Here is a 57,671-nt window from a genome sequence, read left to right as displayed (position 1 = left end):
ATACTTCCAAGGCAGAGGCCTTAGAAGGGGTCAAAGCCGTTATAACGGCAAAAGATGCAGGAGATGTCAAATACGGCGTCTCTCCGGCACGGTATGATGAAAACGTATTTGCCATTGACAAGGTTCGGTATATCGGCGATGAAATTGCCGCTGTTGCCGCAACTTCCCTTGAAACCGCGCTGAAGGCTGTTGAATTGATCCAGGTGGAATATGAGATTCTGCCTGCGGTTTTTACGGTGGAAGACGCTTTAAAAGAAGGCGCTCCCCAGGTACACGAGGCCTTTGCCGGAAATCTCAGTGCCGAGGTTCACCACGAATTCGGCAATGTTGAAGAAGGCTTGAAAAACAGTGATATCATAAAAACCACGACCATGAAAAGCAAGCGCCAGGACGGTGCCTGTATTGAAATGCAGGCCTGTATCGCGGAATATGACAACAGGGGAACATTGACCTTGACCACTTCCACCCAGGTTCCCCACTATGTTCAAAGAACCGTGGCCATGGTATTGAAAATGGATGTCGGAAAGGTCCGAGTTAAAAAACCTTATGTGGGAGCCGGATTCGGCATCAAAGCCTCTGCAAACGCCATGGAACTTGCCTGCTGTATACTGACCAGAAAGCTTAAAAAACCTGTTAAAATGGGATACACCCGTGAACAGGTCTTCATGCAGGCACGGGCACGGCACCAGTTCACCCACAAAATTACCACGGGTGCAAAAAAAGACGGCACCATAATGGCCCTTAAACACGAGTGTTACCTGGACGGGGGAGCTTACACAAGCTTTGGCATTGCCACGGTATACTACACAGGATCTCTTCTTGCAGGGCCGTACAAGCTTGACAACATGAGCTATGACGGATACCGTGTATACAACAACAAACCCACTTGCGGTGCCCAGAGAGGCCACGGTGCTGTAATTGCCAGAGCCTGTTTTGAACAGCAGCTTGACATGATTGCAGAAGAGATCGGTATGGACCCCCTGCAACTTCGCATCAAAAATATGATGAACACCGGTGACACTACCTGCAATGATCTGAACATGAGTTCTTTTGGCATGTCCGAATGTATTGAAGCAGTTCGCAGCGGCTCTGACTGGGACAAAAAGAAAGGGAATATGCCTGAAGGCAAAGGTATTGGAATGGCCTGCGGCTTTTTTGTATCAGGTGCGGGATTTCCAATTTACCGGTCCGATACCTTCCATGGCACCGTCATTGTAAAACTAACGGAAGACGGCGGTACAGCTCTGGTTTATACGGCTTCTGCAGAAATCGGCCAGGGATCTGACACTGCATTTGCCATGATTGCGGCAGAAGCTTTGGGCATCCCCCTGGAAAATGTCCGCCTCGAATCAGGGGATACTGATATGGGCGTTGACTTGGGTGCTTATTCCAGTCGCCAGACCCTCATGACAGGCCATGCCACCAAAGAAGCAGCCGAACATGCCAGACAGCAGGTATTGGATGTGCTGGCACAACAACTGGATATTCCTGTAGAACAGATGGATATCAAAAAAGGCTTTATCGAATTCAAAGACCGAACCCCTGATTTTTCAGCCTTAAGAACCAGATACATCAAAGAACACAGGGGATGGACAGATAATCCTGAGTCGGACAAGCTGACTTTTAAAGAAGCATCAAGAATTGCATTTCTTGAAAAAGGCTCTATTGTCGGGACCGGCAAATACCGGCCTCATTTTCTTGGCGGAAAATTCAAGGGAGCTGCCGTGGGTACGTCTCCGGCATATGGATGCAGCGCCCAGATAGCCGAAGTTACAGTTGACATGGAAACCGGCCAGATCACCATTGATAATATTACAGATGCCCATGATTGCGGAAAAGCAATCAACAAGACTTCGGTTGAAGCCCAGATGCAGGGATCTATTTCAATGGGTATTGGTGAAACCATGCATGAAGAAGTCATATTCGACAATAATGGAAAGGTTCTGAACAGTGACCTGGCAGAATATAAAATTGTTACATCCATGGATATGCCGCCGGTCAATGCCATTGTAGTTGAAAGCGATGAACCCAACGGGCCCTTTGGAGCAAAAGAGGTGGGTGAAGGTGCAATAATGCCGACTATTCCCGCTATTTTGAATGCTGTTTATGATGCAGCAGGCGTAAGAATTGGCGAACTGCCGCTGACACCGGAACGCGTTTACAATGCAATCCAGGCTTACAAGGACAAACTAAGCGCATAAACATATGAGATATGCAAGACAAACAATCCTTCCACAGATCGGCATCGGCGGTCAGGCCAAGCTTTTTAAAGCTTGTGTCCTCATCGCCGGTGCCGGTGGCTTGGGTTCAATCTCTTCATATTATCTGGCCGCAGCCGGCATTGGGAATCTCATCATCGTGGATAATGATACAGTCGAACTGAGCAACTTGAACCGGCAAATTATTCATTGTGAAGCCGACCTTGGGAAACCCAAAGCCGTTTCGGCCGCCCAAAGCCTTGAACGGTTAAATTCATCCATACGGATCAGACCGGTCAAGGTAAAAATCACAGATGCATCCATTTGTCATTTACTGGAAAATGTGGATATCATAGTGGATGCCTGTGACAATATACAAACCCGGCATGTGTTAAACCGGGCGTCACTGAAAAAAAAAATCCCATACATATTCGGAGGTGTCAATGGATTTGACGGCATGGCATCAACCTTTATTCCCGGAAAAACACCCTGTTTTAACTGCCTGTTTTCAAATAAAGACCGCCGGGAAACCATAACAGGAATTATCGGCCCGGCTGCCGGGATTATCGGGTCTTTCCAGGCCATGGAAGCAATCAAACTTTTATTGGATATCGGAAAAAATTTGAGCAACCGTCTGATCAGAGTTTCCGGTATGGATATGCGCACAACCGTCACACCCCTTGAAACTCATCCGGCTTGCCCGACTTGTCATGGCATAAATTCAAAAAAGGAAAACAGTCAATAACAGCTTATGATTATTATATTGAACGGCCTGAAAGAAGATGTACCTGAAAATATCAGCATTCAAGCCCTTATTGAATTTGTCAAAGAGGGAGACCCGCATCTGATCGTTGAACAAAACGGCAGGTATATCTACCCAACTGACTATCACAGCACCATTGTAAAAGAAAACGACGTCATTGAATTTATCAACCCGGATCTTGGCGGATAAAAAAAGAGTTCATCAATATGAAATTATACAACAAAAGCAAAATCAAATCACTGCCCGTGGAAGAGTCCGTTGGAACAGTTCTGGTTCATGATATCACTAAAATCATACCCGATCTGTTCAAAGGTCCTTGTTTTAAAAAAGGACATGTGATCACCCAGGAAGATGTGGAAGAGTTACTTGATATTGGCAAGCGTCATATTTATGTGGCCACCCTTAACGGGGAACTCCATGAAAATGATGCGGCCATTAGAATTGCTGAGGCAGCCGCAGGCCCCGGAATCAATCTGAGTGCCCCCCAGGAAGGAAAAGTTAATTTTTCATCTCAAACAAACGGATTGTTAAAAATCAATGTATCCGCGCTTGAAGAGATCAACAGCATTCCGGATGTTATTTTTGCAACCCTGCACACGAATCAAACCGTTCAAAAGGGAAATGATCTTGCCGGTACAAGAATAATTCCCTTGTCCATTGATGAAAACCGGATCATTGAAGTGGAAGAAATCTGTAAAAAACACTTTCCCATAATTCAGGTCAAACCGCTTCAATGTTTGTCCGTCGGCCTTATTGTAACCGGTTCCGAAGTATATCATGGACGGATAAGGGATGGATTCGGCCCTGTGGTGGAAAAAAAATTCAAAGAATTGGGAAGTCCTGTCATCAAAAAAACCATTGTCAGCGATGACATGGACATGACGGTTCAAGCCATTCATGACAATATCAGTGCTGGTGCCCAAATGATTGCGGTTACAGGCGGAATGTCCGTTGATCCGGATGATCTGACCCCGGCATCCATCAGGGCTGCGGGAGGAGAAGTTATTACTTACGGAGCCCCTGTCCTGCCCGGAGCCATGTTCATGCTGGCCCATATCAATAATATCCCGGTAATAGGCCTGCCCGGATGCGTCATGTATCACAGGGCCAGTATTTTTGATCTAATCGTGCCCAAACTACTGGCCGGGGAAAGTATTTTAAAATCCGATATTGTACAAATGGGACATGGAGGGTTCTGCTCAAGCTGTAAAACCTGCAGATATCCGTCATGCAGTTTTGGAAAATAAGAAAATGGTTCGGCACCTTAAGCAAAAAGACCGCTCAACACCAATCTCTGCCGTTATCCTGGCAGCAGGATTATCGTCCAGAATGGGCGATTTCAAACCCTTGCTGCCATTGGGCAAAACAACAATAGTGGAAACCGCTATCAATTTGTTCAAGGCGCATCAAATTAATGATATTGTTGTTGTAACCGGCCACAATTACAATTTGCTTGAACCGATAGTGAAAAAAGCAGGTGCCCTTCCAATATTTAACTGTGAATATTCATCCGGGATGTTAAGTTCCATTCAAAAAGGCGTCCAAAACATCCGGCCGGAATATTCAGGATTTTTCCTTCTTCCGGTAGACATTCCTGCTATTCGCCCTTCTACCATCAAGTTAATGATACAGCAGTTTCAAAAGACCCCGGATAAAATCATACTGCCTTATTTTGATGATACTCCAGGCCATCCGCCCCTGATTCCAGTCGGTTTAAAAACAGATATTCTCAATTTGTGTGATGGATCAACTTTAAGGGATGTGATGCTGTCCCCGGAAAATCAAAAAATACCTTTGAAGGTTTACGACAGAGGCATTTTAATGGATGCCGATGACAAACAAGGGTATGAGCATATCTGCCAAAAATTTAACAGCCTGAACATCCCGGACAAAGAAGAATGCCTTTCGATCATCAATGACATATTGCCCGAGAATGACCCAATCCGAATTCACCTGGCAGAGGTTTCATTCGCAGCATTGAAAATTGCCAATGGCCTTCCCCATCAACTGAATACAGACCTGGTGATTGCCGCAGCAATCCTTCATGATATTAAACGAAAAGAAAAAAACCATGCCAAAGCAGGAGCTAAGTTTATAAGGGATCTTGGGTTCGCAGAAGTATCAGCCATAATTACCCAGCACATGGACATTGATATTGATACCGCATCTGAGGTCAATGAAAAAGAGGTGGTTTATTTTGCCGACAAACTCTGCAACGGCAATGGTGTTGATTTAAATTACCACAAACGGTTTTCAGAAAATTTAATGAAATTTCCCTGGGCCATAACATCCATTTCAAAACGATATGAAAATACTAAACTCATACAAGCCAGAATTGAAGAATCTGCCGGAAAATCCGTTCGAGAAATTATCTCATCCTGACCCCTTGATCTTTCTTTTAAGGCATGGCCGGATTAAAGGCCATGAAACAAAACGATTTATCGGGGCAACGGACGTTGAACTGGACCCTATGGGTATAGACCAGGCTCTTTATTGGAAAAAAGCTTTTTCATCATTGAATTTCGAAGCTGTTCATTCAAGCTCTCTCCAGAGATGCACCCGCACGGCAGAATTGATTGCCAATGATAAAAAAATCATAACATCTCCGGCACTCAATGAAATAAATATGGGAAAATGGGATGGCTGCTCTTTTGATCAAATCAAACAGCAAAGCGCCAAAGAGTTTGAAAAAAGGGGCAAAAATCTCGATACCTACAAAACACCCGGCGGCGAAAGCTTTCACGACACTTCATGCCGTGCTGTTCCTTATTTTAAAGACTGTGCAACCACATTAAAAAACAATATATTGTTCGTCACTCATGCCGGTGTGATAAGGGTGATCCTGTGCCATCTTTTAGGTATAAAACTTGCCGATCTTTTTCAAATAAAAATCAGCTACGCCCAGCTTTTTGTTATTCAACCCGACTTACCGTCTTAAAACCGCAAAACTTACAAACTAAAAGCTATTTCATAAAAAACACTACTCAATGATTTTCTCTAAATCTCCAGCACATCAGGCAGATCTGAAATAGACTCAATAATAACATCAGGATTATTTTGTGCCAGGCTTGCATATGTCTCAAATCCCGTGAGAACTCCGATGGTTTTCATACCTGCAGCCATTCCTGCGACAACGTCCATTACCATGTCTCCCACATAAACACACCGGTCTGACCGAACCCCCAGACGATCTCTGCACAAAATCAAGGCATCCGGAAACGGCTTTTTACGTTCAACATCCCCGGCTGATACAACTGTCTCAACAAAATTTAAAATCCCCTCCCGGTCCAGGATCTTCATTTTATCACTGATATTTTTTTGAGGGGTTGATGTCGCAATCCCAATCTTGATATTGCGGTCATGGAGAAGGCGAAGCACTTTTCCCGTATCAGGGAAAGGCCTGACATTTTTCAGGAACGTGTCAGGATATATCTGTTGTACCATCTGCCAGGCTTGGGCGGCTGTTTCTTGTCTGGATCGGTCCGGCACATCCGGCAGAATCAAATCCCAGTTGAATTCATCATTTTTTGCCGCTTCCAGGATAGTCTGCCTCGGAACTGCTGGAAATCCCATTTTATCAAGGATGATTTCCACGATGCAATAATAGGATTCAATGGAATCTATCAGGGTGCCGTCAAGATCAAACAAAACAGCATCCACAGAGAGCTTGAGCCCTGGTTTTGCAATGATCCCACCCAATTGCAGTACAACCATATCCCCGTCATTTATCCCCAGTTCATCCCTCAGTTTCACCGGTGCCAGAATTTCAACAACCTGCCGGCCGTGAATTTTCACGTCTGCATCAGGAAGAATCAATGCCCCTTTGACGTTTCCAACCCATATGGGAAGAACCTTTGAGGAACAAAAATTTTGATCCGGCGGTACCAGTTCTTCCCAGATCCCTTCACTGAACTTTTCCAGACGTTCCACCTCAGACAAAGACAATTCGAGATTAAGGGTTCCGGGAAAAGGTACAAATCCGATTTTTTCACGACACTGCAGCTTTACCCAGTCCAGCTCTGTAAAAAAAGCAGCCTTGTGAGCCCCTTGAATCACTTTCCCAGATATCACCAGCTTATCCTTTATTTTTATTCTTGAAACCATTTCTTTTTTTGAAAATCATCGGGTGAACATTCTTTTTCCCGGCTGACCATAGAGTTGAGCCTTTCCAGAACCTGATGGTCTTTTTCCAGGATAGCGTTAAAAGAACTGATGGCCCGGTTCAAGGTCAAATCAAGAGACGGCTGAACCTTGTCCAATACATCAGCCGGCAGGTGGTCATAGGCATCCACCAGATTACCTGTCCAGACATGGAGAGCTTTCATATCCATCTCAGCTACACTTTTCTTATGATACACATACCCTTCAAGGGCACCGACTGATGCGGCAAATTCATAAATCTGATTATACAAATGCACAGTGAGTTCCTTTCATGAGTCATCTTAGCTGCATTACCGCAGCATAAATTTTTATTTTTTTAAAAGCATTTAAATAAATAATTTTTCTAAAAAATCACACAAGATTTATCTTTTCAAGCTTGCGGGATGAAAAGTCATGCTGGGAATCCGTATTATAATAACTCAGATGACTCAATCGAACCGGTTATCATAATTGGAGACGCTTCAATATTTTCAGCTGACATCATGGAGACAACCCGTTCAAATGCGCTTTCAATCATTGACTGCTCCCAGCTCTCCAACCTGGAAAATCTATCCATAAACTGTTTTTGAAGAAGAGGGGGAACTGTTTCCATTATGGTTTTTCCATTTTCCGTCAAGGTTATATTGGTTTTTCTTTTATCATCTATGCTTCTTTTTCTTGTAATATATCCACGTTTTTCAAGACGTTTTGTAATATCCGTCACTGTGGCCTGGCTCAAGCTGACATTTTTTGAAAGCTGCGTAACTGAAATTTGATCATTTGCAACTATTGATTGCAGAATAATAAGCTGAGGTCCGGTCAAACCGAAATTTTTTTTCAAACTTTTTGAATGCTGATCTATGGCCTGGATAATTTTCCGCAAAGCGATCAAAAGATTTCTGCACCGTTCATCATTTGTCTTGCCCATTTCAGTCCCCTTTTTTTATACCGTCAAATTTCAAGGTCAGTTACCCAATATTATAAGGGTTATAAAAACAATTCCCGGCACTTTAACATAGTCCATTAAAATCTTTATATTTCAACTCCCCCACTTCAGCGCTGTATTCTTATCTGAAAAGACAGATCAACAAGGCCCGATTAATTGATAAAAATATCAAACACATGATTAAAATGCAATTGAAATATAAACCGCCTTAATGCTTACAAATAAGTGCATCCAAACTTTTATATATGCAAATTCATTTTATGTTCACGCGGTGTTACAAAAGTTCGATAATTTTCCCACTCATTAATCTTTAACGACATGTACTGAGTGTAAAGAGTATCCCCTAAAATCTTTTTTAAAATTTGACTTTTTTCAGCTTCAATTAAAGCTTCAAACATGTTTCGGGGTAAAAAACTGCTGTCTAATAGACTGGAAGCATTATTTGTTTTATAAGTACTGCCAATATCCGGATCACCACAATCAAGTTTCTCTCTGATTCCTTGAAGACCTATGCCTATAAGGGTTGCAAGCTGAAGATAAATATTGCCTGAAGGATCTGGAGAACGGATTTCAACCCTTGTATCCTCCGGGCCTGCAGCGTATGGAACCCTAATCATTGAGCTTCGGTTTTTAATGCCCCAACTGCGAACAATAGGAGCCTCTTTTCCAACAACATAAGCTTTATACGAATTAAAAGTTGCAGCCATTATAATAGATGTCTCTCTTGCATATTTTAAGATGCCACCGATAAATTGATGTGCAGTTTTACTCAAAAAATAGTTTGCATTTTTATCATAAAACTTTGGATTACCGTCAATATCCTGGGCAGAGATATGGAAATGGAGGGCGTTTCGATTAAACCCATTAAATGGTTTTGGCATAAATGTAGCGTGTAAATTTCTCTCACTTGCAATTCTTTTGGTGATATATGAAAAAAGTATAGTTCTATCTGCTGTTTTGATGGGATCAAGACAAGACAGATTGATCTCATGTTGAGAAGGAGTGACTTCATGATGCATTTTTTCAAACTGAATACCACACTTTTTCAATACTGTTACGATCTCTTTTCGTATAAGTTCACCCTTATCTCGCGGATCTGAATGGAAATAACCGGCATTATCCGTATGTATATCTTTACCAAACTCATCATTGTTCAGCAAAAAAAATTCATGCTCGGGTGCGGTCATAAAATAAAGGCCGAATTCATCTTCTGCCTGTTTAACAACTCTTTCCAAAAGTGCCCTGGGATCCAATGGAGACCTTTTGCCATATCCTTCACTTATTTCACCTATCAAGAAACCTAAGTTTTCCTCTGAAAATTCAATTTTCTTAAAAGTTTCAGGCAAAGGAATTAATATTTTATCGCTATCATCCACAGTTCCATAACCTGGAACTGAACTTCCATCGAAACCAACCCCAGTTCTAATCAATGATTCAATATTCTCAGTGTTCACTTGTAGCGTCACTGGTCGACCATTCAGATCTGTTGTGAAAAGCTGCAATGTATCGACATCACTAATTTCTTTTTTAAACTCTGTTATGTTTTGCATTTTATCCTATTACTGTTTTCCATATGAAACTCAGCTCAACATGCTGCCATAATAAGAGTTTCAATTTTTGTTGTGGCAGGTCAATCTGCCATGGGTATTAGTTTTTTAATAAAACATCATGCTCATTAAAAAAAAAGTTTGATTTTCCAAATGCAGGCTTTAAATCATCAAGCCATACAGCTTTTTCATCGTATTTTGCAAAAAAGGGGCGCTTGACCCATTCAGGATTTCTTCCCTGGATAAAACTTAATGAAATAACCTTACCTTTATCTGTATCAACAATTCCATCAATTCCAATTTTCCCTGGGGATGCAGACATAATGGGTCCTCGCACTGTTCTTGCAACACCACTTACTTTCATATAAGCTTTCCTGAAAATATCATAGGCTTTTAAGATTGGTATTGAAAAGTAACGATGAGATCCTGTATTCCTTGCAACGAACATATAATATGGAATCATACCCAGACTTACCTGTTTTCTCCACATATTGCTCCAATTTTCGGAATTATCGTTTATATGCTGCATAACCGGTGACTGAGTCCTTATAATTGTTCCTGTGTCTCTGATAGCTTTCACAGCTTCTTTAAAAGCATCCGTAGACATTTCGTTTTCATGACAAATATGGGCCATAAATGACAAATGAAACCCTGCATCCGTAACTTTTTTGAACAAATCAAGAAGTTCATCGCTATCGGAATCTGTCAGATAGCGATAAGGCCAGAAAGACAATGTTTTGGAGCCAATGCGTATCGTTTTTACTGTTTTTATACCGGACTTAATTATTGCGTCAATAAAAATCTCAAATGCTTTTGCATGCATTATCATGGGATCACCACCTGTAAAAAGCACATCTGTTATTTCAGGATGCTCTTTTAGATACCCAATCATTAAATCCGCATTTTTCAAAGCAAATTTTTTCTCTTTTATCCCGGAAAATTGCGGCCACCTGAAACAAAAAGAACAAAAAGCATGGCACAATTGCCCCTTAGAGGGAAATGCAAGCATTGTTTCGCGATATTTATGTTGAATGCCATTCAAAGGTATTCCATTAAATATCGGGACATTTTTTTCCATTTGTTCAGCAGGATGAGGATTTAATCCGGCGCGAATCAAACTAACAGCTGTGGCAAGTTCTTTCTGGTTCAAACATTGATTTACGATTTTATAATCATTGGGCTTTAGCATTTCTTTTCTTGGAAATGTAAGGGTGAACAAAGGATCTTTTTCAAAATTATTCCAGTTTATTAACTCTTCAAGAACATAATTATTACTTTTAAAAGGTAATACCTGTCCAACAACCTTGATCGAGTCAACTATTTCATCAGGAAGATCATTCAGCAGTTTGATTTGATGTAAATTTTTTAGTGTATAGCTTTGATATTTCATTTCATTTTCTCTCTATGTCAAAAAAAAATCAGATCCATGTGTGCTTCGCAAAGAAAAACCACTCACAAAATCTGAACCTTTATGAAAATTTAAAAACAAGGCTACAATAACATGATTTTACATAGATATCAATGTATCTAAAAAGACCCATCTCGCTAAAGACCATACAATTTAAAAAAACAATAAAAACATCAACCAATTAAATTAATTAAATAATCTCAAACATGTTTCAAATATATATCAAATATATATTTTATACTTTTATATAAATTCATAAATATATATTTCGAACACAATACAATATATTTTATTTAAAAGTCCATTATTATTTCAATAATCAAAATCAAAACTTCTTGATGATCTTTTAATTTTCGACATATTATCCAAAATTTCTTTTGGGCGGTATCTTTGCGCGAACACTTATGACACCCTAACGGATCAATTTTTCTGCCGGCGAATAACTTAACCGGATATATTATGAAATCCTGATAAATTTCAAATAGCATATTCAGACAGCACCTAAAACATTGAATACTATACTTTTCAACTTGCAAAAACAATATTTACAGATCGATAAGTCAATATTAGCAAGAAGTGTCAGTTTGACAAATTAATTAGAGTTCGATATATTTTTCTGATAGATATTAACGGTTAAGGAAGACAACTTTAATTTATGAAAAATGTTTTAATTTTAATTTCCAAACGTCTTGGCGCAAGCCTGGCAACCATATTTATCATCTCTGTTATCATCTTTATCGGCGTGGAAATGCTGCCCGGTGACGTGGCCGAGACCGTCCTGGGACAATCTGCCACGCCAGAGACGGTAACGGCGTTTCGAACTCAACTAAAATTGGATTTACCCCCCCATATTCGGTATGGGGCATGGCTGAAAGATTTTATCCATGGGGACTTTGGCAAATCCCTTGCCAATGGCAGACCTGTCTCCGAATTAATCGGGTGGCGGTTTGCCAACACACTGTTTTTGGCCTTAACCACTGCCGTAATTGCAGTTCCCCTGGCAATTTTTCTGGGCATGCTTGCGGCATTTTACAGGAATACTTTTTTTGACAAGCTGATCTCGATCACCACACTTTCATTTATCTCTTTTCCTGAATTTTTTATCGCCTATATACTGATCAGTATTCTGTCGGTAAAATTAAATATTTTTCCCAGCCTGGCAATGATTGACCAAGACATGGGATTTACCAGCAAAATATATGCAATTTTGCTGCCGTCCCTTACACTCACCTGTGTGGTAACTGCACACATGATGCGACAGACAAGGGCAGCCATTATCAATGTGCTGGCCAGTGCCTATATTGAAATGGCCCGAATAAAAGGGATAAAACGGTTGAGAATCATTGTACACCACGCATTTCCCAATTCTCTGTCCCCGGTGATCAATGTGATTGCCGTCAACCTGGCCTACCTGATTGTCGGTGTGGTTATTGTCGAAGTCGTGTTTGTCTATCCCGGACTGGGTCAGCTTTTGGTTGATTCGGTTGCCAAGCGGGATCTGCCCGTAGTCCAGGCATCAGGATTGATTTTTTCCATTGCCTATATTTTTCTAAACCTTGCAGCAGACATCCTGTCCATGCTTTCCAACCCAAAACTGAGACAATCCAGTATTTAAAGGGAGTTCCATTGTGTTAAACTTATTACGACAGTCCCCTATTTCCGCCCGGATCGGTATGGGGATCGTTATTTTGAATATCCTGGTTGCTGTTTTTGCACCATTGATCGCACCCTATGGGGAAACCAGCGTGGTCGGAGATGTGTGGGAAACTTTTTCCGGCAAATTTTATCTGGGCACCGACCATATTGGAAGGGATCTGTTTACACGGATGATCTATGGTGCAAGAAATACCATTGCCCTTGCGTTTATCACCACTATGCTGTCATTTCTGCTTGGCTCGTTTTCAGGCTTTATTGCCGCTGTTAAAGGCGGGTGGACTGACCAGGCATTAAGCCGGACAGTTGACATTGTCATGGCATTTCCAACCCTTATTTTTGCCTTGATGATTTTATCTGTGCTGGGATCATCCATCCCCACCTTGATTTTTACCATCGCCATCCTGGACTCCACGCGAGTGTATCGATTATCCAGGGCTGTGGCCATGGACATTGAAGTAATGGAATTTGTAGAAGCCGCCCGCTTGAGAGGAGAGGGTCTCTGGTGGATCATACGACATGAAATCCTGCCCAATGCCATGCCGCCGCTGATTGCGGAATTCGGCCTGCGGTTTTGTTTTATATTTCTCTTTATTGCCTGTTTAAGTTTTCTTGGACTGGGCCTGCAGCCGCCCCTGGCAGACTGGGGAGGAATGGTCAGAGAAAACGCCGGGGCTATTACATTTGGCATTTTTGTACCCTTAATCCCGGCCGGGGCAATTGCTTTGTTAACAGTGGGCGTCAATTTAATTGTTGACTGGTTTTTACATTTATCCAGCGGGCTGCACGATTAGAAAGGAAACACCCATGAACAATCTGTTAGAGATAAAGAATCTATACATTGAAGGCTTTTACGAAAACCAATGGCAACCCATTGTCAAAGACATCAGCCTTGAATTGAAAAGAGGAGAAGTGCTTGGACTTATCGGGGAATCCGGTGCCGGCAAATCCACTATAGGGCTTGCTGCCATGGGGTATACACGCCCGGGATGCAGACTGGCATCAGGATCTATTAATCTTGAAGGGATCGAATTATTTGATGCATCCGAGGAAGATTTGCGACTGATTAAATCATCCAAGATTGCCTATGTGGCCCAGAGTGCTGCAGCCTCCTTTAACCCGTCACACCGTATCATAAAACAATATGTAGAAGCACCTGTTCACCATGGAATAATGAGTTGTGAAAAAGCTGAAAAAGAAGCTGTTGAAATTTATCGGCGGCTGTTCTTGCCCACACCTGAAAAAATCGGATACCGGTATCCCCACGAACTTTCAGGAGGCCAGCTCCAGAGAGCCATGGTGGCCATGGCCATGGCCTGCAAGCCAAACATCATTGTGTTTGACGAACCCACAACCGCCCTGGATGTCACCACCCAGATCGAAGTATTGGCTGCTGTCAAGGAGATCACGGAAAAAATGAACAAAGCGGCTTTGTATATCACCCATGATCTGGCTGTCGTGGCCCAGGTGGCTCACCGGATAATGGTGTTGAGGAACGGTCGGCTGGTTGAAGAGGGTGAAACCCGACAATTGATTAAACAACCCAACAAGAACTACACCAGGGAACTGTTAAATGTCAGAAGCCTGAGAGAAGAAAAAATCATTACGGATAAAATGGCTGTGATTCTGGACATCAAGAATGTGGCTGCAACCTACACAGGCCAGAAAAATGTACTTGAAAACATTGACCTGACCGTGAGAAAAGGCAGAACCGTTGCCCTGGTCGGAGAATCCGGCAGCGGAAAAAGCACTTTGGCAAAAGTTATCACAGGCCTTCTTCCCGCCATTCAGGGCAGTATAACGTTTTTTGAAAAAAAGCTTCCCCGTGAATTGCAAAACAGAAAAAAAGAAGACTTGAGAAAAATGCAGATGATCTATCAAATGCCGGATACGGCCTTAAACCCGCGACAGACCGTCAGAAAGGTTATTGGCAGGCCCCTTAAATTTTACTTTGGCCTCAAGGGTAAAGCGGCTGAAGACCGGATCAAAGAGTTGCTAAGCAAAATCGAACTTGATCCGGACATTTATATAGACCGTTTGACCACGGAACTTTCAGGCGGAGAAAAACAGCGGATCTGTATTGCCAGGGCCCTGGCAGCCGAACCGGACCTGATCATCTGCGACGAAATCACCTCAGCCCTGGATCAACTGGTGGCCGAAGGCATCCTCAACCTTTTGCAGGACCTGCAAAATAAAACAAACATGTCCTACCTGTTTATCACCCATGACCTTGCCACGGTAAAGGCCATTGCAGATAAAATTGTGATTATGCTGAAAGGGAAAATCATCGAACAAGGCGAAAAAAAACAAGTCTTGTCTCCACCCCATCATGAATACACGGACAAGCTGTTGGCATCCGTTCCTGAAATGGACCCGGACTGGCTGGACAAACTTTTAGAAGAGCGTGCCTCAAGTTTCATCTGATCCAATCATTTAATATCAATCACTTAAATCGGAGGAAAGAATATGACGGACCTATCATCTTTAACACAGATGTTTAACCAGAACAAAATCAGCCGCAGGCAGTTCCTTACCGACATGTCCGCACTTGGGCTTGCAGCGGCGGTTTCCCCTGCAATGCTTCCGGGTACAGCCCGGGCGTCCGAACCCAAAAGGGGTGGACGGTTTATCATGGGATGCACTGGCGGGTCCACCACGGACTCCATGGATCCCGGGACACTGACGTCCAATATGAACTATAGCATCAACTGGCAGATCAGAAACAGCCTGGTGGAAATTGACCATAATTTCAAACCCATCCCGGAACTGGCAGAGTCCTGGGATTCCTCCCCGGATGCAAAAGTGTGGCGCTTCAAACTGCGCAAAGGCGTTGAATTTCATAACGGCAAAACCATGACGGCAGAAGATGTTATTTTTACCATCAACCACCATAGGGGCGAAAAATCAAAATCTGTTGTTAAACCCTATTTAAAAAGTGTTGAAAATATCAAAGCGGATGGAAAGTATGAAGTTATTTTTGAGCTTTCCGGGGGCAGTGCGGATTTTCCGTTTATCCTGGGAGACCATCATTTGACAATCTGCCCGGCGGGAACCAAAGGACGGGAATGGGAAAAAGGCATTGGTACGGGAGGATATATTCTGGAAAAATGGGAGCCTGGTGTCAAGGCTTTTGCAACACGCAATCCCAATTACTGGAAAGAGGGAAGAGCCTTTTTTGATGAAATAGAAACTTTGTCCATCGTTGATACCAATGCCAGGACAAATGCCTTAAAAACAGGGCAAATCCACTATATGGACCGTGTTGAACTAAAAACAGCAAGCTTGATGAAACGAATGCCCGGCATTAATGTGACGGCAACCACCGGAACGGCACACTACTCCATTCCCATGATCGTGGATCAAACCCCATACAGTGACAACAATGTCCGCATGGCATTAAAACTTGCCGTTAACCGTGAAGAATTATTAAAACAAGTCCTGCGGGGATATGGAGAACTCGGCAATGACCATCCCATCGCACCTGTCAATCAATATTTTGCCAAAAACCTGGAACAAAGGAAATATGATCCTGACAAGGCAAAATTCTATATGAAAAAAGCAGGCATGCTTGACCATGTTTTCAATCTGCATGCCGCAGATGCCGCATTTGCCGGTGCAGTGGATGCCGCTATCCTTATCAAGGAACAGGCTAAAAAAGCCGGAATTACCATCAATGTTGTGCGGGAGCCGGACGACGGATACTGGAGCAATGTATGGACAAAAAAAGAGTGGTGCATGTGTTACTGGACCGGTCGCCCCACGGAAGATATGATGTTCTCGCTTGCCTATGCGTCAGGAGCCCCATGGAACGATACCCACTGGAAAAACAAAAGGTTTAACAACCTTCTGATTGATGCAAGAGCAGAGCTGGACACAGGTAAACGCAGACAAATGTATCTGGAAATGCAGGAAATCTGCAGGAATGACGGCGGAACTATTGTCCCCATGTGCAACCAGATGGTGGAAGCAAGTTCAGACAAACTTGCCCATGGCCCCATTGCCGGGAATATGCCAATGGATGGCTTTAGAAATACTGAACGCTGGTGGTTCAAGTCATAATCTGCAATAATATGCCATACCGGTATCAATTCACAAAACTTTGGCAATGGAGAACCTCATGGAAAGCAACCATATTCTTAAAAAGATTAATATCACCAGAATAAAAGACAACAAAGCCATCTTGATGAAAGACAGCATCATTGACGAAGACATTCTTGAGATAGTGATCAACAAAGACAAAACATTTAAAATGGTATTTTCCATGACCCATACACGGGCTCTTGCGGCAGGATTCCTGTTTACTCAAGGCATTGTTCATGACAAAACCGACATAATTAAACTAAATTTTTTAAAAGAAAAAAAACAATGCCATATCACATTAAATGACCGGGCCATGCAACGGCTGGATGAATTTAAAAAAGGACAATCAATCAAAGGGTCATCAGGCGGAACACTATTGCAGGGCCAGACAAATATTTTGTCCGGAAGCCGGGAAAAAGCCCTGTTTATAACTTATGACCAGGTATTGTACTTGATTCAACAGCACTGGGATCAATCCGAACTGTTCCATAAAACAGGTGCGGTTCACAGTGCAGCTGTGTGCAATGCATCCAAACTCTTATCCTATTACGAAGACATTGGACGGCACAATGCTCTTGACAAACTGGCGGGAGATATTCTGTTAAAAGCAATGGATACGGCAGACAAGATTGCAACGGTCAGTTGCAGGATGTCCCTTGAAATCATCGGTAAAATCATTAAAACCGGCATACCCATTGTCATTTCCAATGCAGCCCCTACACTGTCCGCCGTTAAACTTGCTGACAAAGCCGGATTGACCATTGTCGGGTTTGCACGAAACAACCGGTTTAATATTTATACCCATGAAAATAGAATAAAGAAAAATTAAGCCCGGTTCAAAAACGGAACCGGGCTGTTAAACCTCAGAAACATGACACTCGTCATTTGTTTTTTTATATGAAAATCTTCAAAAATTCATACAGAGACTTTCAATCTTTGTTGTGGGCAAACCAGGACGAAATACCGGATCTGCCCATGGCAGTTAATTGCTCAAGACCTTCTGATCTTCCTGGTTTTTCAATTCAAACCGTTTGACCTTTCCTGTGGCTGTTTTGGGCAGATCTTCCACAAAATGAATCCAGCGGGGAAACTTATAGTGAGCCAGTTCATTTTTAACATAGGCTTTTATCTCTTTTTCCAGTTCTTCTGATGCTGAAATTCCCTTGTTTAAAACAACATAAGCACAGGGCTTCACAAGATTTTCTTCATCCCTGCTGGGAACAACCGCACACTCAAGCACGGATGGGTGACCAATGAGGCAGGCTTCAACTTCAACCGGAGAAACCCAGATACCGCCAACCTTTAACATGTCATTGGAGCGCCCCACATAAAAGAAAAACCCGTCTTCATCCACAAAAAATTTATCATCCGTATTAAACCATTCGCCCAACATGGCTTCTTTGGTTTTTTCATGCCGGTTCCAATAATAGGCAGCCGTGCTGTCGCCTTTGATCCAAACGGTTCCGATCTCTCCTTGCTCCACTTCATTACAATCATTGTCCACTATTTTTGCCTCATAACCGGGCACAATCTGTCCTGTGCTTCCCGGACGGATATCCTCCACCCGGTTGGAGATATAGATGTGGGCAATTTCCGTTGAACCTATTCCATCAAGGATATCCAGGTTAAACCGTTTTTTCCAGCGATGAAAAATATCGGCAGGCAGTGCTTCGCCTGCGGATACACAAAGCCTTACCCCGTCCATTTCCCCCTCTTCCGAAGCCAGCATGGAACCATACAAAGTTGGAACACCAAAAAACAAGGTCGGCTTGTGTTGGGCAATTGTCTTATAAACAGAATCCGGTGTCGGACGTTCCGGCATTAATACGCTTGTGGCACCGACACTGAAAGGAAAATAGGTGCCGTTACCCAGACCATAGGCAAAAAACAATTTGGCTGCTGAAAAGCAAATATCATCTTCCCTGACTTTAAGTACCTGCTTGCCATAAGTTTCAACGCTGAACCGCATATCATGCTGCAAATGAACGGTTCCTTTGGGTTTCCCGGTTGACCCGGAACTGTACAGCCAAAAGCAGGAATCATCAGGACCGGTAGGGGCTGTCTCAAGAGTCTCTGGCTGACCGTTGACAAAATCCTCATATGTCATGGTATCCGGCCTGGCCTGGCTGCTGTTGACCATAACAATCCGTTCCAGAAATTTTAATTCACTTTTAATCTCTTCAATATTAAAATACAGGCTCTCATCAACCACCAAAACCCTGGCCCGGCTGTCATTTAAAAAGTAAAGATAATCTTTTGGCCGCATAAGAGTATTCAAACAGATGGGCACGGCACCGGATTTAATGCCCCCAAAAAACGCAACAGGATAAAGCTCCATATCCAGCAGGAGCAGCGCAACCCGGTCTTCCATCCTGACGCCTGATGATAAAAGGGCATTGCCGAACCGGTTAGCTTCTTTGGCAAGTGTTCCATATGTCATCTGGCGGTCTTCGCACAGAATGGCCACTTTATCTTCTCTTCCTTCACGGACATTTCTGTCTACAAAATAATCTGCTGCATTAAAATATTCAGATTCAATAATATCAGGTTTCATATTCGATATTCTCCTTATGTATTTTTTTTATCAGAAAGCCTTAAACAATCCATACAGAGACTTTCATTATTTTTTGCGGGCAAACCGGATAAAAATCAAGCCTGCCCTTGGCAATTATTTGCTTAAAACCGGGTGAAAAAACAATTTAAGACTTTTTTGTTCGGTTTTGCCCGGAGTTGTCAGGTAAGATCCCACAAAGAAAACAATTCCTGCGATAATAAACGAAGCAAGAAATCCGTTCAGCTGAAACAGTGATTTTTGAGGGAAAAGAACCATGGCTTTACCGCCAACAAAAAAGAAGGTTATGTTTAAACAGACCCCGACAAGGATGGATAAAATAGCGCCCGTTGCGGTTGCTCTTTTCCAATAGTAAGCACCCCACAGGGCAAAAAAGGTTACCGCTACCGTACCAAAAGCAATGATGGACAGTTCAGCCACGGGGGTATTGGGATTCCAGGCGATAAACACGCATATGGCCATGATAATCGCCACAAAAACCCTGGCAATGGTAATCAGTTCGGATGGTTTGGTTTCCGGCCTCATTATTTTAATAACATCCACAGATAAATTTGCAGCGTTTCCGAAAACAAGACCGTTCACCGTTGACATGGCAGCTGTAAAACCGCCTGCCACAGCAAATGCCGCCAGCCAGTCCGGCATGGTGGCTGCGGCAACAAGACCGTAAATTTTATCGGCTTCAACCCCTTTAAGTCCGGGAACAATGGCATTGCCGGCAATACCGATCAATGTGGGCATGGTAATGATGAACAGACAAATACCGCCAAATGAAAGGAACATGGCTTTCAAGCCCCTTGCAGACCGGCTTGAATAGGCATGCATAAAAGGTTGCGGAAAACAGACACACCCCAGACACATTGCTGCTGCCATTCCAAAAATCATGGGATAGCTCCAGACTTTGCCTCCTGCCCAGCCAATCTGGAAAAGGTTGGGATGTTTTGCCATGACCAGCTCCATGGTCGGAACAAACCCGCCGTTTTTCATCATGACAAAAAAGAAAAGGACAAACACCATGATGGAAAAAAAGACCCCCTGGATGGCGTTGACCCAGGCCGCCCCTTTCATTCCGCCCATCATCAGATATAATGCTATAAAAAAGGGAACAAAAAACAGACCCGCATGAAAAGAGATGATGCCCTCGCTCATGGCCTCCAGCATGACCCCTATTCCCTGGATCTGGGCGACAATATAGGGAACGGATGCCACAAGGACAACAAGTACCAGAACAATTCTCATGGGAGTGCCGTATCGTTCACCAAATGGCGCGCCCATGGTCATCCACTTTCGGGCCCTTCCCAGAAGAAATGTTTTTTTGTGAATGAAATACCATAAGAACCCCAAAGGAACCAGGTTGGCTGTCAAAACATATAAAGAGCCAAATCCCAGGCGGTATCCAAAGCTTGACATTCCGAACATGGAAAAGGCACTTAAAAAAGATGCCAGAAGGCTGAAAACAAGCACAAAATAACCAAGACTTGACCCTGCTACAAAATAATCATCTGCACTTTTTGTAAATCCCTTGCGAAATGCCACATAACTGATATAGACGGATACCAGACAAAGCCCGGTAATAATAATGACGGCTACCATTTAATTTTCCTCCGTTATGGTTTTTCCAGCGATTGTTTCTTCTGCAATGGTTTTTTCAAGCGCAGCTTTGATTCCTTCAAGATCTTCGTCATACAAGGCCAAATCCGTTTTAAACAGATAAACCCATTCGACAAAAAACAAGACCGCACCAATCAGCAGCAGATAAAAGGCCCACGAGGGCATTCCCATGATCAACCCGACTTCACCATAACTTCCATATCCAATAGGGCACCAGCAGAACACAGTGAGAACAAGAAACAAAATCAGAAAAACAGTATTTTTCTTTTTATTTACGTTGGACGCCATTCACTTTCTCCTTATTGTGTTAAAGATGTTAAAAAATACCGACACTTTTGCCAATGAAGCTTCATTTTCATTTGCTTCTGTAATAGAGCAAATCCTGTGCCAATCTTTCCCAAGTCTGTTATTACCGGCAAAGGCTTACGGGAATAATGGTTTTAGAATACAAGCAAACCTTAAACAAAACGAATTTACCGGAAAGGATCTTTTTAGACTAGAAAAATACTTTCCGGTATAAACCCCGCCCTGTTCAAAAGAACGATATTTTTTTCACCGAAATTCAGCTTTTAAAATAATTTTCATGTGCAACCTGATGTTTTATTTGAAATTTATCCACAACAAATATTGAAAGTCTCCGCATGAATTTTTAAAAATTTTTATATAACTGCCACGGGCAGACTTGGTCTTTCAGCTTGGTTTGCCCACAAAAAATATTGCAAGTCACTGTTTGGATTTTTTAAGACTTTCACATAAAAAAGGTTGACAAAATATTCTCTATAGAGTCATAGTGTTCTCTATGGTGGTCAATAAACACAAAATCAATATTGACCACATTAGTTAAAAGGCCTGCAAAGGCAATAATAATTTCCCTTAGATTAAAAAGGAGAAAAACAGCATGGGGTCAAAAAATATTGATATTGTCCGCACCACGACCTGGTCTGCCGGACCTGGATGCCATGGCGGCTGCGGCGTACTCGCCCACATCAAAGATGGAGAGCTTATAAAAATAGAAGGAGATCCTGATCATCCATGGAACCAGGGAAGGCTATGCGCCCGTGCCCTGGCCATGACCCAATACGTTAAACATGAAGATCGTATCACCCGGCCGTTAAAGCGCGTAGGCAAACGCGGACAAGGCAAATGGGAAGAAATTTCCTGGGAAGAGGCCCTTGATTATATTGAAAAAAAAATGAAAGACATTCGGGAAGAGTATGGCCCTGAAAGCGTTATCTTTTCCATGGGAACAGGAAGGGACATCGGCCCCTGGATCTGCATGCTGGCCTATGCCTTTGGCAGCCCCAACGTGATGTTTTCTCTCAGCGGAAGTGCCTGCTATGGACCCAGATTAAGTGCCTGCAACACTTTTCAGGGGTGTTACTGCGTGTTTGATGCCGGCCAATGGCTGCCGAAACGCTATGAGGATCCAAAATTCAAACTGCCCGAAACCATTATCATCTGGGGGTATAATATTGCCGCCACCTGCCCGGATAACCTTTTCGGCCATTGGGTGATCGACATGATGAAACGCGGCACCAAGATCATCTGTGTAGATCCACGCCTGAGTTTTTTTGCCTCCCGGTCCAAGCACTGGCTTCAGATCAGACCAGGCACGGATGCGGCCCTGGCCATGGGAATGTTGAATGTTATTATCAATGAGGATCTGTATGATCATGATTTTCTTGAAAAATGGACCAACGGCGCTCATCTCATGCGCATGGATACGGGGAAACTTCTGCGTGAAGTCCATCTGGACAAGACCGGCGCTCCTGACAATTTCGTGGTATGGGATGAAAACAGCGGGGAACCGGTAATCTGGCACTCCAGCGAAACTGAGTTTAAAACCTTGAACGTAAAGGCAGCGTTTTCAGGCCTTTGGGACGTAACTCTTGCCGACGGCACCCGTGTGACCTGTCGAACGGCCTGGGACGCATATAGAGAAGAAGTCAACAAGTATCCCCTGGACAAGGTACAGGAGATAACCCGGGTGGATGCCGATGAAATCCGAAAAGCCGCCCGGCTTTATGCCACCAGCAAGCCTGCGGCCATTCAATGGGGGGTTCCCATTGACATGACACCTGCGGTGACGCCCACCTGCCATGCCATTGCATCGCTGTGGGCGCTGACCGGTAACCTGGATATACCCGGCGGAAACGTGATTGCCAAATTCGCCTTTGATGCTGTGTCCTATGCCCTTCCAGGCGCTGTGGGCCCCATTGGCCTGAAAGACAAAAAAATGGATGCCAAACGGGTGGGGGTAAAAGAATACGGCCCCTACCGCACCTTTCACTGGCGGGCCCAGACCGACATGACCCTGGACCAGATTTTTACAGGCAAGCCCTACCCCATCAAGGGGATGTGGATTCAGACTGCGGGCCTGTTGAACGGCATTGGACTGGATCCCAAAAAATGGAAAAAAGCCCTGGAAAAACTGGATTTTATTGCTGCCGTGGATCTGTTTCATACTCCCACCACCCAATATGCGGACATTCTTCTGCCTGCATCCACCTTTCTGGAAAAAAACGGGGTAAGAAGCTGGTGGGTGCCGCTGCAGACCATCAACAAAGCCATGAAAGTAGACCAGTGCCGGCCTGATGTGGAGATCAATTTTGAACTGGCCCGGCGCTTTGATCCGGATTTCAAATACGATACAGTAAATGAGTTGTTTGACGAAATTCTCAAACCATCGGGCATGACCTTTGAACAGCTCCAGAAAAAAGGGTGGGCCATTCCGCCGGAAGATCATCCCAGCTCTCCATACCATCGCCATGAAAAAGGACAATTGCGGCCCGACGGCAAACCCGGATTCAAAACCCCCACCGGAAAATTTGAATTATACTCCACCTACCGCGAGGAATGGGGCCTGGATCCCCTGCCCCACCATGAAGAACCGCCCTTTACACCGGTAAGCCGCCCGGACCTGGCTAAGGAATATCCTTTGATTTTATCCACTGGAAGACGCTCTCCTGCATATTTTCATTCCGAACACCGCAATATCCCGTGGCTGCGGCAACTTGACCCGGACCCGGTTGTTGAAATTCATCCGCAAACCGCTGCGGCCCATGATATCGGTAATGGTGAATGGGTCTGGCTGGAGAACTGGCTGGGCCGCTGTAAAATGAAGGCAAAAGTAACTCCCATTGTTCCGCCCTGGATGGTGATGGCGGCACACGGGTGGTGGTATCCTGAAAAGAAAGCGGCTGAACCGAGCCTATATGGGGTTTGGGAGTGCAATGTCAATCAACTCATCCCCATGGGCAATCAGGGCAAAGACGGCCAGGGAGCCCCCATCAAACACCTGCTTTGCCGAATCGTCAAGGCAAACGGAAAGGAGACGAATAATGGCTAAAAAACCTGAAAACGGATTGTTGATTGATTATGAATATTGCACAGGCTGCTTTGCCTGCCAGGTGGCCTGTTCCCAGGAACATCACTGGCCCGCAGGGATGGGCGGCATCCAGGTTCTGGAAATCATTCAAAACCTTCCCAAGGACAAGGCGTACCTCAACTTTTTACCCTTTCCCACGGAATTGTGTGTGTTGTGCGCTCCGAGAACAAAAAAAGGACTGGAACCGGCCTGTGCCCAGCACTGCATGGCCAATGTGATCACCTACGGGTCTTTATCCGATCTTGCCAAGGAACTTGGAAAAAAACCCCGCATGGTGCTGTGGTCACCCAAATAATTAAAACAACCATGATGACATTTTAATAACAGCTATTTGTATCTGAAATATCAAAAGGATTGACACGTTTCAGTAATGACGAAAAAGCCGTTACTGAAACATGACAAATAACTGCAATCCGCCGAAGCGGGCTTTGCAAAACATTGTTACCATTTAACAGTTAGAATAAGGTTAAAACCGAACAATTCAACGCAAGGAGGGTCTTATGTCAAAATGTAAAAAATGTGCTTTTTTCTTTCCAATTCCAGAAGGGGATATGGATTTTGAACCCAAGAAAGGGGATTGCATCAGACAACAGGAGGATACAAAGGGAAAATTCTGGTTGTCCAGACCGGTATTCAAGGACAACACCGCCTGCGAGCATCTCAGGGCTCGAACCAACTGATTTTTCATGGACCAGTTGACTCGAGTTCTATCCAAACAGCAAGTTTAAGTTAAATTAAAAAATTTTGATGCCAGACAGGAGGAACGACCATGCCGACAACAGAAAGAACCACAAGACTTAAAGACAGGTGCCGTTTTAAACATGTAGCAGGAGGCGAATATGTTGACGCCGGGGTAAAAGCCGGTGTTGAACGGGCCAGACTGATCACCCAGTCCCATAAAAAGAATGTTGGTGAGCCCAATTGCATTATGAGGGCCAGAGGGCTTGAAAATATCCTTAAAAACATTACCATCCATATTCAAGATGACGAACTCATCGTGGGTGCCAACACGGAACATCCTGATTATTTCCCCATGTATCCGGAGCTGTCCTATTTTGCCACCGTGGATATGGTTGAAAGCCCGTATTGCGAGTACAAAGAAGAGATGCGGGAAATCGCTGAATACTGGAAGCCCTATACCATTCAAACAAAGGGGGAAAAATATTTCACACCCGAAGAAATCAACATCATGTATTCTGCAACGACAGTACAGCCGCCCCTGTTTGTTACGGCATTTTCAAGTCTTGTCCCCAATTACGAGTCTGTTCTTGAAGATGGCCTGATCAAAAGAATTGAAGAAGTTGAAAAAAAGATTGCCGACGCCAACGATAAGATGCGCCAATCTCCCTGGAATGCCCAGGACAACCTACATTTTATGGACAAACTTGACCAATGGGAAGCCATGGTCATTGCCATGAAAGCGGTTGTAGGCTGGGCACAGAGGTATGCCAGGCTGGCCAGGATCATGGCAGAAAACTTTTTGACCGATGCAAAAAGAAAACAAGAGCTGCTTGAAATTTCAGACATCTGCAGGCATGTTCCGGCAAATCCGGCCAGGGGGCTGAAAGATGCCATGCAGAGCAAGTGGTTTACCTTTCTGTTATGCCACTCCATGGAACGATACAGCAGTGGGTATGGCCACAAAGCAGATAAACTTCTCTGGCCCTATTTTCAAAAAAGCGTCATAAATAAAACAGACCAACCCATGACCAGGGAAGAGGCAGTAGAACTCTTTGAGTGTGAAAGATTAAAAGTGTCTGAACACGGCAGTACAAAGGGAAGACAGCTTCGAGAATTTTTTGCCGGTTCCAATGACCTGTTTATCTTTACTTTGGGAGGCATCAATCCGGATGGTTCCGATGCCAGCAACGACTGCACCAATGCCATTCTTGAAGCTGCAGAAAGCATTGTTACGACCGAGCCTTCCATTGGATTCCGGTGGAATAAAACCGGCAATGTTGAAACAAAGAAAAGGGTATTCAATTGCATTAAAAAGGGATTCGGGTTCCCCTCTATTAAAAATGATGAACTGAATACCGAGCAATTGATCAAATACTTTAATGTACCAGAAGATATTGCCAGGGACTGGGCTCTTGTTTTATGTATGTCACCGGGAATAACGGGCCGCAGAGGGACGCAGAAGACAAGAAACGAGGGCGGCGGAGATGTTTATCCGGCCAAAGCCATGGAAATCGCCCTGACCAACGGATTTGATGAATTTTTCACCAATATCCAGTTGGGCCCCCAAACAGGTGATGCTGCAAATTTTACGAGTTTTGATGAAGTCTGGAATGCATACAAATTACAATTGAGGTATGCTATCGAATTAACTCTGCGCTCTAAAGACGTGGGTCGTATAATAGAATCAACACATCTGTGCTGTCCTTTTATTTCAAGCATTGATGACGGATGCGTTGAAAAAGGTATGGATGCCAATGCCCTGGCAGAGGTAGCCAATCCATGGCACAATATCTGCAGCGGCAGTGTGGTGGTGATCGATTCCCTTGCAGCCATTAAAAAATTGGTGTTTGAAGACAAAAAATATACCATGGCCGAACTTATGGATGCCTTGAAAAATAATTGGGAAGGCAAAGAAGAAATGCGTCTGGACTTCTGGAATGCCCCCAAGTTCGGCAATGATGATGATTATGCAGATGCAATGGCCACAAAGTATTATAACCTGATTGCCGATGAGTGGAAGCGGAATACAACCTATTCAGGCACCTATCCCTTACCCCTGGCCCAGTCTGTTGCCGGATATATTGTAAACGGTCCTAAAACAGCGGCCACTGCAAACGGAAGACACGCAGGAGAGGCCTTAGATGATGGCGGCTGCTCTCCCTACATGGGATGTGACACCAACGGACCGACTGCGGTTCTAAAATCCGTATCAAGAATTGATGCCTCAAGACACAAGGGCGTCCTTTTAAACCAGCGTCTTTCAAATATTCTCATGCACAGTGATGCCGGGTTTGATCTCTGGCATGCCTACATGAAAACATGGCATTCACTGGGAATTGATCATGTCCAGTTCAATGTCATCTCAACAGAAGACATGAAAGCCGCTCAAATAGAACCTGAAAAATATACAAACACGCTGGTAAGAATTGCCGGATACAGCGCAAAATTCATTGATCTTGCAAGATACTCCCAGGATACGATTATCGCCCGTACCGAGCAGGATATGGCAGCAGGATAACCCACCATATTAACGACTTCCTCATCCCCGGCTATATTTGCCGGGGATGATCCCAATATTACCCTATCACTGAATTATATTTTTTAAAAAACAAGGCTGCTATAATTTCACTTGACAACCATTGGTGGCTGTTTAAGAATAGAAGTTTATTTTAATTGAAAAGGCCTTTGATAAAAAACAGCCATGTCTGTAGAATTTAAAGCAGTACCAGCCATCTATAAATGTTTTGATCTGATTGATCTGTTGTCAAAGACTCGGAAATCCCTGGGGATCAGCGCCATTGCTTCCGCCCTGGGATATCACCGCAGTACGGTATTCAATATAGTCTACTCACTGGTGGATCTGGGAATCCTTGAACGTGATGATGAGGGAAAATTTCATCTTGGGTCACGCTTCTATCAATTGAGTAAGACAGCAGGAAAATCGACCAACCTGGTTCAAACGGCCCGACCGTATCTGGAAGAAATTAATCTTAAAACAGGATTGACCGCTTTTCTGGTTGTTCGCTCGGCCTTAAACGCTGTTGTGGTGGAAAAGGCAGATTCCATCACAGGATTTAAAATATCCACCGAGGTGGGACACAGCCACTCGCTGTTCGTTGGAGCAGGGGGGAAAGCCCTCCTTTGCCAACTCACAGACCATGACCTGGATCATCTTCTGGCCACCAATGATCTGGTTGCTTTTACCCCTTTTTCCTGTGTGGATAAGGTCGATTTTAAAAAAATGATTCAAAAAGTTCAAAAAGAGGGCGTGGCCTTTGACAGGGAGGAATACACCGAAGGTATCCATGCCGTAGCCGTTCCCCTGTATGTCAGCAAGACCATTCCCGCTGCCATTTATGTGGTTGGGCTTAAAAAAATGCTACCCGAAAAGCGTCTCCGGTCCTGGGGAGAATTCATAAAACACATCGCTGATAAAATTCAAAAAAAAATGACTGTCTGATCCGGCAGGGGAATGGTATCATGTTATTTTCCAGCATACGGACCAAGCTGATTTGTATCCTGATGATACTGGGGGCAATCCCCCTGCTGGTTGTCGGAGCTGTTTCCTATCACAGCGCAGCCAATGCACTCCTGGTACAGACCCGCCAGCAGCTGGACAAGGTTGCCCAGAAAACCGCACAACAGGTGGATCATTTTTTTGATGCTGCCCAAAAAGACATTGACCTGTTATCAAAGTTCCCTTTTATTCAGTTGACATTCCTGCAATTTGAATTCAATCAACGCCTTGATACCTCCCAGCGCCTGCTGGCAGATTATTTTCAAAGCAACCCAAATTACAATGGCATTTACCTGGTCAATCTGGCGGGAAAAACCATTTTGTCCGTTACCGGAGACCAGGATGACAGTCTCCCGGATTTTTCCGGAGCCGACTGGTTTGCAAAAACACTTGAAACCGGCAGATTTCTGTCAGATCTTCAATTTTCAAACCACCGGTCTTCAAAGGTCGTGATGCTGGGAAAAATTGTGTATGATTTTGAAAATCCGGATAAAATAGTTGGTGTTCTGGCCTTTGACCTTAAAAAATACGCGTTTGTTGATTATGTGGCAAGCCTCCGCATCGGGGAAAAAGGGTATGCCTTTTTAATACACAAAAACGGATTTCTGATTTACCATCCGGACAAGGAGATTGATTCTGAAACGGATATCCAGGCCTTGAGTGACCACCGCTTTCAAACGCATATCAACAATATGATGGACGGTAAAAAAGGATTCGGAAATTATACGCATGACCATGCTGAAAAATTTATTGTATACCTTCCCTGCACCCTGATGAACTGGAGTATCGGGGTGACGGTTTTTAAATCCGAGTTAATGGCGGATATCCACACATTCAGGAATCAAATCATATCCTTTATCATGATTATAATCGGGCTTTTCCTGCCGGTATCCTTCCTGTTCATTAAAAGCCTGACCCGTCCCATACTGCAATTGATCAAAGGTGCTGAAGCCATTGGGAAAGGAGACCTTGACCAGCGGATTGAAATTAAATCCAATGATGAACTCTCGGCTGTGGCCAGGGAATTCAACAAGATGGTGGCCACCCTGAAGAAAAACATGAAAGAGATCGTGGACCTGAAAACTTTTATGGAAGATATTTTCAGGAACGTGTCTTCCGGTATCATCACCGTAGATGAGGCAGGCCAAATTTCCTCCATTAACCAGAGTGCACAAACCATGCTGGGATATGGTCACAGGGAAACATCCGGGACAGACGGTTTCCGGCCCTGTGAACCGGTGCAACAGGTTGTAGACCTCTTGAAGCATTCCATGAAATCCGGTGAAAATACACGGGATCATGAACTGAAACTGGCCCGGTCCGATGACAAGGCCTCCTGTGTGGAGATCAATACCTCCCAGCTTACCGACCAGTCAGGCGGACTGATCGGTGCCATCGCGGATATCCGTGACATCACCCGCAGAAAGCGCATGGAAGAACTCATGGTCCGGGTTGACAAACTGGCTTCCCTGGGGCAGCTGTCCGCCGGCATGGCCCATGAAATAAGAAATCCCCTGGCCGGCATGAAAACAAGTCTCCAGGTGCTGGCCGAAAGGGCACGCACCGATGCGGAACAGATCCTGATTTCCGGGGTATTGTCTGAAATCAACCGGCTGAACACCATCGTATCCGATTTATTGCGGTTTTCCCGTCCATCCCCTCCGCTTCCGGCACCGGTAAATGTAAAAAACATCCTGGAAAAAACCATTGGCATGGTCAAGGAAAAGCTCAAAAAATCCGATATCCGCCTGATTTGCAGGTATGATAAAGACCTTTCTTTTGCCATGGCCGACCAGGAGCAGATGCACCAGGTCTTTCTTAACCTGATTTTAAACAGCCTCACAGCCATGGAAGCAGGGGGAGAGCTGACTATAACCGCAGGGAATGTCAGGAACGAAGAACAAATAAAAACAAAGCTGACCCAAAAAGATCCTGATTTTGCAATGTACAGGGCCGGGTTTGTTGAAATCCGGTTCAAAGATACCGGCCATGGAATTTCAAAGGAAGCTCTGCCACGGGTTTTTGATCCTTTTTTTTCCACTTCCCCCAAAGGAACCGGCCTGGGACTTTCCATTGTTCATAAATTACTGGAAAAAAATAAAGGATATATCTTTATCGACAGTGTGGTGCAGCAGGGAACACAGGTCCGGCTGCTGTTGCCGGCATCCGATAAAAAGCAGACAGGAGATCGGTAGCATGGAACAGGAACGAATTTTGATTGTTGATGATGAAATAGTATTAAGCCGGTCCCTGGCAATTGCCTTTGAAGGAAAGGGCTATGAAATTGCCACAGCTGATTCGGGAGAAGAGGCAATAACGCTTTTGGAAACATTTTCACCCCACCTGGTTCTTCTTGACCTGAGGCTTCCGGGAATGAACGGCATCCAGGTATTGGAAAAAATTTCCGCCTGGAACCGGGAGGTGCCGGTCATTATCATGACGGCCTACGGGGACACCCAGACAACGGTGCAGGCCGTCAAAAGAGGGGCGTTTAATTTTATCAACAAGCCCTTTGAACTGGAAGACATACGGCTGCTGGTGGGACAGGCCCTTGAAGACCGGAACTTTCGAAAGGAGTATGAATATCTCAAATACCAGCAGCGACGATTTTACAGGTTCAGCGACCTGGTGGGGCAGAGTCCTGAAATGAAAGAAGTGTACAAACAAATAGACATTTTGTCCCATGCCGGAGACACAACGGTTTTAATCCGCGGACAAAGCGGTACAGGCAAGGAACTTGTGGCCAGTGCCATCCATTATAGAAGCAAAAGAAACAAGGCCCCCTTTATTGAAATCAATTGTGCATCCCTTCCTGAAACCATTATTGAAAGCGAGTTGTTCGGATATGAAAAAGGCGCGTTTACCGATGCCAAAAAAGACAAAAAAGGATTATTGGAGCTGGGAGATAACGGAACTGTTTTTCTGGATGAAATAGGGGATATGCCCTTGCCAGCCCAGGCAAAACTCTTACGGTTTCTTGAAAAAAAACAATTTAAACGCCTGGGCAGCGGGCGGGATATCAAAGTGGATGTCAGGATTGTTGCCGCCACCAACAAAAATCTTGAAACCGCCATTAAAAACGGAGAATTCCGGCAGGATCTTTTTTACCGTTTAAATGTGATCACCCTTTATATGCCGCCCCTGAAAGAACGCAAGGATGATATCCTGCTGCTGGCAGACTATTTTTTAAATGAATTCTGCCGGGACATGAAAAAACCGCCTAAAAAAATTTCCGAACCGGTAAAACAGATATTTACCCGGTATCCATGGGAGGGAAATGTCAGGGAATTGAGAAACGTCATTGAAAGAGCGGTGATTTTCACCAAAGGGGATACCATAGAAACAAAGGTGCTGCCCCCGGAATTCAAACAGGGAACAGGCTTGCATGAGAAACCGGTCATGGAACACGATAGTGAGACGCCCGCCCCGGACCCCGGTCATGATCTGAAAACCGCCATGGACCAGTTTGAAAACCGCATCATCCGGAACGCCCTGGAAAAAGCCAAAGGGAACAAGACCGAAACCGGACGGATACTGGGCATCAGCAGGTTTGCGCTGAACCGCCGCATGGAACGGCTCAATATCATTTTACCCCCGGGCTGAGGGCACGGGGGCAAAATCAAGATTGTTTAATTTCCAAGAATTAATTTTTGGGGATCACATTTTTCACGCAGCACCATCAGCTCATCCATGGAAGGCGGATCAAGTTCCCCGGCCCTTGATATATCCACCTCAAACTCCATGTTGTCCAGCACCTGCTCCGGTGTAATGCCGGGATAGACTTTATCCAGATACATTTTCTTTGTGATTTTATCAAATCCCATAATCGCCATGTTGGTAATCACCGTGGATGGCCCGGAACCGCCGAGGCCTTCTGCCTCACGGCTGCCGGGACCGTTGATCCACCCCGGACTTGTGAGATAATCAACTTTTTTTACAAATTTTCTTTTTTCATGCTGCATGAAAATAATGCTCTTCGGCACAAAGGATGCCACATCGCAGGCACCGCCACTGCCGGAAAACCGGACCTTTGGGCGATGGTAATCCCCAATCACCGTGGAATTGAGGTTTCCATAAATATCAATCTGTGCGGCCCCCATGATTCCCACAACCCGTTTTCCGGTTTTTTTGTTCTGCATGGTGGCAAACGCATCTGCAAGACTGCCGTTCACCGATGTCGCGTACATGACCCGGGGATCGGCAACAGCCATGGGGACTTCTTCAAGCTTTGAATCAATGGCACCGGTTTCAAAAAATATCACACTTTCCGGCGCACTGATATGTTTTGCCGCCATGGCAGCCAGCATGGAAATCCCGGTGCCGCAAAAAACGATTTCCCCGTTGTTTATCTGCCGGGCAGCAGCAATGGTCATCAGTTCTCTCAAGGTATAATCGGCCATATTATTTCACTCCTAAATTTTTTTAAAAAAAGCCTGTAAAGGCAAAATGATCCGCTCTAAAACCGATTTATCTTCGATCCAGGTTAACAGCATATCCGCGTTCCGGATCAGCCTTGACTGCGTTTAAACGATCCATTCCGGCCAACTCAAGAAACGCCTCATGATGGGGTGTTCCATGGATAAATTTATCCAGGTATTCCCGGTACAACTGATCATCAGAGGCAAATTTTCCATAATTATTTAAATACACAGGGTCATAATCATAACAATTATAACATGCAGTGGGATAAGCGCCCCAGGGCATATGCACAACAGCATCAACACAAAAATGGGGAATCTGGTTCATGTCGGACTGTTTTTTCATCTCATCGGGCTCTAAAAGCTGTTCACAGGTAACGATGAGATATTGTGCCGCTTTGGCCTGTTCCACATCCGCCATGGGCAACCCCTCTATACTTACCGTGCCTTGAGAATCTGCTTTCTGAACATGGATAATGGTGACATCAGGATTAATGGCCGGCACCAGAACGATTTTTTCGACATCCGCCCATTTATTGAACGGATTATCCGCTACAATTAATTTATCGTCCGGAATTTTGGGATCGCTGTTTCTTATTTCCCTGGAAAAGCCCCATTTATTAACAATATCGGTTCCCAGAGAAGACCTGACCGGCAGATAGGGCAGTCCCATGGCACCGGCCTGGAACCGCAGGGTCATTTGGTAATTGGAATAATCTTCAACCAGCAGTTCCCCGTTTTGAACCGCACGCTTGAACCGGATGCAGGTGGAGGCGAACTTGCCGTTTCCGCCGTATGCGATCTCCAGTTTATCCACACATCCCGCCCCCACAAGCTCGTCCACGCCCTGCCCGTTGGAATGGGCATACAGATGCAGATTTTCTTTTCTCTGACGGATAATTTCATAAACAGCAGCCATGGGGTTTCTGTTTACCGTAAACCCTCCTATGCACATATGACAGCCGTTTTCCACAAATTTCCCGATGGCCGCAGAAAGGTCCATAACTTTTTCTAACCCTTTATTCATCAATATTTTTCCTCTTTATTCATTTCATTATTATTTCAATGGTACTAAACAATCAGGCTTGGAAGCCAGGTAACAATTTCAGGAAATATCATGATCAGTCCGATGGTGACGATATCCAATATAATAAACGGCACTGCGGCTTTGAACAATTCAGCGAGCTTTATTTTATCCGGCACAAGCCCTTTTACAATATACAAGTTCAATCCCATGGGCGGCGAGATATTTCCCGCACACATATTTACGGCCATTAAAATGCCGAACCACAAGGTGTCTATCTCCAGGGCGGTCAAAATAGGCAATATAATGGGGGTTGTCATCATAACGATGGCCGCAGGGTCCAGAAACATCCCCATAATCAAAAATCCCAGCATCAGTATCATCACCACCGCAGTGGTCGGCAACGGAAGGGATACGACAAAGTCGGTCAGCTCGGCTGCGCATCCGGAATAAATGATAACATACCCAAAAGATGTGGCACCGATAATAATCCAACCGATCATTGCCGTGGTTTTTACGGTATGCAAAAGCGCTTTCCGGGTAGTCTTCACATCCAGGGTTTTTTTTACAAACGCAATGATAAAAACAGCAAGGCAGGCGATGGCACTGGCTTCAGTAGGGGTTGCAACCCCCGTATAGATTGTGAACAACAGAATAAAAATAACCGTTAACAGCGACCATACCTTTGAAAGAGAGGCAAATTTCTCTTTCCATGTAAACCGGACATCATCCCTGGGCGCCACGTCAGGATCAATCAGCACCCGGATAAAAATATAGGCCAGGGCCAGAACGGTCATCAGGATTCCCGGAATAATTCCTCCGGCAAACAGTGCGCCGATGGATTCATTAGCCAGGGTGCCGTAAAGGATAAGAATTACGCTGGGCGGGATCAAGATGGACAAGGCACCGGAAAATGCAACAATGGCACCGGACATGCCGGCCTGATACTCTCTTTTTATCATTTCCGGAAGGGACAGCAGACCGACCGTAGCGGTTCCAGCCGTGCTTGCACCGCAAACCGCACCAAATATAGCGCCAAACACGGCACTGGTCATTCCCAGCCCCCCCGGCAACCGGCGCAGGAAACGATCCGCCACCTCATAGCTGTCCGTTCCCATGCGGCTGTGCATCACCAGCTGTGCCATGAGGATAAACAGAGGGACGCAAACCAATGTATAATTGCCCATATGGCCATATCCGGCCAATGCAACCCCATACAGCCCGGTGGTGCCCGGCCAGAAAACAAGTGCACAGATAATGCTGAGAAATCCCAGAGAAAATGCTACCGGAAGCCCCAGAAAAAGAAAGAAAGACAGAGACACCACCAGAATAGAAAGAACGATATACCATTCCATAAATAAATCTCCTTATTATTTTTCCTCATGTGTTTGAGAAAGCTGTGAGAAATTTCGAACAATTCTCAATATATATTCAAGAAACAACAATGCGGCACCCACTACCAGAAATGCCCTTATGGGCCACAGCGGCCAGGCCAGGTACTCAGTGCTTCTTACATTATGTTCCAGTGCGTCATAGGTAAACACCACGGATTGGATCAGAAATATCAACACATATGTCCCGGCCATAAAAGATGTAATAATATCCAGTACAATTCTTTTTCTTTCCGGGATTCTTTCAGTGGCAATATCTACAGTGACGTGTCCTCCGGCAGGGAGGGTCCATGCCGCACCGATGAACACCACCATGATGAGCATGTACCGGTTGACTTCAAAGCTCCAGGTGGTCGGTGAATTAAAAGCATATCGCATGACCACGTCATAACTTATGGTCAGCATCATGAGTACAACGATCCAACCGGCAATTTCAGCAAGTTTCTCATCAAATGACGCAATGCCGTCCATGATCCGGGTCAGTCCTTTATTTTTATTCATCATTTTATCGTTCCTCTATTTCCCCTGGTTGAAAATGCGTTATTGAAGCCCTGCAATTTTTTCAAGACCGCTATCCTTTTTCAGGGCAGTCCAGGTTTTTTGCTCGGTTTTTATCAAGTCCACCAATCTTTCACATTCCGGGCTTTCTTTGGCATACCAGTCCCACACCTGCTCCAGCATCTTCTTTGATTTTTCAATATTTTCATTGTCCATGCTGACAAACTTTACCCCGTTTTCCCTGCACCATTTTTCGTTTTCAGCCTCATATTCCGGCCAATATTCAACACTGGCCCAGTGCCCCCACTCACGGGAAACCGTTACAAGCGTATTTCTCAAATCCTCGGGAAGTCTTTCCAGGGCACGTTTATTGATCCAAAGATCATCCGCCCAGGTAAAGACCGGCGGTGTTGAAAATGTTTTTGCCACCTCAAAAAATTTATAATCCTTTAATCCGTAAGCATAGAAGATCAGTGCGTCCACTGTTCCCCTTTGAAGGGCCGGATAAATTTCTCCTGTGGCCATTGTAACCGGACAGGCTCCCCACGCCTTGGCCACTCTTGTGCTGACCCCACCAGCGGCTCTCAATTTAATATTTTTCAATGACTCCATGGTATTGTATTCAGTATTGCCCCTGCCGATGATGCCGGAGCTGCCGCAAATAATATTGGTAAGCCATACGGCGTTTGCTTTCTCCAGGTAGGCATTATAGATAATATCGTGAAATTCACCGGCTTTTCCGCCCTGATCATTATTCATATAATCCCAGAATTTTTCACGATTGTTCAAAGAAATATACGGCAGCCAATCCACATCGCCTTCCGGCACCATACCATGATAATACGTCCCGCAGCCGGCCAGCATATCAATGGTGCCGCTTTTCAATCCGTCCAGGGCTTCATTTCTTCCGATCAGCTGACTGGCGGGGAAAACAGTAAATTTCAATTTTCCATTTGACGCCTCTTTCACCCTTTTGATAAATTCCTTATACGCTTTATATTGCGGATGCTGCGTGTGCCATGCCATCTGAAATTTCAACCTGTATGTTTTACACTGGGCCATGTTCGGTATTGCTCCGAAAACAAAAACAGACAGGATCACTAAAGCCAATACATTAATGACAAATAAACCTTTTTCCTTCATTGCCGGACTCCTTGTTAAAAGATTAAAACAGTTACAATTTAACTATATTATAAACCATATAAGCATCTTTTGTGCCAAGCCCGATACAGAAATTTTTACCTATGATTTCAAGGAATTATTTATCAGAATGTTTTATGCGAGCGGTTTACGCACACATAAAACCGTGCGGAATCTCACAGCAGTTAAATTTTAGAAGTAATTATGGATTGGGGCAGGACTATCTTATAATCATTCCCGGCAATGGTTGACAAAAAACAATATGACCGTGAATTTGATTATCGAATAATTTTATCTGCCATCACAAGAATGGAGGTGGGGATATTGATACCGATCTTTTTTGCCGTATGCATGTTCACGGTTATCTTAAAATGATCCAGTGTGGAGGTTTTAATTTCAGAAGGGTGGTTGCCCTGGAAGATCAAACTTGCTTTTAAAGCAGCCAGTCTGCCCAGCTGATAATAATCAGGGACAAGTCCCATAAGCGCACAATCGTTGGTCACAAGGTCCTCCAGTGCGGAAAGCGAGGGAATTTTAAATTTATTTACCCTGGTGATAATCTCTGTACCCAGTATTTTTATCATTGAGTCCGAAGGAAGATAAACCGCATCCACCGCTTCATTTAACCTTGTAAGGACTTGAGGGATATCTCTTTTTCCGGTTATCTTAAATTCAGTCAATCTGAAATTGAGCATGGTCTCCATTCCCTTGACAATACCTTTCTGGATAACGGAGTTCTGCTCCAATGGATTATATATGATGCCCAACCGAAAAAAAGGAACCACTTTTTTCAGGGCCTTCAGCTGATGAACAATCGGCACCATACTGCTGACACCGGTGGCATTATTTCCCGATGAATTCCAGCTTGCTATAATTTTCGACTCAACCGGTCGTGTCACAATATTAAACACAACGGGCGTCTGTTTTATTTTTGAAAGTACGCGTTTTGCAGCAGTGGTTCCAAATACATATATCAAATCCACATCACTTTTTCCCACGGCCGCAATGGCGTCATCCAGCAGTTGCATATCCTGGTTTGCATGGTATTTTATAATATGAATCGCATGCCCGTAATATTTCAATCCATCTGAGAACCCTTTTTCCGCAGGGGTTTCGCCGCGCCATGTAACCATTGCAACCCTATGAATTTTTTGTGCAGACAGCAGGGGCAAACAGGATATATCCCACAAACCCGCAAAGGCAATACTCAAAAATAATACCAGAGATATTTTTTTTACCATTGACTAATCCGGGGTATCCAGGTGATATTTTTTAATTTTTTTTCTTAAAGTGGGCAAAGAAATTTTAAGAATGTGTGAGGCATGGGTTTTATTCCATTGAACCGATTCAAGAATATTAAAAATATGCTGGCGCTCCATTTGTGAAAGAGACTGCGAACTGCTGCTCTCTTCTGCGGAAACCGGATGATGGGATAAAATGGTTTCAAGATCATCCAGCAGGATCACACTTCCCCTGGACTGGATGGAGGCGGATACAATAACATTTTCAAGCTCCCGGACATTTCCCGTCCAGGGATGGTGTTTCAGTCTCTCAATACAGCCGTCCTGCAATGTCATATGTTCAACCCCCAGTTCATCCGCACTTTTTTGAACAAAATGGGCCACAAGGTCTTTGATATCGGACAGGCGATGCCTTAAAGGCGGAAGGGTCATATTCACAACCTTGAGCCTGTAATACAGATCCGCCCTGAATGTTTTCTGTGTGACCATTGTTTCAAGGTCCCTGTTGGTGGCAGCAATGATCCGGCACTTTGATTTCATAAGTACTTTCCCGCCAACCCGCATATATCTTTTTCTTTCAAGAAAACCCAGCAGCTTTCCCTGGAGGTTCAAAGGCAATTCCCCGATTTCGTCCAGAAACAGGGTGCCGTCCCCTGCCAGTTCGATTTTACCCGGCCTTAAGGTTACGGCTCCCGTAAACGCGCCTTTTTCATGACCAAACAATTCACTTTCCAGAAGTGTGTCAACAACGGCTGAACAATCAAAAGTAATAAATGGTTTTTCACAATCCGTGCTGCTCAGGTGTATCCGTCTTGCAACAATTTCCTTTCCAGTACCGGTTTCCCCCATTATCAATGCGGTTGCCCGGTTCTGGCAAAGCATCCCGATGGTTTTATACACTTCTTTCATGGCACGGCTTTTACCCACGATCTCGCTTTCATTGTAAACCGTTTTTCCTTTATCTTTTACCGCTGTTTTGGCATCTTCATAAAAACTTGCAATGGCATCATTTACCGTTTTTTCCAGTTCATCCGCATCCAAAGGTTTATGAATATAATCATAGGCTCCCCTTTTCATGGCTTCGATGGTGGTTTCCATATCCTGAAATGCCGTAATCATGATCACTTTGGACAGCGGATAAAAATCACGCATTTGACTTAAGGCATCCAGTCCACTGCCGTCGGGAAGACGGATATCAAGGATAACAACGTCGGGGGTACATTCCTTAAACACGGAGATTGACTCATTAACACTTGATGCGGTGTGAATCGAGTGACCTTTCTCAGACATGAACATGCTGATGGATTCGCGGATTGGATGCTCATCATCCACAATCAAAAGATTAGCCATTTATTTCTCCCATGGGTAAAAAGACCTCAAAAGCGGTCCCTGAATTTTTCAAATCAATTACCCTTACCCTTCCCCCATGGGCAGTTGCAATCTGTTTTACATTGGCAAGACCAAGGCCGGTTCCATTTGTCTTGGTCGTATAAAAGGGCTCGAAAATATGGGGAAGCAAATCTCTTGAAATTCCTTTGCCGTTATCTTCAACCCGTATCATGGCACAGGGTGTGCCGTTTTGTTTTTTTACAGCCGTTAAAACCCTTATAATCCCGAAATCATCCACTGAATCCAAGGCATTTAAAAGAAAATTGATAATAATTTGCTCAACTTTGTCTTTATCCGCAGAAAATTCTTTTAAGCCAGGATCAAGTTTAATTTCACACTCAATGCTTTTTCTATGAAACTTCATTTCCAACAATTCAACACAGGAACGGACAATATCATTGATGTCAACCATGTCAAACTTTAATGACACTGGTTTTGCAAAATCAAGCAATTGTTTTAAAATGCCTTCAAGCCGGTTAATCTCCCGTTCTGATATTTGAATGCGTTTTCTGTCATTGCCTTTTAAAATAATATTCTTGCCCAGAATCTGAAGGTTCATTTTTACCGATGACAGCGGATTTCTGATCTCATGGGAAAGAGATGCCGTCAATTGCCCGATATAGGCCATGCGCTCCATTTCCCTGCTTTTCTTCTCCGTCTCAACCCGTTTGGTAATATCCCTTACAATACAAAGGTTATAATCTCTGCCCCCGAAACGGGACGGCCTGAAATTGATTTCCGTTGGCAGGCATTTTTTGTCCTTAGTTAATCTCAGATACTCAAAAGCTTCCGGCTCCGCACCCTTGTTTATCCCCCTGGAAATAATCGCACTGACTTTTTCATGGCTTTTTTTTGAAACAAAAGACAAAAACGAGGCCTGCAGAGGCTCTTTGATCCGGCATCCATGCATCCCGCAGAAAGCCGGATTAACAAAGGCAATCCGATCTTTATCCAGCACCAGAAATCCGTCACTGATCTCTTCAACCAGGGTTTTATACTTATGCTCTGATTCCTTTAGTTCCACAGTTCTTGACGCCACATCTTTTTCAAGCTGCTGGGCATAGTCTTTCAGATATTTTTCATGCTTTTTTTGAAAATCGGAGCTGAACCGGTTAATGGTATACGAAAGAGCTGTATTAACCGCTTCAATATTTTCACACAACAGTTCTCTTGGCGATTCTTTTATGAGAGCGGGAACAATAAGTTTGCGAAAAAGTTCAAATGCTTTTTGAACATCATCCAGCCGAAATCCCTCTTCCAGACGAATATTGCTGATTTCATCAATAAATCGATTAATCAGAGCATGGTCATTGCAAACTATCATGCTGCAACTCGCATCATAGGCCATTTCCGTGGTAACCCGCAACTCGTCAAGGGATCTGAGTTCATAATTTCTGGACACATGATACTTGAGCCTTTTTTTCCACTCAAGCGTTATCTCAGCTCGATGCCTATTGAAAAAATCTTCCCAGTCAAATTTTTTAATACTCATTTTTGCAACCATTGCTCAACCATTGCTCAACCATAACTTAGCTGTCACTCAACCAGCATTGCAAGACCCTGCATCACTTCCTCTTTCTTTTCTTTTGAATAGAGCAGTTCAACAAGCTTTAATGCAAACTCACAAGAGGTTCCCGCCCCCCTGCTGGTGATACAATTGGTGTCCACCACAACATTGGATTCAATAATATTTCCATTATCAATCTGATCCACAAACCCTGGATGACAGGTTACACGGCCGGGAGTGACAAGCCCGTGGTGATGCAGGACAACAGCCGGAGAGGCACAGATGGCTGCATAATATTTTTCAAGTTTTGCCTGTTTTTTTAGCAGGATCTCAAGTTCGGTTGAATTGCGAAGATTCTGGGCTCCAGGGATACCGCCCGGAAGAACAATCAAATCGAATTCTTCCTCCATGCAGTCTTTGATAAGTTTATCCGCCTTAAATTCAATTCCCTTTGACGCTTTAATCATAATTTCATCCACAGACGCGACAACAACATTCGCGCCTGACCGTCGAAGGACATCAATGATGGTTATGGCTTCCATCTCCTCCGTACCCTGGGCCACCGGAACAAGAACATTTCTTTCCATGGCACCCTCCTGTTATTTTAAGATTTAAAAAAAACAATCATATAAAAACAAATTAGCAGCTAGTTTTGATGAAGTCAATCAGCTCAAACAGTCAACAGGACAATCCATTCACATGAGGTCACACTAAATAATAAGGGCTTGTTTGACTTTAATCCAGCCGACCATGCCTTTTGAAAACACTATTTTCACATACCCGTTTCTTTGTTCTTCAACGCTGACCTTGGTTCCGGCATGGAGGCTGAACAATTTTGTGGATTTATCCGTAACCCCTGAGCGCACAGCCACTTCATCGGCCACAATAACGGCGGCAAGGTTTGCAGATTGTTTGTAAAAATTCACGCAGGTGATTGCGGTAACAATGATAAATACAGAACAGATAAACACACCTGTCCCTGAAAACACTTTTTGTTGTTGTACCACCCTGACAGCTGCCCATGCAAAGAAAACAAAAGAAAGAAACACAGATGTGATCTGAAGTGTTTTCACAGAAATAAGCGTATCCCAGAAAAAAAGAACATCCATGATATTGACAGAAGACTCTTTTTTGTCTTTCACAAGGCTGTTGGCATATTCAAGGTTGAATCTCAGGTCGGGATCATTAGGAGCCAAAACCAATGCCCGTTCATACCAGAGGACGGCACGACCTATGTCATTGGCTTTCAGATAGGAATTTGCAACATTATAAAAAAGATAGGGGTTTTTGATGTGATTTTTTGCAACGGTTTCAAACTGCATGGCAGCCTGCTGGAAATGACCGGCCTTATAATTTTTAACTGCGTCCATAAAAGTGGTTGCAGGATCGGCCATTGCTCTTTGCGGAGCAAAAGAGAACAGTCCCATGCAGAACAGGGCAAGGCAGAACATTTTCAATATCTGTTTTGTTTTTGACAACAGGGCTTCTGGTTTAACTTCATGAATCTTGGTTCCTCCGAACCGAACCGATTCTATGGTGTCAAGCAGCTCCACAACCTGTTCAATTGAGGCAGTATCCACATGGGCATCGCTTAAAATACCCCGGGCTTCCTGTATGGTCACGGTTTCGCCTCTTTTTTTCCCCTTAGCCAGAATAAACGCCACTAAAGCGGAATAAACATGGCTCAAAAACTGCGATTCCCCGGCATCTGTTTTCCCGGCCTGTTTTAAATGATGTTTTGCCTTTTCTTCCATAAGCTTTTCAACTGATACATCTTTTTTTGTAACCAGAACAAACAGTTTAACACCTGAAAATAAAAATGCTGGAATGGACAACAACAAAATAAAAAAGAGCGGCTCTATTTGCCTGTAATCTTTTAACACCTCCAACCCTTCTTTTATTTCCAGGATATCTTTATTAACCAGGGAAACCTCTTGTTTAACAACAGATTTTTCCTGTGACAGGTTCAAGGGGGCAGCCGCAAGATGTATTTGCTCAGACGGCCTGACATCCAAATGGATTTGATCTGTTGAAATTGTCTGATATGCTTTTTTATCCACATCAAAATAAATCAGCACAACAGGCTTGATCACATATTTGCCAGGATTAACGGGAACAAGGGCTTTTTTGAATATCTTAACCCCCTCATAACCATCTTGCGTCAATTGAATGTTTTCCACTGGATTATCATCATAGACTTTAAACGCATCCGTATTCAGATCAATTTCAGGAGGGCTTGCATCCATGATATTGCCAGACCCTGAAATTTTAATGGTAAGTGTGATTGATTCACCGGCCTTGAGTGTTGTTTTGTCCGTTATTACGTCAGTTGTTCCGTCCGTTATTCCATCAATTTTACCATCGGTTGTACCGTCAATTGTTCCCTCAATCTCAAAACGGCCAACAAGTCCTGAAAATTTACCTGTGCCTTCATAGGGAGGAACAGGAGATACGTTAATTTCTACCGGATTTGATACCACACGCACAGGCTTGGAACGGCTGGACGAAAAAAAAGAATCATTAAAAAAAGAATCCAACCGGGGGTCACGGTTTGATTTTACCACCACATTGGCAATGAGAACCGCAGGATCAATGGTAAAATTTCCCGGACTTGCCGGGATAATGACGTAATCGACTTGGGTAACCTGAAAAAGGACCCCGTTGATATTCAAATTATAAGTTTTTTCCTTTTCAAAAGGTTTGGATGAAAACCCTTTAAATTCAGGCGGACTTTCAAACCCTAAACCGGACAATCGTTTTGAGGTAAAAAACCGCAGGGTAAAAACCGTCTGCTGGCCTACAAAAAGACTGGGCTGTGCCACATGGGCTTTTGCAAACAAGGCCTTGTCGTCATCGGATTTCACCACCTGATCGGACACATGGATGATAATTTGCCGGGTAAACGCAATTTGACCATCCTGTGTGGCCTTGATGGCGGGAATCTTCAACTCGCCTTTTGCCAGGGGTATCAATACATATTGATAGGTTGCCTTTCTTTCAGACCTGCCATTGATAAAATTATAACTGGATGAGGTTCCCCGGGACCTGACCTTAAAATCCCTTATCATGGAAAGATCCAGGTCGGCTTGACCTCCGTTGACCTCCACCTTTAAAAAAACGGAATCACTGATTGAAATCCGGGTTTTATCCACATGGGCCGTTACATCGAAACCATAAACCATTGACGGTATGAATACCGCCAGCACTATTGCGATTAAAAAAAATCTTTTCAGATTCATATCATTACCAGTCTTTTTCAATATGTCGCTCCTCTATCACAGGCATCATTGCACTGCCAGGTTTGTCTTCAAGCCGGTTGAGCATGTTTTCCATTGCCTGGTCTGCCTGTTTTTGCTGCTGGTTATCTTCAGAAGCGGCTGTTTTATTCCCCTTTGCCTGTTGAGTCTTTTTGTCTTGCGCCTGGGACGGTGTTTCCCCGGGATTATCGCCCTGCTGATGTTCAGATGATGGTTTGTCCTGCTGCTGATTCTGATTTTTATTCTGATTCTGATTTTGGTTTTTGTCCTGTTCCTGATTTTTATCCGGGCCTTCTGTATTTTGCTTGTCCTGCTTATTTTGCTTGTCCTGCTTATTTTGCTTGTTCTTATTTTGCTTGTCCTTATTTTTATCGTCCCCGTCTTTATCAGGGTTTGATTTTTGCTGTTCCTGTTCTTGTTTTTTTTGTTTTGCAAGCGCAAGGTTTTCTTTTGCATCATTGTCATCCGGGAATTCTTTTAAAACAGCTTCATACCCCTTGATGGCCTCGTTAAAATTTCCCATCTGATATTGTGTGTTGGCAAGATTATATTGGGCATTATGGCGCAGGTTGACGTCTTCTGACCTGGCCGCCTCAGTAAAGTTTTTCAAAGCATGTTCATATTCTTTGTTCATATAAGCTGCCGCGCCAATATTATAATAAAGAGTTTCATTGTCAGGACGTTCAAGCTGGGCGTCAATAAAGTGTTTTTTGGCCTGTTCATACTTCTGCTCTTCATAGGCTTGTATTCCCTGCTTGACACTGGAAGAAACCGTTTTGGCATAAACCGGAACAGTCTGGGCTGAAAAAAGACTTAAGCTGAATGCGACAATCACTACAAACCATCGGTGTGATTTGCGTTTTGACGACAACACAAATTCCATCAACAATAACACAAGGCAGGGAAAAAGAAACCATTGATAACGGTTCTCCCAGACTTTTTTCTTACCTGATGTCAGGGTTTTTCGTTCCATGGTGCCAAGGATTTTATCCTTATAAATCACATCAAGATCCATATCCCCTGCCACAGACCTGACATAAGCGCCGCCTGTCATGGCGGCCAGTTTTTCCAGACCTTGTTCATCCACCCTGGATAAAACAATATTGCCGGATGCATCTTTTTTAAACCCGCCGTTTTCATCGGGTATGGGAGCGCCTTGAAGATCCCCCACACCAATACAAAAAATCTTGATTCCCTGCTTGAGCATCTCTTTGGCAGTTTTTTGCACATCTCCTGAAGTGTTTTCGCCATCCGTAATAATGATAATGGCTTTTTCAGTATCAGACTCTTTTTCAAACCCACTGTAGCTTGTCGTGACTGCCGCATCAAGGTTGGTCCCGCCCACCGGCAAAAAACCCGGCTCAAGCACTTTTAAAAAAACATTAAATGCCTCATGGTCAAGGGTTAACGGGCATTGAAGAATGGCCCTGCCGGAAAAGGCAACAAGCCCTGCCCTGTCGGATTTCATCATGCGCAGCAAATCAACAATCTCTCTTTTTGCACGCTCAAGACGGTTGGGCTTGATATCTTGAGCAAGCATGCTTTTTGAACAGTCAAGGGCGATAATGATATCCACACCTTTTTGCGTTGTTTTCTCCCACCTGTATCCCAATTGCGGACCTGCCAGAGCAACGATGGCAAACCCTGAAGCCAGGAGGATTAAAACCGCCTTTATCCACCGCCTTTTAGGATCAAATCCGGGAATAATGGAAGAAAACATGTTTGCCCCGGCAAATTCGGACAATATTTTTTTTCGTTTCAAAATGCCGTACACCATGATGCCGAACACCGGGATCAGTGTCCATAATAAATTCAACAAATAGGGATGGGCAAATTTCATTTACGGTATCCTTAAAAATCGTGTGTTGGCCAGTATAATATAAATGAGAAGCAGGATCAAACCGGTTGCCAGCAGACCCTGATACAACTCCTTATACTCCACCCATTTTTCAACGTCCACCTTTGTTTTTTCAAGGGTGTTGATCATTTCGTATATTTGCTCAAGAGCGGTTAAGTCCCCCGCCTCAAAAAAGCTGCCCGAAGTTTGTTCGGCAATCGTTTTCAAGGCATCCAGATCCACATCCACTTTCTGGTATACATACCGTTTGCCGAACATGCCGTCCACAAGAAACGGAGCTTCCCCTTTTGTGCCAACCCCGATGGTATAGATTTTCACCTTTCTTTGTGCTGCAATCCGTGTTGCATCCTGCCAGGAAAGTTCACCTGAATTGCTTTTCCCGTCTGTGAGCAGAATAATAATATTGGATTTGCTTTGAATATCTTCCAGCCGCTTTAAGGAAATACCAATGGCATCCCCGATGGCGGTCATGGGCCCTGCTGCCCCGATATTCAACCGGTCCAGAATAAAGGCAATGGTGTTATAATCACGGGTCAAAGGAAGCTGGGTAAAAGCATTTGACCCGAAAACCACCATGCCGATGCGATCCCCCTCGCGTTTGAGGACAAAATCGCGCACAACCCCTTTTACCGCCTCAAGCCGGGTCACAATCTTTTTGTTCTTTTTAAAATCAAGGGCCCGCATGGATTCGGAAAGGTCAAGGGCCAGGATAATATTAACACCTTGGGTGGTCACGTTTACTTTTTTATCCCCCCACTGGGGCCTGGCAAGAGCAAGTATCAACAACACCAGGGCCGCGATTTTCAAAATCGGCATAATGCTTGAAAGCCTTACCATAAAAGACCTGGGAAGCGTGTGAACACCATCCAGGGACGACACCCTGATATGGTTGGCATTTTTCTTTCTATATTTCAAAAAAAGGGCAACAGCCACCACCAAAAGCAGACACAAAAAAAGCGGCGAGGCAAATCTGAACATTATGCTCTCTCCTTTTGTTTTTCTGCTTGTCTTTCTGCTTGTTTTTCCGATAGCAGTTCGGCTTGTTTGGTCAGGTCTTTTTCTATTTGATCTATGATAGCTTTGATCAACAGAAGATCTTTTTTCACCCGGTCTTTTTGGGGCACAACACCTGCATATTTAAAAGGATCGGATATGTTCTGAAACTCTGCCATCTCTTTTTTTATACCTTTATCAAGATCAAGGGTCTTGAAGCTGCGAATAAACTCCTGGGATGTCATTTCAATGGCGTTGATACCAAAAGAACGACCTATATATTGCCGCAGAACAATCGTCAGATCAAAATAAAAAGCTCTGGGATCATCCATTTGCCTTTGAAACAAAAGATCCAGCGCTTTTGCGGCTGCTTCATAGGGTGCCAAAGGCTGAGGAAGGGCTTTTTGGTCTTTGGAATGTTTTTTTCTTTTCCAAAATTTTTTGACCAGAAAAAATACCAGGGCAGCCACAAGAACGGCAGCCGACACCATCAAGATAATTTTAAAAAGAATTGGGTCAAAACCGACTTGAACAGGAGGCCTTATGCCATGGATATCCTTCATTTACAGCAGTCTCCTTTCCCTTAACCTAAAATACCGGGACAAGGTATCTGATACTGAAGCTGCGGTTTCAAGTTCAATCACATCACTTTGCGCCTTGGAAAAAAGGGTCAAGGTTTTTTTGTGATTCGCCTGTTTTGCAGCAAAAAATTTCTTCCGGGTATGTGTATCAAATGCATCAAATACCATTTCTCCGTCGGTTTCAAAATCCGACAGAGTTACAATGCCATTAAACGGAAGTTCAAACGCCCCTTGATCATAAATCATAACCCCGATCACCTCATGACGTTGCCTGACGGTTCTCAGACTTTTCAGGTAACCGTCATCCAGAAAATCCGACAAAACAAACACAAAAGATCTTTTCTTGGATATTTTCGCCAGAAAATCCAGGGCTTCCGATATGTCGGTGCCTTTTCCCTGTGGCGAAAACGTGAAAATCTCCTTGATCACCCTCCAGATATGGCCGGACCCTTTTTTAGGCGGTATATATTTTTCAACCCGGTCAGTAAAAAAAATCACTCCAACCTTATCATTATTTTTAACGGCATTAAACGCAAGCACCGATGCCACCTCTGCGGCCCTCTCAAGTTTCGGCCCGAAAAAAGTCCCGAACTTTAACGAGGCACTCATGTCGATGAGCAGCATGACAATGCTTTCGCGCTCTTCCTTGTAAAGTTTGACAAAGGGCTTGCCAAGCCGTGCCGAAACCTTCCAGTCAATGGTTTTAACATCATCGCCCGGGCAATACTCCCTGACTTCTTCAAACTCAATGCCCGAACCCCTGAACACGGATTTATACTGCCCTGCCATGATGCTGTTCACCGTGCGGCTGGATTTGATGTGGATTCGTTTTATTTTTTTAATAATATGTGCGGGAATCATCTGATGCGCATCCTCAAATCAAGGCACCTCAACCGAATCAAAAAGCGTTTGGATTATATCTTCGCACGAGATATCTTCAGCTTCAGCCTCAAAGCTCAAGATAATTCTGTGCCTTAACACATCCGGCCCCACAAGCTTGATATCCTGGGGTGTAACATAGGCCCTGCCAGACAGAAATGCATTCACGCGGGCGGCTTTTGCAAGAAAGATAGTGGCTCTGGGAGATGCACCGAACTCGATATACTCGGCCATGTCCATCCCGTATTTTTCGGGCTGACGGGTGGCAAACACCAGGTCAACGATATACTCTTTGAGTTTTTCATCCACATAGATATGGTCAATCAACTCTCCCATGGCGGCAAGCTGGTCACAACTGATGACCGGATTGACGGTATCTGTCTTTTGAAAACTGTTCTTTTTAAGGATCTCCAGTTCCTGGGCCTTGTCAGGGTAGTCAATGCAGACTTTCAGCATAAACCGGTCCACCTGGGCTTCAGGCAGCGGATAGGTTCCTTCCTGTTCAATGGGATTCTGGGTGGCCAGAACCAGGAAAGGGGACGGCAGCACAAAAGTTTGATCTCCAATGGTAACCTGTTTTTCCTCCATGGCTTCAAGGAGTGCGGATTGAACCTTGGAAGGTGCCCGGTTAATTTCATCTGCCAGAATGATATTGTTAAACAAAGGCCCTTTTCTCGTCACAAAATCAGCGGTTTTAGGACGATATATTTCAGTTCCGGTCAAATCCGCCGGAAGAAGATCCGGTGTAAACTGGATGCGTTTGAACTGCGCCTGCACAACAGAAGCCAGAGCTTTTACAGCACTGGTTTTAGCCAGTCCCGGGACACCCTCGATCAGCACATGCCCTCCTGTTAAAAGCCCGGTCAAAAGACTGTCCACCAGCTTTTCCTGGCCCACGAGTTGTTTTGAGATTTCGTTTCGGATACTGCTGATTAACAGATGACTTTTCTCTATTGATTCTTTGATCTCTTCCATAATCCTTATTTTGCCCATATCATTTAAAGTTTAACATCATAAACCATATCAAGCCCTGTTTCTTAACAATGAATTCATCTAATATAGTATTGGTTAATCAAGTGTCAAGAGACGAAGCAAGCAAACAGGCCATGACTTTTCAGGTGTGAGCAACAAGATTGGCCGGGTTGTTTTTCAACATAAAATACGCTGTATCAAAAATAAAAAAACTCCGATTATTGACGACTCTTCAGATAATTGATATAGGTAAGCTTCATTTTAAACAAAAGAAATAAGTTATGGAAAATATTATTAAAAGAGACAAATTTGATTTTGAAATCGGATATTTGACCAAAAGCCCGTGCCTTACCTGCGACAAAAAATCATCGCTTCCAAAATGCCATGACGGCTGCCTTATCCTGGATGAAATCCAGACAAAACTGGCACGGGGAATCTCATCCCAGCGATCTTCCTACGAAAGTTAGATCACAGGCAGCTTCCTGATATAGAACTGTTCGTTCTGATATTCAGAAACCTTAAGTTTGTTTTCTTCCAATAATTTTTCAATGACTGAGAAATCACTGCCCGCCTTTTTTAAATACCCGGCAACCGCATCTTTTCGCATGGGGTGAACCGATGTAATGCTTAATATGTCGTCTTCAATATTCCCGGTAAACGCAAACTGGTTCCCCTCATATCCCATAAGGTATTCAGTATTTATCCCACGGTCGTCAAACACATGGTAGGCCTGATTCAAGGCTTGTTCTCCGGGAGGCTTTACCCATTTTTGTGCAGGCGGCCGTGTTGGAATGCTCAGGTATGCTGTGGCGCAGTCTATGCCCAGAATAAAATCAGCAGTTTTTTCGATGTTTTGCCTGTCGTCATTCAGGCCCTTGATCAGCATGGTTTCCGTTACAAGCCGCCCTGTAAATTTTTTTGCAAAAGAACTAATCCCGTCTAACATGACATCAAATTTAATGCCGTTGTGGGGGCGGTCTATTTTCCGCCATGTCTTTTCATCCAGAGTATCAATTTTAACGGATACCCAGTCTGCCTTGCACAGGTCATGTCGAACGTCAATCCTGTGCAGGAGGCTTGAGTTGGTTATGACGGCAATTTTAATACCCAGCGGACGCAGCCGGTCGATTAATAGTCCCAATTTTGCATCAAGTGTGGGTTCACCATCCGACACAATGGTTAAATAGTCAATGGATTCATTATTGGATTGCGCATTGATTAATTTTGTTTTTGTCTCTTCCACCAGCCTGTCAGGATCATGAAAAACACACCTGTACACAATCATTTTTTGAGTTTTGCCCAGCTGGCAGTATACGCAGGAATATGTGCATATTTTTGGAGGAATATTGTTTATCCCAACACTTTTTCCCAGGCGTCTGGATGGCACAGGGCCAAATACGGTTTTTGAATTCATTTTTACTCCCTTTTATAATATCCCGGAATTGATTTCATTGTAATTTTATGAATCTATACCCGAAAACTGTTAGTTACCATAGTTCAACAGGAGGGACAACAACCAAAGCTCCGGCCGCGCCAGCTCCTTTTTACTCGACCCGGAGAATTTTGATTTTGTCTTTCGACATCAGATCATAGAGATCCAGGCGCATGTCATGAAGGGGCCGGACCGTTGCCACATGCCGCTGCTGGGACAGGGAAGACAAGGCCAGTTCGGATATGACAACCGCTTCCACATTGGGGTCTGCCTCTCCCTCTATCCCTTTTTCCGGAAATGAAAAATCGCTGGGAGTAAGTATGGCGGCCTGGCTGTAGTTCAGAAAGGAACCTGATCTGGTTTGCATATTGCCGACACTTCCTGTCATCACAACATATATAAAATTTTCAACGGCCCTGGCCTGGGCGCAATGCCGTACACGATAGTAGGCTTTTTTCTCTTCCGTGTAATAAGGTACAAAAATGATTTCAGCGCCTGCCAGGGTCAAAAGGCGGGATACCTCCGGAAATTCAATGTCATAGCATACCTGGATCGCAATCCTGGCCAGCGGGGTGTTGAAAATCCGAACAGATGTGCCTGGTTCAATTCCCCCTTCATTACGTTCTGCCGGGGTGATGTGAAGCTTGTCCTGGGTATGAACATTTCCGGCCGGGGTGAACAAATGGGCTGTGTTATAGAACTTGCCCTCCCTTAATACCGGTGTGGACCCGCCTATAATATAGATGTTATACTTCCGTGCAAAGCGCTTGAACATATCAATATACTGATCCGTATAACCGGCAAGTTTCAGGGCGGCATCTTTCATGGACATCTTTTTTTCCTGAAAACTTAAAAGCTGATAAGTAAAGTATTCGGGGAAAAGCAGAAAGTGGCAGTGATAGGAATCAGCCGTATCCACAAAAAACTCAACCGATCGCTCAAGATCCTCAAAAGACCGGATGGGCCTCATGTGGTATTGAGCTGCGCAGACCCTGACCCGCCGGGCCTGGATTTTTGGAAACACGGCCGAGGAAATTCTTTTTTTTGCCAGATTATAATCAGGGTTGGGCATGACAAGAAAGGTTGAGTAATTCAAACTGGAATGGTCGATGGTGATGTCCAGCTGAACTTTTTTCACCTGATAACCGACTTTCAAGTGAGTACTCAGGGCCTGATCTTTTAACTCGCCCTTTTTCACCTTTTCCACATATTGCTCAGCCGTCATTTTTCCTGCGTAATTCCGATATCCGGAAAGCCTTCCATAGGCGATCATCTGCTTGAGGTTATATCGTTTGAGAATGCTTTTCCGCCGGCTGTACAGCAGCATGGCAATACCCCGGCGCTGGTAATCGGGATGAACGGCAATATCCGCACCATAAAGAGTGTCTCCGTCCGGGTTATGCGTGCTGAACGTACCGGCCCCGGTCAGTTCATCCACATCGTACCAGAAGTCGTCATCAATACTGACTATAATGCTGGTGGCGTATCCGACTATTTTTTTATTGCAGACCGCCACAAACTGTCCCTGGGGAAAAGCGGCAAACTGCATTTCATAATGACGTTCAGAATATATGAACTCTTCTGAATAGTCATGGTAGGTGGCTCTGCTGCATTCTATTATTTCCGGAATGTCTTCACGACGCCACCTTCGGGTTGTGATTTTTGATTGTAATTTACCCATTAGATTACTCCTTATATTGTTTGCCTTGACGGATATCTGATTAATAGAGAAACATTTTGCGTCCGAGTGCGGCGCGGGCCATGCGTACTTGTTTAATTGATTTTTGAATTTAATTAATCTTTTGAATTTTCAATAATCTTTTCCAATGCCGCATTAAATTCATCCGGTTTTATTTGAGCCACAAAATGACCGACGTCTGAAATCAAAACGACACTTTCATGCAAAACTTTTTCTTTGCCTGTCGGCGCACCATTGATATTATAAAGTTTGCTTGAAAACTTTTTAAGCTCCAACGGCTCTTTTTGTGAATTCCATTTGATGCATTCATATAAAGAACTGATTCCCATCTTATGATCAGCAGCAAGCATATTTTTATAATATAAATTGATCAAATCAGGATTTGCACTTTTCGCAAACATTGACTTTACAGTTTCCTCCAAGGCAACAGGATAATTGTTTTTCAATTTTTCAAGAAAGACCAATTTCATTGCTTCAGGAACAGATGCAAGCGGAGTATAAAAAGCATCAACGCCAACGATTCCAACAACTTTTTCTCCAAGCAATTTTGCAGTTTCAATAACGATAGGGCCTCCCATGGAGTGACCAATAAGAATTATTTTTTCTCCGCCAACTTTATCCGAAACCGACTTAACATCCTGAGCAAATGCTGACATCGTGAATTTCTGACGGTTGGTTTCAGAATCTCCGTGACCTGCCAAATCTAACCATGCCACCTTATAATGATTGGAAAAATAATCAATCTGAGGTTGCCAAACTTTATGGTCACATAACCAGCCGTGAACGAATAAAAGAGTCGTTTCTCCCTGACCTCTGGTCCCATAAGCAATGCGACTGTCATCAGCAGATTGGGCGGTTAATTTTTTATTCTGAGTTGCTGGGTTGTTTATGGCACAGGCTGAAAACAACAAACATAAAATTGCAGTTATCAGATAAATCGCGATTGTCTTGTTATTCTTGATGCTGGCTATATATTTTTTCATTACAGTTATATCTGTTTTCATTATTAAGGCTCCTTTTTTATTACATAATATTTAGCTCACAAATTTATCTGTGTGCAGCAGCTTGTTAATAGGCCCGAGGAAAGTGGGATAAGTACTTTTCAAAAGGCAGTGATTCCATTTCCCATGTACTTTTTCTTACATTTTGTTTTATTTGTTTTTAGGGTCGATAAATTTGACATATATGGTCAATTTTTTCTTATATGGGTGCTATAACCAAACACTTAGGAGGATATCCCCCTTTATTCTATGTAACCTCTACCGAACCATACCTATGGATCTTTTTTAAATTGTGCAGGGTGCAAAAAAGCAGCCATTGACTGTTTACTTTTATTTTCCACCTCATACTGAACCAGTTAAGTTTCATCGTATGACGGATATGGCCAAAAACAGGTTCCACCGTTCCGAGCCGTTTAGAGTAGATTTGTCTACCCGAGGGCGAATCTATTTTTAATTTCATCTTTTCTGTTGCAGTTTCAGGTGTTTTCCTGCTGACATGAAAATAAGCCACCTGCCTTTGGAGTGTCTTATCAGGCTTTCGAAGGCATTTAGATCTAAGTTTGCACGGCCCACAAGCTGATTTTGGGCCTTCAAATCGGGTAACGAAATTGCCCTTTTTATCAATGCCGTTGCCAGTTCTGTAAAGTCGCTTTCTTGCAGGGCACATAGAAAATTTAAACTCAGGATCAAAGTAAAAATCTTTCTTTGAAAACAGTTTCGTGTTTTTTTGTTTTCTAAACAATTCTTTGTAACGGCCTGCATTATCGAATCGGGGATCTCGTTTTCGAAAAAGGTTGTCAGCAACATATGCATCTATGTTTTCTTCCGCTAACATATCCATATTCTTATTGGTATGAAATCCGCTGTCTGCTGTTAAACGAGTGTTTTCAAAGACATCATCTCCCAGGTTTTCTTTTGTGTTGTTTATTAATGGCTTTAATAAATCTTGTTCCGGTCCTTTCCCAAAAGCTTCGGCCCCCACGATCACTTGATGTTTGTTGTCCACCATGGCAAGGCCGTTATACCCTTGGATAACACCATTTGAGGTTTTCATTTTGGCAGAGTCATTGTCTGTAATGTTGGACTTAACAGGCTTGCCACTGGCACATAGTTTGTCATCATTATCTTTTGTCCAGTTCCGGATTTTTTTTATCTGCTTTTGCAGGGTGGCGATGTATTGAGTATCTGTATCTATTATGTTGTTCTTTTCTTCAATATGATCTATTTCCCGATGCTTTTGAATGATCCGCTCGATAGCTTTTCCAAGTTTAAGGGCTTTGTTTTTAAAATCCGTTTTAGTTCCACTCCATTCCTTTGAAGCATTTGAAGGCAGCTTGCAGCCATCAACTGCAAACATCTTTCTGCTGGATGTGATCCCCCTTGAGTAGGCAAAAAGAATAATCTTTAAAAGGATCCTTGGGTCATACGCTTTTGCACCGGTTTTATCATTATTATAGCGGTTGTCAAAAATAGTTAAATCAACTTCATTATCAATCAAATGATTGAGGGAGTATTCAAAGGTTCCCGGGAGGATCTGTTTATCAAAAAAGACCGGGAGGAAAACGCCTTGATCGTATGAATAATCTTTGTATTTGGCCATTTTGTTTTTTTACTCTTTGAAGGTCAGTGGTTTGTCTCTCATTTTTAATAAAAACCTAGCACAAAATGATAAGAATCTCCAGTGTTTTCGACCTTTTTCTACAGCCTCAACCCCTCCAAATAAGCGGTTTATCCGTCTTCATTTGGATTGTTGGAATTGAGTATCGTGTTCTCCGATTTCTATTTTAGTCTATACATTGAACGTTTTCTTTACCAAACCATTCCCTCGCTCTATCAATAACGGCTTGTGAAGGTTGGTGAAAAAACACAGCTAATTGTTCTTTTGCTCTTGTACAACAAACATAAAATATTTTCTGTGTACGATGCAAAACGCTCTCAGTGCCTTCGTTAGTAAACAAATAGTTAAAATTATAATTATTCCATTTCCCATTATCTAAAACCACCAAAACATTTGGAAATTCAGCACCTTTGGTTTTATGTTGAGTTGAAAATGGTGTAAAACCCTCAAGATATTGATAAAGTTGTTGGAATTGTATAAAATTCAACCTACAAACTTGATCATAGATATATTTTTTGTTTTCTCTAATTTTTTGTACTCTGTCATCAATTAGGACAATCCCATAGTCATCAGCGTCATTAATAACTTCTGAAATAGTTTTTTTACTTGCCTCGACTAACATCTGAACATTTTTTTGCAACCGACTTTTTGCTTGTAATGATGTGATTTTAAAATCTGTTATCCTAATAAATTCATTATACTTCTTTTCTTCATAAAGTCTGAGAGCATGCTGAATTTTAAATAAATGCTTAATGATATCATCTCGTTTTGAGCCTGGTTTATCATTCTCTTCAGTATCATTTTTTTTATCGTCTACTAATTGATCCTTATTAATATAAATGGATGCAATCTGGTCAAATGGGCATTGTAGAGCTTCCTCATATGTTGCTTGATTAATATCTATATATTCCTGCATACCTCTGGTAGGGGAGACGGCGTTTAGAGTACGACCAGACTTCCCCTCCTGAAGTTCATCAATAACTTTTTTTAATGTTTTACCCTCTGTTTCGATCGATTCTGGGTTAGCTTTAATATATTTCTTCAGTCTTGCAACGAAATCCAAAATCTTATCACTGTCATAAATTCTCATTAGCTCTTCAAACCCTGCTTTGGCAGCAATGAGGTTATGAGTCAAATTTAGCTCTTTATTTTGTTTTGTATCCGAAAAATCCCACCCTAAATAGCTCCTGACATTATTCAGATCATCATCGTCGGAATATAAAAAGAAAATGCTCCCTTCTTTTACATTTCCATCAGGTTCCATATTAGGGGCGGAAGGGTCATCAGAAGGATGCTGAGTTAAACCATCGGTTCTGATTTTATTAGATAGATCGATAACTAATTGAGGATTGCGTCTATTTTGTTCTTTTTTAACTTCATTTACTAAATGATCTTCCTGACCTTTATATTCATCAATATTCCCAATGCTGCCATCGTATATTGATTGCATTGCATCACCGAAAAAACCAATAATATTTTCTTTTTGAGATTGTTTGAGATGTTCCAGTAAAATTTCAACAACCAGTTTGCTGGTATCCTGATATTCATCTACAAAGACGAAAGGATACGTATCTTTGGTGATAGCACAGAGTTTTGGGTACTTTTCATACATTTTATGGGCAAGAATTATCAACTCATCATGTGAAATTATACCGTCTTTTAGTCGTACAAACTCTTTGTATTGGATACCGTCTTTTAGGTTATAATAAAAATTGAGATCTACCTCTTCTCCTCCAGGTATTCTAAATCTTGGTTGTGCTTCGTCATTAATTAACTCAACCAGTGTTTTTTTAAGCTCTTCTTGAAAGTGCTTGATGTTACGCCATAAGAATTCATGAATTGTAGAAACATAAAGATTGGGATGCTCAACCCTTTCTTCAATCTCATCAGCTGCTGCATTTGTGTATGTAATGCAAGCAACATTTGATAAAGGCTGTATCTCAATCCCCTCTGTGACAGTATGAGTGAGACACTTACCCCTTGAAAAATTAGTGTAGGGCGGGTAAGGAAAATGCTTATGGAACCAATCAAAATGAATCAGCTACCGACATCATGCAATCGGCCAGGCGCATCCCCCAATGAGGAGCCAGTGGAAGGAGCCCCCGGGGCGACTGGAACTGGCTCCTCATTGGGGGGCGAGGTTGACAACATCTTCCCAAACCCTGAAGTGCCTGAGAAAAAACCCCGTCGGAATTTTACGGCGGCTTATAAACTTCGTATTCTTCAAAAAGTTGATCTTTGCACGCAACCAGGGCAAATCGGTAGGCTGTTG

General features: G+C 43.5%; 48 protein-coding genes (1 of these 48 running past the window's edge). 20 read left to right on the top strand and 28 right to left on the bottom strand.

Features of this window, described 5'->3' with window-relative positions:
* The 6 genes in view from BLT94_RS19275 to BLT94_RS19250 are tightly spaced (at most 17 nt apart) and all read left to right on the top strand, a layout consistent with a single transcriptional unit that may run on beyond the window.
* Positions 1–2,201 carry the 3' portion of a xanthine dehydrogenase family protein molybdopterin-binding subunit gene (locus tag BLT94_RS19275; RefSeq protein WP_092237773.1) on the top strand. 160 nt of this gene lie to the left of the window's left edge, so 2,201 of the gene's 2,361 nt are visible here — the last part of the coding sequence; the start codon falls outside the window, past its left edge; the stop codon is at positions 2,199–2,201.
* Positions 2,202–2,205: 4 nt separating this feature from the next.
* Complete coding sequence (locus BLT94_RS19270) at positions 2,206–2,943, top strand: HesA/MoeB/ThiF family protein (RefSeq protein WP_092237770.1); 738 nt, start codon at positions 2,206–2,208, stop codon at positions 2,941–2,943.
* A gap of 6 nt (positions 2,944–2,949) precedes the next feature.
* Positions 2,950–3,150: a sulfur carrier protein ThiS gene (gene thiS, locus BLT94_RS19265; protein ID WP_092237768.1), complete on the top strand. Its 201-nt coding sequence runs from the start codon at positions 2,950–2,952 to the stop codon at positions 3,148–3,150.
* A 17-nt stretch (positions 3,151–3,167) separates the two neighbouring features.
* The gene (locus BLT94_RS19260; RefSeq protein ID WP_092237765.1) at positions 3,168–4,208 is read left to right on the top strand and encodes a molybdopterin-binding protein; all 1,041 of its coding nucleotides are present in this window, start codon (positions 3,168–3,170) and stop codon (positions 4,206–4,208) included.
* Positions 4,209–4,212: 4 nt separating this feature from the next.
* On the top strand, positions 4,213–5,343 hold the full coding sequence (locus tag BLT94_RS19255) for a DVU_1551 family NTP transferase (RefSeq protein ID WP_014957084.1): 1,131 nt from the start codon (positions 4,213–4,215) through the stop codon (positions 5,341–5,343).
* On the top strand, positions 5,297–5,899 hold the full coding sequence (locus BLT94_RS19250; protein ID WP_245743191.1) for a histidine phosphatase family protein: 603 nt from the start codon (positions 5,297–5,299) through the stop codon (positions 5,897–5,899). The genes BLT94_RS19255 and BLT94_RS19250 overlap by 47 nt, the downstream gene beginning before the upstream one ends.
* 59 nt (positions 5,900–5,958) lie before the next feature.
* Here the strand turns inward: BLT94_RS19250 and BLT94_RS19245 are convergent, their stop codons facing one another.
* The 5 genes from BLT94_RS19245 to BLT94_RS19225 form a co-directional block, all read right to left on the bottom strand.
* On the bottom strand, positions 5,959–7,032 hold the full coding sequence (locus BLT94_RS19245) for a DUF120 domain-containing protein (protein WP_014957082.1): 1,074 nt from the start codon (positions 7,030–7,032) through the stop codon (positions 5,959–5,961).
* A gap of 17 nt (positions 7,033–7,049) precedes the next feature.
* Positions 7,050–7,379 carry a hypothetical protein gene (locus tag BLT94_RS19240; protein ID WP_092237759.1) on the bottom strand — a complete coding sequence of 110 codons (330 nt, stop codon included), beginning with the start codon at positions 7,377–7,379 and terminating at the stop codon, positions 7,050–7,052.
* Between the two features lie 152 nt (positions 7,380–7,531).
* Positions 7,532–8,029 (bottom strand): MarR family winged helix-turn-helix transcriptional regulator, encoded by a 498-nt coding sequence (locus tag BLT94_RS19235; RefSeq protein WP_014957080.1) that lies wholly within the window; start codon positions 8,027–8,029, stop codon positions 7,532–7,534.
* 257 nt (positions 8,030–8,286) lie between these two features.
* A complete protein-coding gene (locus BLT94_RS19230; RefSeq protein ID WP_014957079.1) occupies positions 8,287–9,597 on the bottom strand; it encodes a glutamine synthetase family protein in 1,311 nt (436 codons plus the stop codon).
* A gap of 97 nt (positions 9,598–9,694) precedes the next feature.
* Positions 9,695–10,984 (bottom strand): KamA family radical SAM protein, encoded by a 1,290-nt coding sequence (locus tag BLT94_RS19225; RefSeq protein ID WP_092237756.1) that lies wholly within the window; start codon positions 10,982–10,984, stop codon positions 9,695–9,697.
* Between the two features lie 673 nt (positions 10,985–11,657).
* Here BLT94_RS19225 and BLT94_RS19215 point away from each other — a divergent pair.
* Genes BLT94_RS19215 through fdhD form a run of 5 tightly spaced genes read left to right on the top strand, consistent with a single transcriptional unit; the run spans position 11,658 to position 17,564 of the window.
* Complete coding sequence (locus BLT94_RS19215) at positions 11,658–12,617, top strand: ABC transporter permease (RefSeq protein ID WP_014957077.1); 960 nt, start codon at positions 11,658–11,660, stop codon at positions 12,615–12,617.
* A gap of 13 nt (positions 12,618–12,630) precedes the next feature.
* The gene (locus tag BLT94_RS19210; protein WP_014957076.1) at positions 12,631–13,449 is read left to right on the top strand and encodes an ABC transporter permease; all 819 of its coding nucleotides are present in this window, start codon (positions 12,631–12,633) and stop codon (positions 13,447–13,449) included.
* A gap of 13 nt (positions 13,450–13,462) precedes the next feature.
* On the top strand, positions 13,463–15,079 hold the full coding sequence (locus BLT94_RS19205; RefSeq protein WP_092237750.1) for an ABC transporter ATP-binding protein: 1,617 nt from the start codon (positions 13,463–13,465) through the stop codon (positions 15,077–15,079).
* A gap of 42 nt (positions 15,080–15,121) precedes the next feature.
* Positions 15,122–16,714 carry an ABC transporter substrate-binding protein gene (locus BLT94_RS19200; protein WP_092237747.1) on the top strand — a complete coding sequence of 531 codons (1,593 nt, stop codon included), beginning with the start codon at positions 15,122–15,124 and terminating at the stop codon, positions 16,712–16,714.
* 58 nt (positions 16,715–16,772) lie between these two features.
* Positions 16,773–17,564: a formate dehydrogenase accessory sulfurtransferase FdhD gene (gene fdhD, locus BLT94_RS19195; protein WP_175530423.1), complete on the top strand. Its 792-nt coding sequence runs from the start codon at positions 16,773–16,775 to the stop codon at positions 17,562–17,564.
* A 153-nt stretch (positions 17,565–17,717) separates the two neighbouring features.
* Here fdhD and BLT94_RS19190 read toward each other — a convergent pair whose 3' ends face one another.
* The 3 genes from BLT94_RS19190 to BLT94_RS19180 form a co-directional block, all read right to left on the bottom strand.
* Positions 17,718–19,289 (bottom strand): benzoate-CoA ligase family protein, encoded by a 1,572-nt coding sequence (locus BLT94_RS19190; RefSeq protein WP_092237741.1) that lies wholly within the window; start codon positions 19,287–19,289, stop codon positions 17,718–17,720.
* 114 nt (positions 19,290–19,403) lie between these two features.
* Positions 19,404–20,897: a sodium:solute symporter family protein gene (locus tag BLT94_RS19185; protein ID WP_092237739.1), complete on the bottom strand. Its 1,494-nt coding sequence runs from the start codon at positions 20,895–20,897 to the stop codon at positions 19,404–19,406.
* The gene (locus BLT94_RS19180; RefSeq protein ID WP_014957070.1) at positions 20,898–21,203 is read right to left on the bottom strand and encodes a DUF997 family protein; all 306 of its coding nucleotides are present in this window, start codon (positions 21,201–21,203) and stop codon (positions 20,898–20,900) included.
* A 610-nt stretch (positions 21,204–21,813) separates the two neighbouring features.
* On the opposite strand from BLT94_RS19180, the gene BLT94_RS19170 reads away from it, so the two are divergent.
* The 7 genes from BLT94_RS19170 (at position 21,814) to BLT94_RS19140 (ending at position 32,104) form a co-directional block, all read left to right on the top strand.
* Complete coding sequence (locus BLT94_RS19170; protein WP_092237736.1) at positions 21,814–24,264, top strand: molybdopterin-containing oxidoreductase family protein; 2,451 nt, start codon at positions 21,814–21,816, stop codon at positions 24,262–24,264.
* Positions 24,257–24,598, top strand: a complete 342-nt coding sequence (locus BLT94_RS19165; RefSeq protein ID WP_014957068.1) for a 4Fe-4S dicluster domain-containing protein — start codon at positions 24,257–24,259, stop codon at positions 24,596–24,598. The genes BLT94_RS19170 and BLT94_RS19165 overlap by 8 nt, the downstream gene beginning before the upstream one ends.
* Positions 24,599–24,803: 205 nt before the next feature.
* Positions 24,804–24,983, top strand: a complete 180-nt coding sequence (locus BLT94_RS19160; RefSeq protein ID WP_014957067.1) for a benzylsuccinate synthase gamma subunit family protein — start codon at positions 24,804–24,806, stop codon at positions 24,981–24,983.
* 89 nt (positions 24,984–25,072) lie between these two features.
* Positions 25,073–27,502: a glycyl radical protein gene (locus BLT94_RS19155; protein ID WP_092237733.1), complete on the top strand. Its 2,430-nt coding sequence runs from the start codon at positions 25,073–25,075 to the stop codon at positions 27,500–27,502.
* 183 nt (positions 27,503–27,685) lie between these two features.
* Entirely contained in the window at positions 27,686–28,444 is a 759-nt protein-coding gene (locus tag BLT94_RS19150; RefSeq protein WP_092237730.1) for an IclR family transcriptional regulator, read from the top strand.
* Positions 28,445–28,464: 20 nt separating this feature from the next.
* Entirely contained in the window at positions 28,465–30,696 is a 2,232-nt protein-coding gene (locus tag BLT94_RS19145; RefSeq protein WP_092237727.1) for a PAS domain-containing sensor histidine kinase, read from the top strand.
* A 1-nt stretch (position 30,697) separates the two neighbouring features.
* Entirely contained in the window at positions 30,698–32,104 is a 1,407-nt protein-coding gene (locus tag BLT94_RS19140) for a sigma-54-dependent transcriptional regulator (protein WP_014957063.1), read from the top strand.
* Positions 32,105–32,130: 26 nt separating this feature from the next.
* Here the strand turns inward: BLT94_RS19140 and BLT94_RS19135 are convergent, their stop codons facing one another.
* The 15 genes from BLT94_RS19135 to BLT94_RS19060 all read right to left on the bottom strand — a co-directional run bounded on the left by BLT94_RS19135 (position 32,131) and on the right by BLT94_RS19060 (position 49,652).
* The gene (locus BLT94_RS19135; RefSeq protein WP_092237724.1) at positions 32,131–32,901 is read right to left on the bottom strand and encodes a CoA-transferase subunit beta; all 771 of its coding nucleotides are present in this window, start codon (positions 32,899–32,901) and stop codon (positions 32,131–32,133) included.
* Positions 32,902–32,968: 67 nt separating this feature from the next.
* On the bottom strand, positions 32,969–33,946 hold the full coding sequence (locus BLT94_RS19130) for a CoA transferase subunit A (RefSeq protein WP_092237721.1): 978 nt from the start codon (positions 33,944–33,946) through the stop codon (positions 32,969–32,971).
* 44 nt (positions 33,947–33,990) lie between these two features.
* Entirely contained in the window at positions 33,991–35,298 is a 1,308-nt protein-coding gene (locus BLT94_RS19125; RefSeq protein ID WP_092237718.1) for a TRAP transporter large permease, read from the bottom strand.
* A gap of 15 nt (positions 35,299–35,313) precedes the next feature.
* A complete protein-coding gene (locus BLT94_RS19120; protein WP_014957059.1) occupies positions 35,314–35,838 on the bottom strand; it encodes a TRAP transporter small permease subunit in 525 nt (174 codons plus the stop codon).
* Positions 35,839–35,874: 36 nt separating this feature from the next.
* Positions 35,875–36,975: a TRAP transporter substrate-binding protein gene (locus tag BLT94_RS19115; RefSeq protein WP_014957058.1), complete on the bottom strand. Its 1,101-nt coding sequence runs from the start codon at positions 36,973–36,975 to the stop codon at positions 35,875–35,877.
* A gap of 275 nt (positions 36,976–37,250) precedes the next feature.
* Positions 37,251–38,213, bottom strand: coding sequence for an ABC transporter substrate-binding protein (locus tag BLT94_RS19105; protein ID WP_092237715.1), 963 nt, complete (start codon positions 38,211–38,213; stop codon positions 37,251–37,253).
* A gap of 3 nt (positions 38,214–38,216) precedes the next feature.
* Positions 38,217–39,563 carry a sigma-54-dependent transcriptional regulator gene (locus BLT94_RS19100; protein WP_092237712.1) on the bottom strand — a complete coding sequence of 449 codons (1,347 nt, stop codon included), beginning with the start codon at positions 39,561–39,563 and terminating at the stop codon, positions 38,217–38,219.
* Entirely contained in the window at positions 39,556–41,094 is a 1,539-nt protein-coding gene (locus BLT94_RS19095) for a two-component system sensor histidine kinase NtrB (protein ID WP_175530422.1), read from the bottom strand. The genes BLT94_RS19100 and BLT94_RS19095 overlap by 8 nt, the downstream gene beginning before the upstream one ends.
* A gap of 44 nt (positions 41,095–41,138) precedes the next feature.
* Positions 41,139–41,696 carry a DJ-1 family glyoxalase III gene (locus tag BLT94_RS19090; RefSeq protein WP_092237707.1) on the bottom strand — a complete coding sequence of 186 codons (558 nt, stop codon included), beginning with the start codon at positions 41,694–41,696 and terminating at the stop codon, positions 41,139–41,141.
* A 123-nt stretch (positions 41,697–41,819) separates the two neighbouring features.
* Positions 41,820–44,369 carry a BatD family protein gene (locus tag BLT94_RS19085; RefSeq protein WP_092237704.1) on the bottom strand — a complete coding sequence of 850 codons (2,550 nt, stop codon included), beginning with the start codon at positions 44,367–44,369 and terminating at the stop codon, positions 41,820–41,822.
* The gene (locus BLT94_RS19080) at positions 44,353–46,206 is read right to left on the bottom strand and encodes a VWA domain-containing protein (RefSeq protein ID WP_092237701.1); all 1,854 of its coding nucleotides are present in this window, start codon (positions 46,204–46,206) and stop codon (positions 44,353–44,355) included. The genes BLT94_RS19085 and BLT94_RS19080 overlap by 17 nt, the downstream gene beginning before the upstream one ends.
* On the bottom strand, positions 46,207–47,202 hold the full coding sequence (locus BLT94_RS19075; protein ID WP_092237698.1) for a VWA domain-containing protein: 996 nt from the start codon (positions 47,200–47,202) through the stop codon (positions 46,207–46,209).
* Complete coding sequence (locus BLT94_RS19070; RefSeq protein WP_092237694.1) at positions 47,202–47,780, bottom strand: hypothetical protein; 579 nt, start codon at positions 47,778–47,780, stop codon at positions 47,202–47,204. The genes BLT94_RS19075 and BLT94_RS19070 overlap by 1 nt, the downstream gene beginning before the upstream one ends.
* Positions 47,781–48,659 carry a DUF58 domain-containing protein gene (locus tag BLT94_RS19065; RefSeq protein ID WP_092237691.1) on the bottom strand — a complete coding sequence of 293 codons (879 nt, stop codon included), beginning with the start codon at positions 48,657–48,659 and terminating at the stop codon, positions 47,781–47,783.
* Between the two features lie 18 nt (positions 48,660–48,677).
* On the bottom strand, positions 48,678–49,652 hold the full coding sequence (locus tag BLT94_RS19060) for an AAA family ATPase (RefSeq protein ID WP_041279901.1): 975 nt from the start codon (positions 49,650–49,652) through the stop codon (positions 48,678–48,680).
* Positions 49,653–49,930: 278 nt separating this feature from the next.
* Here BLT94_RS19060 and BLT94_RS19055 point away from each other — a divergent pair, with 278 nt between their 5' ends.
* Positions 49,931–50,116, top strand: coding sequence for a hypothetical protein (locus tag BLT94_RS19055; RefSeq protein ID WP_041279371.1), 186 nt, complete (start codon positions 49,931–49,933; stop codon positions 50,114–50,116).
* Here BLT94_RS19055 and BLT94_RS19050 read toward each other — a convergent pair.
* The 5 genes from BLT94_RS19050 to BLT94_RS19030 all read right to left on the bottom strand — a co-directional run bounded on the left by BLT94_RS19050 (position 50,113) and on the right by BLT94_RS19030 (position 57,437).
* Complete coding sequence (locus tag BLT94_RS19050; RefSeq protein ID WP_092237688.1) at positions 50,113–51,063, bottom strand: radical SAM protein; 951 nt, start codon at positions 51,061–51,063, stop codon at positions 50,113–50,115. The genes BLT94_RS19055 and BLT94_RS19050 overlap by 4 nt on opposite strands.
* A 130-nt stretch (positions 51,064–51,193) precedes the next feature.
* On the bottom strand, positions 51,194–52,762 hold the full coding sequence (locus BLT94_RS19045; protein WP_092237685.1) for a bifunctional GNAT family N-acetyltransferase/carbon-nitrogen hydrolase family protein: 1,569 nt from the start codon (positions 52,760–52,762) through the stop codon (positions 51,194–51,196).
* A gap of 113 nt (positions 52,763–52,875) precedes the next feature.
* Positions 52,876–53,784: an alpha/beta hydrolase gene (locus BLT94_RS19040; RefSeq protein WP_092237682.1), complete on the bottom strand. Its 909-nt coding sequence runs from the start codon at positions 53,782–53,784 to the stop codon at positions 52,876–52,878.
* A 244-nt stretch (positions 53,785–54,028) separates the two neighbouring features.
* Positions 54,029–55,381, bottom strand: a complete 1,353-nt coding sequence (locus BLT94_RS19035; RefSeq protein WP_092237679.1) for a transposase — start codon at positions 55,379–55,381, stop codon at positions 54,029–54,031.
* Positions 55,382–55,565: 184 nt separating this feature from the next.
* Entirely contained in the window at positions 55,566–57,437 is a 1,872-nt protein-coding gene (locus BLT94_RS19030; protein WP_281243413.1) for a UvrD-helicase domain-containing protein, read from the bottom strand.
* Between BLT94_RS19030 and BLT94_RS22220 the strand changes: the two genes are divergently transcribed.
* Positions 57,432–57,671, top strand: a 240-nt coding sequence (locus BLT94_RS22220; RefSeq protein WP_217641256.1) for a hypothetical protein, incomplete at its 3' end; no start/stop codon positions are given. The genes BLT94_RS19030 and BLT94_RS22220 overlap by 6 nt on opposite strands.

This window comes from Desulfobacula phenolica (assembly GCF_900105645.1).
Classification (GTDB): Bacteria; Desulfobacterota; Desulfobacteria; order Desulfobacterales; family Desulfobacteraceae; genus Desulfobacula; species Desulfobacula toluolica.
This window is presented reverse-complemented; position numbering and strand designations above follow the sequence as displayed.

Bases quoted from the DNA above. Each gene is read 5' to 3' on its own strand.
- BLT94_RS19190 (WP_092237741.1), bottom strand. From the start codon at position 19,289: ATGAAACCTGATATTATTGAATCTGAATATTTTAATGCAGCAGATTAT.
- BLT94_RS19100 (WP_092237712.1), bottom strand. From the start codon at position 39,563: ATGGCTAATCTTTTGATTGTGGATGATGAGCATCCAATCCGCGAATCC.
- BLT94_RS19200 (WP_092237747.1), top strand. From the start codon at position 15,122: ATGACGGACCTATCATCTTTAACACAGATGTTTAACCAGAACAAAATC.
- BLT94_RS19035 (WP_092237679.1), bottom strand. From the start codon at position 55,381: ATGGCCAAATACAAAGATTATTCATACGATCAAGGCGTTTTCCTCCCG.
- BLT94_RS19050 (WP_092237688.1), bottom strand. From the start codon at position 51,063: ATGAATTCAAAAACCGTATTTGGCCCTGTGCCATCCAGACGCCTGGGA.
- BLT94_RS19260 (WP_092237765.1), top strand. From the start codon at position 3,168: ATGAAATTATACAACAAAAGCAAAATCAAATCACTGCCCGTGGAAGAG.
- BLT94_RS19145 (WP_092237727.1), top strand. From the start codon at position 28,465: ATGTTATTTTCCAGCATACGGACCAAGCTGATTTGTATCCTGATGATA.
- BLT94_RS19125 (WP_092237718.1), bottom strand. From the start codon at position 35,298: ATGGAATGGTATATCGTTCTTTCTATTCTGGTGGTGTCTCTGTCTTTC.
- BLT94_RS19155 (WP_092237733.1), top strand. From the start codon at position 25,073: ATGCCGACAACAGAAAGAACCACAAGACTTAAAGACAGGTGCCGTTTT.
- BLT94_RS19165 (WP_014957068.1), top strand. From the start codon at position 24,257: ATGGCTAAAAAACCTGAAAACGGATTGTTGATTGATTATGAATATTGC.
- BLT94_RS19120 (WP_014957059.1), bottom strand. From the start codon at position 35,838: ATGATGAATAAAAATAAAGGACTGACCCGGATCATGGACGGCATTGCG.
- BLT94_RS19105 (WP_092237715.1), bottom strand. From the start codon at position 38,213: ATGGTAAAAAAAATATCTCTGGTATTATTTTTGAGTATTGCCTTTGCG.
- BLT94_RS19270 (WP_092237770.1), top strand. From the start codon at position 2,206: ATGAGATATGCAAGACAAACAATCCTTCCACAGATCGGCATCGGCGGT.
- BLT94_RS19225 (WP_092237756.1), bottom strand. From the start codon at position 10,984: ATGAAATATCAAAGCTATACACTAAAAAATTTACATCAAATCAAACTG.
- BLT94_RS19135 (WP_092237724.1), bottom strand. From the start codon at position 32,901: ATGGCCGATTATACCTTGAGAGAACTGATGACCATTGCTGCTGCCCGG.
- BLT94_RS19215 (WP_014957077.1), top strand. From the start codon at position 11,658: ATGAAAAATGTTTTAATTTTAATTTCCAAACGTCTTGGCGCAAGCCTG.
- BLT94_RS19095 (WP_175530422.1), bottom strand. From the start codon at position 41,094: ATGAGTATTAAAAAATTTGACTGGGAAGATTTTTTCAATAGGCATCGA.
- BLT94_RS19230 (WP_014957079.1), bottom strand. From the start codon at position 9,597: ATGCAAAACATAACAGAGTTTAAAAAAGAAATTAGTGATGTCGATACA.
- BLT94_RS19185 (WP_092237739.1), bottom strand. From the start codon at position 20,897: ATGGTAGCCGTCATTATTATTACCGGGCTTTGTCTGGTATCCGTCTAT.
- BLT94_RS19130 (WP_092237721.1), bottom strand. From the start codon at position 33,946: ATGAATAAAGGGTTAGAAAAAGTTATGGACCTTTCTGCGGCCATCGGG.
- BLT94_RS19150 (WP_092237730.1), top strand. From the start codon at position 27,686: ATGTCTGTAGAATTTAAAGCAGTACCAGCCATCTATAAATGTTTTGAT.
- BLT94_RS19255 (WP_014957084.1), top strand. From the start codon at position 4,213: ATGGTTCGGCACCTTAAGCAAAAAGACCGCTCAACACCAATCTCTGCC.
- BLT94_RS19070 (WP_092237694.1), bottom strand. From the start codon at position 47,780: ATGAAGGATATCCATGGCATAAGGCCTCCTGTTCAAGTCGGTTTTGAC.
- BLT94_RS19045 (WP_092237685.1), bottom strand. From the start codon at position 52,762: ATGGGTAAATTACAATCAAAAATCACAACCCGAAGGTGGCGTCGTGAA.
- BLT94_RS19065 (WP_092237691.1), bottom strand. From the start codon at position 48,659: ATGATTCCCGCACATATTATTAAAAAAATAAAACGAATCCACATCAAA.
- fdhD (WP_175530423.1), top strand. From the start codon at position 16,773: ATGGAAAGCAACCATATTCTTAAAAAGATTAATATCACCAGAATAAAA.
- BLT94_RS19235 (WP_014957080.1), bottom strand. From the start codon at position 8,029: ATGGGCAAGACAAATGATGAACGGTGCAGAAATCTTTTGATCGCTTTG.
- BLT94_RS19115 (WP_014957058.1), bottom strand. From the start codon at position 36,975: ATGAAGGAAAAAGGTTTATTTGTCATTAATGTATTGGCTTTAGTGATC.
- BLT94_RS19075 (WP_092237698.1), bottom strand. From the start codon at position 47,202: ATGTTCAGATTTGCCTCGCCGCTTTTTTTGTGTCTGCTTTTGGTGGTG.
- BLT94_RS19060 (WP_041279901.1), bottom strand. From the start codon at position 49,652: ATGGAAGAGATCAAAGAATCAATAGAGAAAAGTCATCTGTTAATCAGC.
- BLT94_RS19205 (WP_092237750.1), top strand. From the start codon at position 13,463: ATGAACAATCTGTTAGAGATAAAGAATCTATACATTGAAGGCTTTTAC.
- BLT94_RS19080 (WP_092237701.1), bottom strand. From the start codon at position 46,206: ATGAAATTTGCCCATCCCTATTTGTTGAATTTATTATGGACACTGATC.
- BLT94_RS19055 (WP_041279371.1), top strand. From the start codon at position 49,931: ATGGAAAATATTATTAAAAGAGACAAATTTGATTTTGAAATCGGATAT.
- BLT94_RS19160 (WP_014957067.1), top strand. From the start codon at position 24,804: ATGTCAAAATGTAAAAAATGTGCTTTTTTCTTTCCAATTCCAGAAGGG.
- BLT94_RS19090 (WP_092237707.1), bottom strand. From the start codon at position 41,696: ATGGAAAGAAATGTTCTTGTTCCGGTGGCCCAGGGTACGGAGGAGATG.
- BLT94_RS19140 (WP_014957063.1), top strand. From the start codon at position 30,698: ATGGAACAGGAACGAATTTTGATTGTTGATGATGAAATAGTATTAAGC.
- BLT94_RS19170 (WP_092237736.1), top strand. From the start codon at position 21,814: ATGGGGTCAAAAAATATTGATATTGTCCGCACCACGACCTGGTCTGCC.
- thiS (WP_092237768.1), top strand. From the start codon at position 2,950: ATGATTATTATATTGAACGGCCTGAAAGAAGATGTACCTGAAAATATC.
- BLT94_RS19180 (WP_014957070.1), bottom strand. From the start codon at position 21,203: ATGGCGTCCAACGTAAATAAAAAGAAAAATACTGTTTTTCTGATTTTG.
- BLT94_RS19040 (WP_092237682.1), bottom strand. From the start codon at position 53,784: ATGAAAACAGATATAACTGTAATGAAAAAATATATAGCCAGCATCAAG.